Origin of the sequence: Neorhizobium petrolearium, from assembly GCF_017873175.1 — a bacterium.
Classification (GTDB): Bacteria; Pseudomonadota; Alphaproteobacteria; order Rhizobiales; family Rhizobiaceae; genus Neorhizobium; species Neorhizobium petrolearium.
On the sequence record NZ_JAGGJW010000006.1, the window covers coordinates 339,215 to 383,542 of the forward strand.

43 protein-coding genes and 4 pseudogenes (1 of these 47 running past the window's edge) are annotated in these 44,328 nt (G+C 60.0%); 15 read left to right on the top strand and 32 right to left on the bottom strand.

Features of this window, described 5'->3' with window-relative positions; translation table 11 throughout:
• The 9 genes from J2046_RS14135 to J2046_RS14175 form a co-directional block, all read right to left on the bottom strand.
• Positions 1–1,698: the 5' portion of a nitrilase-related carbon-nitrogen hydrolase gene (locus J2046_RS14135; RefSeq protein WP_210052721.1), read on the bottom strand. 39 nt of this gene lie to the left of the window's left edge; only the first 1,698 of its 1,737 coding nucleotides appear in the window; the start codon lies at positions 1,696–1,698; the stop codon falls past the left edge of the window.
• A gap of 64 nt (positions 1,699–1,762) precedes the next feature.
• Positions 1,763–2,761 carry an acetamidase/formamidase family protein gene (locus J2046_RS14140; protein ID WP_210052724.1) on the bottom strand — a complete coding sequence of 333 codons (999 nt, stop codon included), beginning with the start codon at positions 2,759–2,761 and terminating at the stop codon, positions 1,763–1,765.
• A 39-nt stretch (positions 2,762–2,800) separates the two neighbouring features.
• Complete coding sequence (locus J2046_RS14145) at positions 2,801–3,517, bottom strand: ABC transporter ATP-binding protein (RefSeq protein WP_210052725.1); 717 nt, start codon at positions 3,515–3,517, stop codon at positions 2,801–2,803.
• Entirely contained in the window at positions 3,510–4,226 is a 717-nt protein-coding gene (locus J2046_RS14150; protein WP_210052727.1) for an ABC transporter ATP-binding protein, read from the bottom strand. Before J2046_RS14150 ends, J2046_RS14145 begins: the two co-directional genes overlap by 8 nt.
• A gap of 2 nt (positions 4,227–4,228) precedes the next feature.
• A complete protein-coding gene (locus J2046_RS14155; RefSeq protein WP_210052729.1) occupies positions 4,229–5,302 on the bottom strand; it encodes a branched-chain amino acid ABC transporter permease in 1,074 nt (357 codons plus the stop codon).
• Positions 5,303–5,306: 4 nt separating this feature from the next.
• Entirely contained in the window at positions 5,307–6,179 is an 873-nt protein-coding gene (locus J2046_RS14160; RefSeq protein WP_210052731.1) for an ABC transporter permease subunit, read from the bottom strand.
• A 69-nt stretch (positions 6,180–6,248) separates the two neighbouring features.
• Positions 6,249–7,460: an urea ABC transporter substrate-binding protein gene (locus J2046_RS14165; RefSeq protein WP_233469779.1), complete on the bottom strand. Its 1,212-nt coding sequence runs from the start codon at positions 7,458–7,460 to the stop codon at positions 6,249–6,251.
• 49 nt (positions 7,461–7,509) lie between these two features.
• Positions 7,510–8,163: an ANTAR domain-containing response regulator gene (locus tag J2046_RS14170; RefSeq protein WP_210052735.1), complete on the bottom strand. Its 654-nt coding sequence runs from the start codon at positions 8,161–8,163 to the stop codon at positions 7,510–7,512.
• A complete protein-coding gene (locus J2046_RS14175; RefSeq protein ID WP_210052737.1) occupies positions 8,160–9,317 on the bottom strand; it encodes a transporter substrate-binding domain-containing protein in 1,158 nt (385 codons plus the stop codon). The genes J2046_RS14170 and J2046_RS14175 overlap by 4 nt, the downstream gene beginning before the upstream one ends.
• Positions 9,318–9,581: 264 nt before the next feature.
• On the opposite strand from J2046_RS14175, the gene J2046_RS14180 reads away from it, so the two are divergent.
• Positions 9,582–10,343, top strand: coding sequence for an SDR family NAD(P)-dependent oxidoreductase (locus J2046_RS14180; RefSeq protein ID WP_210052739.1), 762 nt, complete (start codon positions 9,582–9,584; stop codon positions 10,341–10,343).
• A 684-nt stretch (positions 10,344–11,027) separates the two neighbouring features.
• On the opposite strand, the gene J2046_RS14185 is transcribed toward J2046_RS14180, so the two are convergent.
• The 3 genes from J2046_RS14185 to J2046_RS14195 form a co-directional block, all read right to left on the bottom strand.
• A complete protein-coding gene (locus J2046_RS14185) occupies positions 11,028–11,858 on the bottom strand; it encodes an aldo/keto reductase (RefSeq protein WP_210052741.1) in 831 nt (276 codons plus the stop codon).
• Positions 11,859–11,932: 74 nt separating this feature from the next.
• On the bottom strand, positions 11,933–12,814 hold the full coding sequence (locus J2046_RS14190) for an NmrA family NAD(P)-binding protein (RefSeq protein WP_210052743.1): 882 nt from the start codon (positions 12,812–12,814) through the stop codon (positions 11,933–11,935).
• 33 nt (positions 12,815–12,847) lie between these two features.
• Positions 12,848–14,131: a serine hydrolase domain-containing protein gene (locus tag J2046_RS14195; protein ID WP_210052745.1), complete on the bottom strand. Its 1,284-nt coding sequence runs from the start codon at positions 14,129–14,131 to the stop codon at positions 12,848–12,850.
• 191 nt (positions 14,132–14,322) lie between these two features.
• Between J2046_RS14195 and J2046_RS14200 the strand changes: the two genes are divergently transcribed.
• Positions 14,323–15,222 carry a LysR family transcriptional regulator gene (locus tag J2046_RS14200; protein WP_210052747.1) on the top strand — a complete coding sequence of 300 codons (900 nt, stop codon included), beginning with the start codon at positions 14,323–14,325 and terminating at the stop codon, positions 15,220–15,222.
• Between the two features lie 347 nt (positions 15,223–15,569).
• On the opposite strand, the gene J2046_RS14205 is transcribed toward J2046_RS14200, so the two are convergent.
• Positions 15,570–16,340 carry an alpha/beta fold hydrolase gene (locus J2046_RS14205; protein WP_210052749.1) on the bottom strand — a complete coding sequence of 257 codons (771 nt, stop codon included), beginning with the start codon at positions 16,338–16,340 and terminating at the stop codon, positions 15,570–15,572.
• Positions 16,341–16,511: 171 nt separating this feature from the next.
• Between J2046_RS14205 and J2046_RS14210 the strand changes: the two genes are divergently transcribed.
• Positions 16,512–17,507 (top strand): AraC family transcriptional regulator, encoded by a 996-nt coding sequence (locus J2046_RS14210; RefSeq protein ID WP_210052825.1) that lies wholly within the window; start codon positions 16,512–16,514, stop codon positions 17,505–17,507.
• A 568-nt stretch (positions 17,508–18,075) separates the two neighbouring features.
• Here J2046_RS14210 and J2046_RS14215 read toward each other — a convergent pair.
• From J2046_RS14215 to J2046_RS14225, 3 genes are all read right to left on the bottom strand, one after another.
• Positions 18,076–18,597 carry a GNAT family N-acetyltransferase gene (locus tag J2046_RS14215; protein ID WP_210052750.1) on the bottom strand — a complete coding sequence of 174 codons (522 nt, stop codon included), beginning with the start codon at positions 18,595–18,597 and terminating at the stop codon, positions 18,076–18,078.
• Between the two features lie 233 nt (positions 18,598–18,830).
• On the bottom strand, positions 18,831–19,892 hold the full coding sequence (locus J2046_RS14220; protein ID WP_210052752.1) for an ATP-binding protein: 1,062 nt from the start codon (positions 19,890–19,892) through the stop codon (positions 18,831–18,833).
• On the bottom strand, positions 19,889–20,578 hold the full coding sequence (locus J2046_RS14225) for a response regulator (RefSeq protein WP_210052753.1): 690 nt from the start codon (positions 20,576–20,578) through the stop codon (positions 19,889–19,891). Before J2046_RS14225 ends, J2046_RS14220 begins: the two co-directional genes overlap by 4 nt.
• 165 nt (positions 20,579–20,743) lie before the next feature.
• On the opposite strand from J2046_RS14225, the gene J2046_RS14230 reads away from it, so the two are divergent.
• Positions 20,744–21,910 carry an efflux RND transporter periplasmic adaptor subunit gene (locus J2046_RS14230; RefSeq protein ID WP_210052755.1) on the top strand — a complete coding sequence of 389 codons (1,167 nt, stop codon included), beginning with the start codon at positions 20,744–20,746 and terminating at the stop codon, positions 21,908–21,910.
• Positions 21,911–21,920: 10 nt separating this feature from the next.
• Complete coding sequence (locus tag J2046_RS14235) at positions 21,921–25,034, top strand: multidrug efflux RND transporter permease subunit (protein ID WP_210052756.1); 3,114 nt, start codon at positions 21,921–21,923, stop codon at positions 25,032–25,034.
• A gap of 239 nt (positions 25,035–25,273) precedes the next feature.
• Here J2046_RS14235 and J2046_RS14240 read toward each other — a convergent pair whose 3' ends face one another.
• Together J2046_RS14240 and J2046_RS14245 are read right to left on the bottom strand one after the other, a co-directional pair.
• On the bottom strand, positions 25,274–25,684 hold the full coding sequence (locus tag J2046_RS14240; protein WP_210052758.1) for an OsmC family protein: 411 nt from the start codon (positions 25,682–25,684) through the stop codon (positions 25,274–25,276).
• A 7-nt stretch (positions 25,685–25,691) separates the two neighbouring features.
• Complete coding sequence (locus J2046_RS14245) at positions 25,692–25,856, bottom strand: thioredoxin family protein (protein ID WP_233469753.1); 165 nt, start codon at positions 25,854–25,856, stop codon at positions 25,692–25,694.
• A gap of 246 nt (positions 25,857–26,102) precedes the next feature.
• Here J2046_RS14245 and J2046_RS14250 point away from each other — a divergent pair, with 246 nt between their 5' ends.
• From J2046_RS14250 to J2046_RS14260, 3 genes are read left to right on the top strand one after another with little or no spacing between them, the layout of a single operon-like run.
• Positions 26,103–27,350 (top strand): efflux RND transporter periplasmic adaptor subunit, encoded by a 1,248-nt coding sequence (locus J2046_RS14250; RefSeq protein WP_210052761.1) that lies wholly within the window; start codon positions 26,103–26,105, stop codon positions 27,348–27,350.
• Positions 27,347–28,492 carry an ABC transporter permease gene (locus J2046_RS14255; RefSeq protein WP_210052763.1) on the top strand — a complete coding sequence of 382 codons (1,146 nt, stop codon included), beginning with the start codon at positions 27,347–27,349 and terminating at the stop codon, positions 28,490–28,492. Before J2046_RS14250 ends, J2046_RS14255 begins: the two co-directional genes overlap by 4 nt.
• Before the next feature lie 4 nt (positions 28,493–28,496).
• Positions 28,497–29,228 (top strand): ABC transporter ATP-binding protein, encoded by a 732-nt coding sequence (locus J2046_RS14260; RefSeq protein ID WP_210052765.1) that lies wholly within the window; start codon positions 28,497–28,499, stop codon positions 29,226–29,228.
• Between the two features lie 148 nt (positions 29,229–29,376).
• On the opposite strand, the gene J2046_RS14265 is transcribed toward J2046_RS14260, so the two are convergent.
• Positions 29,377–29,691: a hypothetical protein gene (locus J2046_RS14265; protein WP_210052767.1), complete on the bottom strand. Its 315-nt coding sequence runs from the start codon at positions 29,689–29,691 to the stop codon at positions 29,377–29,379.
• 120 nt (positions 29,692–29,811) lie between these two features.
• On the opposite strand from J2046_RS14265, the gene J2046_RS14270 reads away from it, so the two are divergent.
• Together J2046_RS14270 and J2046_RS14275 are read left to right on the top strand one after the other, a co-directional pair.
• Positions 29,812–30,735, top strand: coding sequence for a DnaJ C-terminal domain-containing protein (locus J2046_RS14270; protein ID WP_210052769.1), 924 nt, complete (start codon positions 29,812–29,814; stop codon positions 30,733–30,735).
• Complete coding sequence (locus tag J2046_RS14275) at positions 30,732–31,073, top strand: chaperone modulator CbpM (protein WP_210052771.1); 342 nt, start codon at positions 30,732–30,734, stop codon at positions 31,071–31,073. The genes J2046_RS14270 and J2046_RS14275 overlap by 4 nt, the downstream gene beginning before the upstream one ends.
• Before the next feature lie 159 nt (positions 31,074–31,232).
• Here J2046_RS14275 and J2046_RS33850 read toward each other — a convergent pair.
• The 5 genes and pseudogenes from J2046_RS33850 to J2046_RS14300 form a co-directional block, all read right to left on the bottom strand.
• Positions 31,233–31,602 (bottom strand): annotated as a pseudogene (locus tag J2046_RS33850) (TSUP family transporter); the annotation flags it as partial.
• 40 nt (positions 31,603–31,642) lie between these two features.
• Positions 31,643–31,941, bottom strand: a pseudogene (locus J2046_RS14285) (phosphotransferase enzyme family protein); the annotation flags it as partial.
• 139 nt (positions 31,942–32,080) lie between these two features.
• Positions 32,081–33,316 (bottom strand): MFS transporter, encoded by a 1,236-nt coding sequence (locus J2046_RS14290; RefSeq protein ID WP_210052773.1) that lies wholly within the window; start codon positions 33,314–33,316, stop codon positions 32,081–32,083.
• 339 nt (positions 33,317–33,655) lie between these two features.
• A pseudogene (locus J2046_RS14295) lies at positions 33,656–34,023 on the bottom strand (transposase); the annotation flags it as partial.
• A gap of 217 nt (positions 34,024–34,240) precedes the next feature.
• On the bottom strand, positions 34,241–35,125 hold the full coding sequence (locus J2046_RS14300; RefSeq protein WP_210052775.1) for a LysR substrate-binding domain-containing protein: 885 nt from the start codon (positions 35,123–35,125) through the stop codon (positions 34,241–34,243).
• Positions 35,126–35,197: 72 nt separating this feature from the next.
• Here J2046_RS14300 and J2046_RS14305 point away from each other — a divergent pair, with 72 nt between their 5' ends.
• Positions 35,198–36,217 carry a permease gene (locus J2046_RS14305; protein ID WP_210052777.1) on the top strand — a complete coding sequence of 340 codons (1,020 nt, stop codon included), beginning with the start codon at positions 35,198–35,200 and terminating at the stop codon, positions 36,215–36,217.
• A complete protein-coding gene (locus J2046_RS34330; protein ID WP_210052779.1) occupies positions 36,214–36,411 on the top strand; it encodes a DUF1127 domain-containing protein in 198 nt (65 codons plus the stop codon). The genes J2046_RS14305 and J2046_RS34330 overlap by 4 nt, the downstream gene beginning before the upstream one ends.
• A 43-nt stretch (positions 36,412–36,454) precedes the next feature.
• Here J2046_RS34330 and J2046_RS14315 read toward each other — a convergent pair whose 3' ends face one another.
• The 3 genes from J2046_RS14315 to J2046_RS14325 all read right to left on the bottom strand — a co-directional run bounded on the left by J2046_RS14315 (position 36,455) and on the right by J2046_RS14325 (position 39,945).
• Positions 36,455–37,777 (bottom strand): multidrug effflux MFS transporter, encoded by a 1,323-nt coding sequence (locus tag J2046_RS14315; RefSeq protein WP_233469754.1) that lies wholly within the window; start codon positions 37,775–37,777, stop codon positions 36,455–36,457.
• 436 nt (positions 37,778–38,213) lie between these two features.
• The gene (locus tag J2046_RS14320) at positions 38,214–39,056 is read right to left on the bottom strand and encodes a universal stress protein (RefSeq protein WP_210052781.1); all 843 of its coding nucleotides are present in this window, start codon (positions 39,054–39,056) and stop codon (positions 38,214–38,216) included.
• Positions 39,057–39,159: 103 nt separating this feature from the next.
• Positions 39,160–39,945, bottom strand: coding sequence for a competence/damage-inducible protein A (locus J2046_RS14325; protein WP_210052783.1), 786 nt, complete (start codon positions 39,943–39,945; stop codon positions 39,160–39,162).
• Positions 39,946–40,194: 249 nt separating this feature from the next.
• Here J2046_RS14325 and wrbA point away from each other — a divergent pair, with 249 nt between their 5' ends.
• Entirely contained in the window at positions 40,195–40,794 is a 600-nt protein-coding gene (gene wrbA / locus J2046_RS14330) for an NAD(P)H:quinone oxidoreductase type IV (protein WP_210052785.1), read from the top strand.
• Positions 40,795–40,891: 97 nt separating this feature from the next.
• On the opposite strand, the gene J2046_RS34335 is transcribed toward wrbA, so the two are convergent.
• Together J2046_RS34335 and J2046_RS14340 are read right to left on the bottom strand one after the other, a co-directional pair.
• Positions 40,892–41,188, bottom strand: a complete 297-nt coding sequence (locus J2046_RS34335) for a DUF982 domain-containing protein (protein WP_411828498.1) — start codon at positions 41,186–41,188, stop codon at positions 40,892–40,894.
• A 295-nt stretch (positions 41,189–41,483) separates the two neighbouring features.
• Positions 41,484–42,029: a DUF1643 domain-containing protein gene (locus J2046_RS14340; RefSeq protein WP_210052789.1), complete on the bottom strand. Its 546-nt coding sequence runs from the start codon at positions 42,027–42,029 to the stop codon at positions 41,484–41,486.
• A 92-nt stretch (positions 42,030–42,121) separates the two neighbouring features.
• On the opposite strand from J2046_RS14340, the gene J2046_RS14345 reads away from it, so the two are divergent.
• Entirely contained in the window at positions 42,122–42,268 is a 147-nt protein-coding gene (locus J2046_RS14345; protein ID WP_210052791.1) for a hypothetical protein, read from the top strand.
• Positions 42,269–42,330: 62 nt separating this feature from the next.
• Here the strand turns inward: J2046_RS14345 and J2046_RS14350 are convergent, their stop codons facing one another.
• Positions 42,331–42,606 carry a hypothetical protein gene (locus J2046_RS14350; RefSeq protein WP_210052831.1) on the bottom strand — a complete coding sequence of 92 codons (276 nt, stop codon included), beginning with the start codon at positions 42,604–42,606 and terminating at the stop codon, positions 42,331–42,333.
• Positions 42,592–42,713: pseudogene (locus tag J2046_RS14355) on the bottom strand (IS630 family transposase); the annotation flags it as partial. The pseudogene J2046_RS14355 and the gene J2046_RS14350, both read right to left, overlap by 15 nt.
• A gap of 759 nt (positions 42,714–43,472) precedes the next feature.
• Here J2046_RS14355 and J2046_RS14360 point away from each other — a divergent pair.
• Entirely contained in the window at positions 43,473–43,976 is a 504-nt protein-coding gene (locus J2046_RS14360) for a hypothetical protein (RefSeq protein ID WP_210052793.1), read from the top strand.
• 136 nt (positions 43,977–44,112) lie between these two features.
• Here the strand turns inward: J2046_RS14360 and J2046_RS14365 are convergent.
• Positions 44,113–44,328: transposase (locus J2046_RS14365; RefSeq protein WP_210052794.1), on the bottom strand; the 216-nt coding region annotated here is incomplete at its 5' end.

Below are 44,328 nucleotides of genomic sequence, written 5' to 3' on the forward strand. Positions count from 1 at the left end.
ATGCGGCTGACGCATGAGGACCAGATCTTTCCGGCGCGCGACGTTGGTCGGATAGGTCGAGTTGGTGCTCGACAGATCTATATCAGCGACCGCGAGATCTTCACCCTGCACGAATGCTTCCTTCCTCGGGAACGCGAAGGTATCCGGCCCGAATATGCCACTCATTCCTGCCGGTTTGCTTCCCGCAGTCTTGGTGTTGGAGAAGGCGAAGTAGCAGTTATTTTCGCCTGCGCGGACCCGGTAGTGGTGCCAGTGCACTGGGTCGGCGCCAAAGGGAATCGGATCAGGCTGTATGACCGCGCTCCCTGCGTGACCAAAATGGAAGCCGTCAGCAACGCTCGAAGGGCAGCAGATCAGATCGCATCCCCTGAGCGCCAGGATGCGAGCGGCCTCCGGGAAGGCCGCATCATGGCCGATCAGGACGCCAACCCGTCCCAGTGGAAGATCGAAGATGCAAAATTCATCACCAGGCGTTGCCCAGGCATTCTCATCCTCGGTCAGGTGAATCTGGCGATAGGTGGTGGTGGGCACATTCGGTCTGGTGATGATGGCACTGCAGAACCGCTCTCCATCACGTTCCTCGGCAAAGCCGGCGATGATGCAGATATCCAGTCGCTCTGATATTTTACGGATCGCCTCCACGGCCGGATGTGAAATCGACGTTGCCGTTTCTCTGGGATTTATGAGGCCGGTCAACGCAAAAGCCGGGAAGACGATTAGCTCTGCCCCCTGTGCTTTAGCCTCTTCAGCCAAGCCTGCCATAATTTTCCGGTTGGCATCGATATCGGATGAGGGCGTGAACTCGCCGACGGCGATGCGACCGGCACGCCCGTCTTCCATGGGTTGATGCCCATAGAGACGGAAGAATTCCCTTGGATTCCAGGCGTAGGTATTGGTCATCAAATCCATGTAAAGCTCGGGCCGGCGCTGCTTCATAACCGGTTCGCCCGCGACGTGCCTTTTGCGTGATCGCGTAGGATCGATCAGGCCGTAAGCAATGCCGTCACCGCCATCGACCACGTCGAGAATCTCTGCCTCTGGCCCGATGACGCAACTACCGCCAGAAAATTGGACGCCACGTTCGAGACCCCAGCGGTTGCTCTCTATCAAGTAGCAGCCGTTCTCGTATGCCCGACTGATCCAGTAAGGCGCCGGGGTCCGTTCGGCTAGCCAGTTGGAAACGTGGCAGATCACGTCGGCGCCGCCGATTGCTGCCAGACGTGCCGTCTCGATGAAGTGGATGTCCATGCAGATCAGCATCGCGATCCGCCCGATCTTCGTCTCGAAGACCTGATGACCCAAGTTACCTGCTGCTGACCATTTCGGCTCGGAAATATAGGGGTGGGTCTTGCGATGCACGCCGACGACCCCATCCGGCCCGATCAGCGCTGCCGAATTGTAGTAGAGGTTTGTCTGCTTATCAACTTCGGGAAGCCCAACAACGATGTAGCAGTCGTGTCTGCGGGCTAGCTCCACAAAAAGATCGGTGCTTGGACCCGGAATGGTCTCAACGAAAGCGGCGACCTCTGCTCGGTTATACCAGCAGTAGCCCGTGGTTCCCATTTCGGGTGTCGTGATCAGTTTGGCACCGGCGTTAGCGGCTTCCTCAACGAGTGCCAAAAGCGCGTCCACATTTCGTTTCTTCTCACCGAAATGGGGTTCGAATTGCACGGCTGCTGCCTTGAACGGGGCGGTCATAAAAATCTCCGTCGGGGACAGAATTGACCGCCCGGATATCGGGCGGTTAAAAAGAAAACGTCGATCAGGCAGCGATGCCCACGATCGATTTCAGCACCGAGGCCCCGACGGTGTATTTCGGGTCAACCATATTGCCGAGGCGCACGCGGCCGCATTGAGTCAGCAGCATGTATGCGTCGATTTCGTCGAAGCCGAAGTCGGCAGCCATCCAGCGGATGAGTTCGCGATATGCGCTGCGTGCCGCATCCTCCATCGGCCGTGCTGAGCCGATCGTCATATAGAAGCGCTCGTTCTCAAGGCGGGGCGTCTTGATGGTCCAGCCCTTGATCAGGTCGATCTGAATGGTGGTCACTGTAGGATGCTCAACTGCCACGCCACAGAGTTCGCCATCACCCTGTGCGGCATGGCAATCACCGAGGTAGAGATAGGCACCCTTGGTATTTACCGGCAGGTAGATCACGGTATCAGGGCAGACGTCAGGCAGGTCCATGTTGCCGCCATAATAATCCGGAACGAGCGATGAAATAGCTTCGATTTCCGGTGCAGTCCCAATGGTACCGATAAAGGGTTCATAGGGGAGCGTGATCTTGTCGCTCCATTTCACGCCCGCCTCAACATCGACATGCAGCTTGCGCACCCGCTCGGGCAGCGGAGCGGTCAGCATGGCCGTGTCTGCCGTTGGCACCAAGCCGCCAAATTCCGGCATGATCACCGTCGTGCCGCGCGGCTGAGGTCCGCGTGGAACGATGCTCCTAATGTGGACCGCAAGGCAGTCGCCCTTCTCGGCACCGTTGACGTAGATTGGGCCGTTCTGCGGGTTAAGGAAGGGGAAGTTGAGGATCTTGGAGGGGCTGTCCGTCTCGTTCTTGATCGCCCCCTCGAACGCGTCATGGGTCTCGGCCGATACCACAGATCCTGGATCCACTTTCAGTACGGGATCGACATAGGCACCGTACACATAATGGTATTGGCCCTGGCTTTCCTCTGTGATGCTGTAGGTCTCGCCAGCTTTGCCCTTGGCGACGCCATTCCGGGCCATGATTGTTTCGTCGAGCCAGCTCATAGGGTGCTCCTCTTTTGCTCAATTTGCTGTTTTGACATTTCAGACGGCCAGGTAACGGCGGACGGCATCGCGGTCCTCTAGCGTTTCCGGCATGATTTCATTGGTGATTCGGCCTTTGTCGATCACGTAGCAGCGCTGCGCCATTGCCCGGATCATATCGATATTTTGCTCCACAAAGACGATCGTGACGCCGGTCGATTTGTTCAGTTCCACCATGATCCTGGCAATGTCCTGGACGATGTTCGGCTGAATGCCTTCCGAGGGTTCGTCAAGGAGGATTAGCGCCGGCTTGCCCATCAGCACGCGGGCGATTGCCAGTTGCTGCTGCTGACCGCCCGACATCGTGCCGGCTGGCTGGTTGCGCCGTTCTTTGAGGATGGGAAAGTAGCTGAAGATCGACTCGATCTGATCGCGAGACGCCCGCTGCCCATTGATGGATTCACCCACCAGTAGGTTTTCCATCACGCTCAGGCGCGGGAAGACGTCGCGTCCCTGCGGGACATACCCGATCCCAAGCCTTGCCCTTTTGTAGGCCGGCACGGTATCGATCTCCTCGCCGCGAAAGATCACCGAGCCCTTGTCGCGCGCAAGCAGGCCGATCAGGCTCTTCATCAGCGTCGATTTGCCAACACCATTGCGGCCGATGACGGCAACGATTTCGCCCTCCCGTACATTGATGTCGACTCCCTGGAGAACCGGTTTGCCGCCATAGCCCGACCAAAGGCCGACCGTATTGAGAAGGACCTCGCTACGCATGGGCGTCTCCTAGATAAATGGCCGCCACACGCTCATCCGAAACGATCTCGTCGATCGTGCCTTGTGCGAAGATCTTGCCGAAGTGAAGAACGGTCACCCTGTGAGCGATCTGGCGGACGAAGGCCATATCGTGCTCGACGGCCAGAACCGTCACACCGTCGCGGTTGAGTTCTTGGACCATCTCGCCTGTCGCAGCCGTCTCGTCCGGCGTCATCCCGGCGGTCGGCTCGTCCAGCAGCAGCAGGCGGGGCCTCAGCGCAACAGCCATGCCGATTTCCAGCCATTGCTTCTGCCCATGGCTCAGATTGCCGGCGAGCTGGTAGCGCGCGTCCGTCAGCTTGAGAAACTCAAGCAGCCTGTCAATTTCCTCGTCCAGCTCCTCCGGCAACCGATGGTGTTGCAGCGCGATTTGCAGGTTCTGGCGCACGCTAAGCGCCTTGAATATGCCCGGCACCTGAAACTTGACGCTGATGCCACGGCGGATGCGTTCGAACGGCTTGGCTTTAGTGATATCCTCGCCCTGATAGAAGATCTGTCCGCTTGTGGGAAGATGTTCACCAAGGAAGAGGCGGAAGAGCGTGCTCTTGCCGGCGCCGTTGGGGCCGATGAGGCAATGGATCTCTCCGTCCTCCAGGGCAAAGTCAACGCCACCCGTCACATGCAGTCCACCGAACCACTTGTTGAGATCGCGTGTCTGAAGAATGGCCATGATCACTCCCTCCCTGCGGTTTTGCGACGGAACATGCCGCCGGCAAGTGCGCCGAGACTGAAAACCAGACCGCGCGGTGCGATGAGGACAGTGAGCACCAGCAGTACCCCCATGACCACTAAAGCGTACTGGCTTCCATGGATCGTCAGGGCCTGAAACCCGCCCAGCACGATCAGCGTGCCGATGAGCGTCGTTGTCAGGTCGCTGCGGCCGCCAACGGCAACCCAGACAATGGGCAATGCCGCGGCCGTCATCCCCATCGATGCCGGCGTGATGTAGTTTCCCCAGGAGGTGTAAAGCACGCCCGACAGGCCAGCCAGGGCTGAACCGATGACGAAAGCGACCAGCTGATACACCCGGATGTCATAGCCAAGCATTTCGGCGCGCTGCGGGTTTTCCCGGATCGCAACAAGGACATTGCCGAAACGGGAATTCACTAGCAGGCGAAGACCGAGATAGCATGCGACCAGCAGAGCAAGCGTGCAGTAGTAGAGCTGAACATCCGGAAATAGCACGATGTCGCCCCCGAACCACGGAATGGTGAGGGAGGGCATGCCGCCCATGCCGTTATAGCCGTTCAGTCTGGCCGTTCCCACCTGCCATTCAGGACCTGCGGTTTGGGCCATGAAGCGCTCCAGCACCAAGGTGACCGACAGCGTGACAATGCCCAGGAAGACCCCACTGATTCGGCCGAAGAACAGGAAGTAGCCGAGGACTGCGGAGAATAACGCTGCTGCGGCCACAGATGCGATCAGCGCGACCAGCGTCAGACCATAGGCGTCACCGAAATTGGTGGAGATCACGCCATAGCTATATCCCGCCACACCGAAGAAGGCTGTCTGTCCGAAACTCAGTGTCCCGCCATAGCCCCAGATGAGGCTGAGGCCGAGCGCCATGAACACCCAGTTGAAGAAATAGACATTGTTGCCGACGTCGTAACCGTCCGCAAACATCGGATAGGCACATGCCAGTACTAGCACCAGTGCGAAGCTGGTCCAGAATGGCCTTCCGCGCCCCAATGTCTGTGGTCCGTCCAGCAACCTAATCGTACTTGACAGTAGATTTGCTCTCGCCATGTGCTTAGGCCCTCTCACGAAGAATCCAACCGGATATGCCGCGCGGTAGGATGCGAATGACGATAATGACCGCGACCAGAAGACCGATCTGGCCGGCGAGTTGTCCCTGCCAAGAGGTCAGGGCGGCCTTGATGATGCCCAAAACCAGAGCGGCAGGCGCCGTTCCGAGAAAGATGTCGGCTCCACCAACCACGACGGTGACGAAGGCCTCGACGACGAAGGCGCTGCCCATTGTCGGAACAAGGGTCATGGTCGGCGCATAAAGACCGCCGGCAAGCCCAGCCAAGGCTGCTCCCAGACCAAAGGTCAGGCTATAGACAAGGCCGGTGTTGACGCCGAGAGCTTGTGCAATATGCGGTACCTGGATCGTTGCGCGCGCCAGAACGCCGAAGCGGGTCCTTGTGAAGCCGAGCCACAGAAGCCCGAGAGTTGCCAGCGCCGCCCCCATCAGCACAACGCGGTAGATCGAATAGGAATAGGGGCCGACAGCAAAGCTCCCAAAAGGGGTACCGGTTCCGGGCATGGTGGAACCGAGCAGGATCAGCGTGCTTTGCGTCACGATCATGGACACGCCCCATGTCGCGACGATCGTGTCGAGGGGCCGATCATACAGCGGGCGTATGACGATCCGTTCGATCAACATGCCGGCCGCGCCGGCCGCAAGCGCGCCAGCAAGAACAGCCAGCGGCAAGGGCAGGCCGGCGCGAGCGCTTGCCGCGCAAACATAGGCGCCGCACATGATGAATTCGCCATGGGCGAGATTGATGACGCCCATCATCCCGAAGATGATGGCGAGGCCACAAGCGGAGAGAACGAGAAAGGCGAAGGCGTCACCTGTCTGATAGAGGAAGGTGAAGAGTGTGTAGTAGACAGTCATCGCGAAGGATTTCCTTGCGGCTCGCCTTGGGGGAAGGGCGGCCGGGGATATGCCCCGGCCGGTTCGGAATCAGTTGGCAGCAGGCGGCGGGTTGGACGGCGTATACTGTGCGCTCGGATCGTTCTTGGTCAGGTCACAGCCCGCGTCACCCAGCCAGTAGGGCTTGATGTCGTTCCACACCTTCGGGAAGCTGATCGAGTGATCGTCGCTGACCTTTGCCAGGTAGATCGTGTGCGACATGTGCTGGCTCTTGGGGTCAAGGCAGACCTTGCCTTCGGGAGCGTCGTAGCAAACGTCGCCCTCTGCAATCACCTTGCGCAGATCGTCCTTCTTGGTGGAGCCGCTCGCACGCTCGACCATCTGCTTGTAGAGATGGACCGCGAGATAGGAGTTCTCCGCTTCCTGGTTGATATACGGCTCGTCGGGAAATTTCTTGTGCCACTTCTCGACAAAGGCCTTGGACTGAGGGGTGTCGACTTCCTCGATCCAGTTGACGGTGGCGTACATGTTGGCAAGGCTCGGTGGCTTGAAGCGCTTGTGCTCGTAGCCCTGGCCGACGTTGACGGACGATCCCATCGGCAGGTTCACGTTGGCCGCTGCCGCCTGCTCGTAATAGGATGCTTGGGCAGTGCCGACCAGAAGTGTCACGATGAAGTCAGGCTTGGCCGCCTGGATGTTCTGGATCGTCTGGGAGAACTGCGAGACGCCGAGCGGGATGAATTCCTCGCCCACCATTTCGCCGCCGCCTTCCTTGACGATATTGCGCACCCATTCGGCCGAGATCTGACCAAAGTTGTAGTCCGCCGCGATTGTGTAAACCTTCTTTCCGTAGGTCTCCATCATGTAAGGCAGCAGGGTCGAAAACTGCTGTTCTGGCACGGCGCCGGTGACGACCATGTTCGCGTCGCAGACACCGCCCTCGTACTGGTTGTTGTAGAAGGCAAAGCCGTCGAACTGGTTGACGATAGGCCGATATGCCTCACGCGAGGCGGAGGAGAAGCCTGCGAAAACAGCATCAACCTTGTCGCGCTGGAGCACGCGGCGCATGAATTCCTGGTAGCGTGTGTTATCGGACTGGGTATCGTAGATCACCAGTTCCAGCGGCCGGCCGGCAATGCCGCCCGCTGCATTTATCTCTTCGGCAGCCAACTGGATGCCGTGAACCTTGCCGATCGTGGCGGCAGCAAAGTCGCCCGACTGGTCTTCGAGTACGCCGAGTTTTATCGGCTCCTGGGCGTGTGTGACGCTGGAGCAAAGCAAAATCAGGCCGAGCGCCGTCATGGCGCCGTTAAGCGTCTTCATCATTCTGTTCTCCATGGAGGTAGGGTGGTTAGTCGGCGACGGCCTGCTTCTTGTCAGGTTCCTTGTCGTCGATGGTTTGCGCCGTGCTTCGTTGGACGACGCCTTCGCAATAGGCTTCCAGGCTCAGACGTGCGCGCATGCTTTCCTTCCGCAGCAGGGCGAACGCTCCCTCATCGTCGAGGGAATGGGACGTCATCACCATTGTGACCGCCTTGATGACGTGTCGGCGATATCGGCGACGATGTTCAAGTTCACGGATCGAGGACCGCAGATCCGCCTTCTGTTCGAACGTGTTGATCGCCAGATAGAGAGCGGAAAAGATCGAGCCACTGTGGACAGGCTTGGACAGAAACGCGGTGGCGCCGAACAGCATCAACGTTCGAAGGCGACTGGGGGCTTCGATGCCGACCAGCCCGACGACTGGAATGTGCAGCAACTCTCCTGACGTGCCATGGCTCATGTCAGGAAAGAGGTTGAGATCGCCGTCGACGAACATCACGTCGCGCTGCCCATCTGCGTTGTCCAGTAAAGTCCGCAATTCATCGTCCATCGGCGAAAGCTGTTCCAGCGCCATGCCGAGCCGAGTCACCATGGCGGCTATGGTCTCCGTGGCGCGAATGTCGTTGCTGAGGACAAGCGCACGACGCTGGCGAAAATTCTGGACGTAGCGGTTCCACCTCATGAAACGATCCTCAGGGCTGTACGACGGGGCGGTGCCTCGCGAATGGCTGTGGAGTTGATCAGGTAAGGGTCCGGCGCAACGGGCCTGCCAGCATCGAAGACGACATCGAACTGGCCGTCGCGGCGCGACAGCCCGATTCTCGGTGTCAGGCACGTATGGAATGTGGCGGGGTCTATCGTGATTTCGCCCTGCGGCGCACTGAAGCGCTGGTTGGCTGCGCACGTCTTGACGGCGCGTAGCGTATCGGTGCCGGCATCGCGCAAGGACTGTGCGAGCAGGATCATGGCCGAATAGGCCGCCTCTGCTTCCGCGGACGGCGCCTTCTCGTCTGGAAATGCGGCGCGGTAGCTGTCGACGAATGTGCGATTTTCGACGGTGTTGATCGAGGCGAAATAGACGCTGGAGCTCAAATGTCCGTCAATGGCATCCGGACCGATCCGATCAAGTTCCGGTTCAGACAGATTGCAGCTGGCGACCGGATAACGCTTCGCCTGATCGATACCACGCGCCTGGCATGCCGCACGAAACGCGCGGAAGAAGGAATAGGCGGATTCACCGATCAGAGAGTTGAAGACCACGTCCGGATTGGCGTCGAAGATCGATTGCACGATGCAATCGACGTCTGTCTCGCCGACGGGCAGATAGCGTTCGCCAACGACCGAGCCTTGCCGCAACACAAGTTCCTCCCGCAGCACGCGGTTGCTTTCCCACGCCCAGATGTAATTGGACCCGATGCAGAAAACCCGACGACCGATATGCCGCGTGACATAGTCAACCAACGGCAACATGTGGTGGTTGGGTGCGGCACCCGTGTAGATTACGTTGGCCGAGCTTTCAAAGCCCTCGTAGTGGGTGGGGTACCACAAGAGCGCGTCACGCTTTTCGAATGTTGGAATGACTTCCTTGCGGCTCGAAGAGGTGTAGCAGCCGACGACGTGCTTCACTCCGTCCACGATCATTTTCTCGACTGCGGGAGCATAGGCATTAAGGTCACCACCGGGGTCGCGCTCAACCGGGTTGAGCCGAACGCCGAATCCCGTATCTGCGTTGATCTGTTCGCAGGCGAGCTTTGCGCCGTTCAGCATCGATCTGGCGACGGTTCCGTAAGACCCTGTCACGGAGAACAATATTCCAACTGGATATTCTTTGTTCATGTTCCGGCAGCCACGAGTTAAAACCAGACAGCGGAGGCTGCCGGCGGCGACGTTGCCAAAAATGAATGAATACCGCAGTAGTGGCGCTTATTTGAGCATCTTTGCTCGCAGCCTTGAAATTAAGCTCGCCTTTTGTTTCGCAGATGTCAAGCGACTGAATTCAACTTTTTTCGATCCGCCATCTGCCCTTGACGCTCTGCGAGAGCGGGGCGGATCCTATGCGTGTATAGGCGCCGGCACATCGGCCGAAACATGGAGATGAAGATGGATCTGGGTTTGAAGGGCTTGCGAGCCGTGGTGACAGGTGGGACACGTGGCATTGGTTTGAAGATTGCCGAGACGCTGGCGGCGGAGGGCGCGAGTGTCGCGATCTGCAGCCGGAATGCGGAAGAGGCAAAGTCAGTTGCCGCAGCTCTGGCCGGTCCGACGGTCTCCACCCTGGGTCGTGGTCTTGATGTAGCAGATGGCGCCGCGGTATCGGCGTGGGTCGATGAGGCTGCGGCTGAATTCGGTGGCCTCGATATTGTCGTTGCCAATGTCAGTGCGTTGGCGGTCGGAAATGACGAGGCGAGTTGGCAGCAGGGGTTCGACGTGGACATGATGGGAACGGTCCGGCTCGTCAACGCGGCCATGCCCTATCTTGAAGAAAGCAAGTCTGGCTCGATCGTTACGATTGCTTCGGTGTCCGGCAGGGAGATCGATTTTGCGGCCGGTCCGTATGGCGCTTTCAAGGCCGCTCTCACGCACTACACCCAGGGTCTGGCGTTCTCGCTTGCCCCCAAAAGTATCCGCGCTAACACCGTGTCTCCGGGCAATACCTATTTCGCCGGAGGGGTCTGGGAAAACATCGAGAGGAACAATCCCGGGTTGTTTGCGGCGTCGCTCGCCTTGAATCCAACTGGCCGGATGGCGATGCCGCAGGAGATCGCAAATGCGGTCGTCTTTCTTGCGAGCCCCGCCGCAAGTTTCATCTACGGCACGAACCTGGTGGTCGATGGCGCACTGACCCGCGGTGTGCAGCTTTGATGGTCGTAGTTGGCGACGACGCAACTGAGCCGTGACGACTTAACGTGCCGGCTTCGGAACGCGCCGATCTGCATCGCGCAACATGCGACGATAGCTACCGGCTCTTGAAATGAACGGAGTTAGCGCCGAACAAGGAGGTCCCCAGGCAAGGCATTTTTTGGACCTCTTCCCTCTTTCAGTAGTTGCCATTTCTCGCCAGAGAAGATGGCGTCTTTTCAAGTATTTGGTGCGATTTAGGATCACATGGCATGCGACGTTCTCCAGCTCCCAGGGAATGCGTCATTCCCCTCTAAAAAAAGTGACGTCTTTGCAGTCACTTGCGTGATTTCGACCCGAAGATCATGTGGCGTCCGACGATGCTGGAGTCTCTTCAAAGAATTAGCTAGGGAACCTGGATTCTCACATGATTTCAATGGCTTAGAAGAAAAGTCTTGAAATTCCCTCTGTTTTCCCATCGCGAGCGACCGTGGATGCCACCTTTGTGCCCTGGCTTTGGGTATCAGTCAACCGGCGGGGTCAGCGGAAATAATTTCCGTTCTGAGCATCGAAGCCACCGAACAGATGGTCACCGCAGCAGCGCCGCTTGGCGCGCCCATTCCGGTCGTTCGCCAATAGCCTTGGCGCCAACAAGCGGACGTTGCTCGGCTATATCGAGGGGTATCCAGGGCGTAGCATGAGATTATTTCAGATCGTTGCAGCCTCCCAGTCTGGAGCAAAAGGCGGGTCAACGTAGCGTAGGTCCTTCGGCAGAGCCGCGATAGCCGCGCGGTCCTCCTCGTCGAGGTGAATGTTGAGCGCATCGAGATTGGCTCGCTGGCTGAAGGGGCGAGCGGCTTTGGGGATAGCGATGAGGTTTTCCTGATCCAGAAGCCAGGCTATGGCGATCTGGGCTGCGGTGGCGCTGTGCTTCACACCGATCCTGGCGAGAACGGAATCCTTTGCCGCCCGGCCTTGCGCAAGCGGCGCATAGGCGGTCATCGGAATACCCTTGCGGCGAAGGTAATCCAGCATCGGCGTCTGCGACAGGAACGGATGATATTCTACTTGATGAACGGCGATGGGGGCGCCGATTTCCTCGATCGCATGCCGGATCATGGGCAGGTTGAAGTTGCAGACGCCGATGGCGCGCGCCAACCCTTCCTCCTTCAGTTTTGTGATCGCGTCCAGCGTTGCGCTCATGTTCATGTTCGCTGATGGCCAATGCACGAGGAAGAGATCGATATGGTCGAGGTGAAGCTTGCCGAGGCTCGTGTCGAAGGACCGTCGCAGGGCATCGGGGGAGAGCTTGTCGTACCAGACCTTGGTGGTGACGAAGAGGTCAGCGCGGTTTATGCCGGAGGCCGCGAGCGCCGCGCCGACGGCGGCTTCATTGTCGTACATGGCGGCGGTATCGATGTGGCGAAAGCCGAGTTCAAGCCCGCTTTCGACCACCGGTCGGGCGGCATCGCCCGGCATCCGGAAAGTCCCCAGTCCTAACCGGGGGATCGCGACACCGTGAGTCTCAATCGTCTCCATGATCATTCCTTTCGAGTTGCGAGGGACGCGGCGGCAGAGGCAGAAGCCGTCCGCCGCCCGTTCTCCCGGCGGGCTCAGGCGGTCTCGCTCGCCGCTGCTTGCCGGACCAGCGCTTCGATCACCTGCTCAAGTGACGTCGTGCCCCTGACACGGTTTCCGCCGTCGGCTTTGAAGTCGATCCAGCCTTCGTTGAAACCGTCGAGCATACGCATGCGCGGCTGCGGGTGACGCGTACCCTGGGCGCGGAACAAGTCTTCCCAGCTTGCCCGCGGGACGATCTCCACCCGCACCGAATGCCCGAGCACCGACGTGAAGGCATTGGCGAGATCGTTGGGGGAGACCCGTGCCGGGCCTTCCAGTTCCACCACCCGCTTGCCGATCCATTGCTCGCGGATCAGATCTGCGGCAAGCCGGCCGATATCCTGCGTCGCGACCATGGCGAAGGTCTTGTCGGCAGGTTGGAGGAAGCTGTGCAGCACGCCTTCGTCGCGGGCCGAGGCCACGTCCCAGGCGGCATTTTCCATGAACCAGCCGGGCCGCAGGAAGGTGACGGGAAGATCGAGTTCGCCGAGGGCTTCTTCCAGCATCGTCCGCTGGCTCAACAGATTGTCCACGTCCGCGTCGGCGCCGATGGTGGAGAGGCAGACGACCCTTTCCGGGCGGGCAGCAAGGAGAGCGGTCGTCAGCACCTCATTCTGCTTTGCCGCTTCCGGATAGCCGGGCGCCGGATCGAACTCCGACGGCGGCAGGATGAAGACGCCCTTGGCGCCCTTGAACGCGGTGGCAAGCTGCGTCGCGTCGCCCATGTCGGCAAAGGCGATTTCGCAACCGCGCTTGCGCCAGATTTCCGCCTTGGCGGGATCGCGCAGCACCGCACGGACCGGTTCTCCGTGTTCGAGCAGGGCTTTCGCCAGCGCGCCGCCGACCTTGCCGGTAATTCCTGTAATCGCATACATGATATGTCTCCTGGTGTTGAGGCCGGGAATGGATTAGGCGAGGCCGTCGTAGAGGCCGCGCTCGAATGTGCCGTAGAGCTTCACGACCTTTTCGTCGTAGAAGGGCAGAAGCTGGGTGAAGATGGCGCCGGTCACCTGCCGGACCGGGTCGAGCCAGAAATAGCAGTTGAGCAGGCCAGCCCAGGAAATGCTGCCCGCCGACCGACCGTTCGGACCGGGCAGCGTGTTGATGTCGAACGAATATCCCCACTTGTGGGGCTCACCGGGAAACTGGTCGAAGCTCTGCGAATAGGCGGGTTGGGCCGTCGTCATGGCGCGCACGTCGAGGTCGCCGATCTGGTTTCGCATCATCGACGCGACCGTTTCCGGCTTCAGCACGCGCACGCCCTTATGGGAGCCACCGTTCAACAGCATCCGCAGGAAGGCCATGTAGTCGCGTGGCGTGCTGAAGGCGCCGCCGCCGCCCATGAAGAATTCCGGCCGTTGTGGCATTTCGAAGGGCGCGGTTGTCAGTCCGCCGTCCGCGTTCCGGTTGTGGAAGGTAGCGACCCTGGACTTTTGCTTGCTGCCGATCAGGAAGCCTGAATCGGTCATGCCGAGCGGGGCAAAGATGTTCTCGCGGAAATAGACCTCCAGCGACTGGTCGCTGACCGCCTCCACCAGCTTTCCGACCCAGTCCATGCTGATGCCGTATTGCCAGCGATCGCCGGGATCGAATTCGAGCGGTGCCAGGAAAGCACCGTTTTTGCAGGTAGCTATGTCCGGCATTCCTGTGACCTGCTCGTAGCTGGTCAGCGCATCGCTCCAGATCGAATAGGTATAGCCGGAGGTGTGGGTGAGCAGGTGACGCACCTTGATGGCACGCTTGGCCGGGCGCAGGCGTGGCTGGCCGTCGCCGTCGAAACCCTCCAACACCATCGGATTGGCGAGTTCCGGCAGATATTTCGCCCCATCGTCCTCGGGATCGATCCTGCCCTGCTCGATGAGTTGCATGCAGGCCGTGGCGGTGAAGGCCTTCGTCATGGACAACAGCCAGAACACCGTATCGGCGCGCATCGTCGCTCCGGTAACTGTATTGGCCTTTCCGAATGTCCCTTCGTAGATCGTGCCATCCGGTCCTGCGGCTGTGGCGACGACTCCTGCCACGGTCCCGTCGCGAACGGCCTGCTCCATCGCCATGTCGATCGGTTTCAAATTTCCGGACCGCGCTTGCGGTTTGGCTGCCAGCGCATGAGCCGGCTTATTCGCAGCGGCTGTACCGGCTGCCAGCAAGAGGCCGCCGCGTGCCAACAGGCTTCGGCGTGAGATCGCATCCATGGATGAATTCCTTCTCTGCAAGGCCGGAGATTTCCACGGTTCCGGCATGCCGCTGGCGCCGCCCCGGGCGTTGAGAAATTATCTAAGGGACGAAGAAAGATGATTCGCGCGCATTAAAATCAAAGATAAGATGACTTCAAATCATCATGACGAGACGGTCAGCTAGACCGATCTTGCGGCGGAGAGGGTGCATGAGTTTCGACACGCGACTGCTGACCGGGGTCGGCGTTTTCGGGGCGGTGATGGAGGCGGGCAATTTCGTGCGGGCCGCGGATGTTCTCGGCCTCACGCCATCGGGGGTCAGTCGTGCGGTAGCGCGGCTCGAACAACGCGTCGGCGTCAGATTGTTCGACCGCAATCCGCGTGAAGTTACGCTGACCGAAGAGGGCGCCCGCTTCCATGCAAGGATAATGCCGTTGCTGGCCGGGCTGGAGGAGGCGGCCTCCGAAGCCGCCGGTTCGGCGACCTTCGTCGGCGGACGGCTCAGGGTTTCGATTGATCCCTGGTTCGCGCGCATGGTGCTGGCACCGAGGATCGGTGAATTTCTGGCGCGCTATCCCGCTCTGACGCTCGATCTGACCACCAGCAACTATCGCGAAGAGATGATGAGCGGCGCGGATGTCGCCGTGCGTTTTGGCCCGCCGGACGAATCGTCGCTGATCGTGCGCAAACTGCTGGACGTACCGGTGCTGACCTGTGCCGCCCCAGGCTATCTTGACCGTCACGGAGTTCCAGCCACGCCCCACGACCTGATGCACCACGATTGCATTCTTTTTCGCGACCCGCAGACCGGGCGGCCGTTCACCTGGGAATTCCAGGGTGATAGCGGTGCCATCGAGATCAAGGTGGCAGGGCGGTTGGTCATGGACGACCCCTCCGCTGCCGTCGCGGCCTGTCTCGCGGGGCAAGGCATATTCCAGAGCTTTGCCATAGGTCTCGACGAGTGGCTTGAGAGCGGGGCGCTCACGACGATCCTGACGGAATGGTCCGGCGAGCGGTTTCCACTTTATGCCTATCATCCGTCACGCCACATGCCGCCGGCCAAGGTGCGGGCTTTTCTGGATTTTGTTCAACGAATCGCGGTGACGTAGCGCTGGGTGCATTCTTGCCGCGTCGCATGATTGGTGTTGCATACCGGTCGCACGAGCCGACGGGGAGCCGGTCATTCCTCGAGCTCACGCGTTTTCCTAACGGCCAGCAGTGGCCGAAGGAGAACTGAAATGGGTACAGCCCAAGACGATCCTATCGCCTTGGGCCGTCCGGCATGGAACGCCGCACGAAAAGTCGGCGTCAACTGGCGACATCAAGTGGCCCGTGAATAAATGAATGGCGCACGGAGACGCCGTGTACGCCCCCCGCCTTTTAGACAAGGTCAGGGGGCACGATATTCCTATGACGACGTCACCAGAAGAGCCGGCGGCGTCGTCGAAGCACGCGTTTACTTGGCCCCTGCTGCAGCTTCGATGACTGCGGCGACTTCTGCGGCATGGGAGGCCAGCGACGCGTGGCTGCCATCGACCGTCGTCACCTTGGACTTGGCCCGCTCGGCGAAGAATGCCTGGGCGTGGGGATCAAGGACGAGGTCCTGCGAGCTCAGAACGTACCAGCTCTGCTTGTCATGCCAGGCGGCGACTTCGGCCGGAGCATCGAAGGCTGTGTGGTTGATTGGCATCTGGTGTGCCGCCAGGTGCTCGCCTATTTCCTTGGGCAGATCGCCGGCGACTGCGCTCGGGAAGACGGCGGGGTCGATGGTGAGATAGCCCTTTGCGTCGGGCCGGATCGCCTTGACGCCCGGTGTGGCGGGGCCACTCGCTGCAAGCGCCGAAATCGTCTCGCCCTTGTCCGGCGCGAAGGCCGAAACATAGACCAGCGATGCCACTTTCGAATTGTTGCCGGCTTCCCCGATGACAGCACCGCCCCAGGAATGACCGACGAGCACGGCCGGGCCGTCCAGCGCATCGAGGACTGCGTTGGTGGCGGCGACATCGTCGGCTAGCGAGGTCAGCGGGTTCTTGACGGCTGTAACCTTGTAGCCCTTGGCGGTGAGGATAGCTGCGACGCCATTCCAACTGGTCTCATCGACGAAGGCGCCATGCACCAGCACGATGTTCTTGATGGTTTTCGCGGATGGAGTGGTCTGGGCAAAGGCCGGGGCAACACCCAGGATGGTGGTGGACAGCATGAGGGCAGACATAAGAAGGGTTTTCATTGTGAGGCTCCAATTGGCAGCGTGTCGGCGCGGTTGATTTCAGTCCGGATAATCTGCAATGCTCTCGGCGCTCGTCCTGTCGAACCAGAAAAACCTGGTGCCTGTCACGAGGGCTTTGGCTTGGCTGCTTATTTCGTTTCTGAAGACCTATCGAACTTATGGTTTAGTGCTATGGAAGGCTATGACCGGAACCCCGCAAGACATGCTTCATCGTCCGGGTCTGAGGGGATGCTTGCCTCACGCATCGATCTGCTGTCGCAAATGCTCGATTTGGTCAGACTCCGCGGAGAACTGGTCTTCTCCGCGGAGTTGAACCATCCCTGGGCCCTGAGCTTCGAGCCCGGATCGGCTTATTTCTTCGTGGTTCTGGAAGGCAGCCTGATCGTCCGGGTGGCCGGCGAACCCGCGGTAAAGGCGATTGCCGGTGACCTGGTCATGTTGCCGCGTGGCGTCGGTCATGTTCTCAGCGACGGCAGTGATGCGACGGTGGCGAATGCTGGCGATCTGATGCGGGAACAGTTCACCGCCGAGCGACTGGGCCTGCGCCATGGCGGCAATGGCGAGCAGACCAAGGTCATCGCCGGGGCATTTCATTTCGAGAGCGCGGCTGTGCCTTGGGTCGTCTCGGCACTGCCGGCCGTGATTCATATTGAAAAATCGGGCGGCCAGACCGGCGGATGGCTTGAGGGACTGGCCTATTTCATGATGATGGAAGCTCAGGCCGTGCATCCCGGCTCCTCCGTCATGATCTCCCGGCTCATCGATGTGTTGATCATCCGCGTCATTCGAACCTGGGCGCAAAGCAAAAACTCGGGTGATACCGGATGGCTGGGGGCGTTGGCGGATCCGCGCATCAGCCGTGCCCTCAAGGCTATTCACGACGACCCGTTTCGCAAATGGAGCGTCGCCGATCTTGCGCGCGCGGTGGGGATGTCTCGGTCCAGCTTTGCAGAACGGTTTACTTCGCTGGTGAAGGAAGCGCCCTTGTCTTACCAGAACCGGTGGCGGCTCACGCTTGCGCATGGGCTCATGCGGCAGGCCAATGCTCGTGTCAGCGATGTTGCCAGAAGCATTGGTTACGATTCTGAAGCAGCCTTCAGCCGAGCGTTCAAAGCTCAGTTCGGTATTCCTCCGGTGGGCGTGAGGTCAGCAGAATCTAGCCTGTGATGGTAGTTCGTGCGTCAGGGCTCATCGACGCATGATTGGCGCTTTTCTTGGAGAGGGGGCGGTCTTTGATCGACGCCAACTGTAAGGTTGGACAAGGCCCTGAACGTGTTCATTGCGCACAGGGTCCCCAGCCAATTTTCCTAGCCGTCTTCGAACACGAAGGATGGCCTAAAGAACTGCGGCCGAGATTGCCCAAGTTCTTGAGAAGACGTCGCTTTTTCGTGCGAGAGATGGTCGCCGATTTGGATCGGAGAATCGGTCTAAAATGGCTTGCCTGGGAGACCTGGATTCTCACATGATCTCAATGGCTTAGCAAAAATGCCTTGAATTTTCCTCTGTTTTCCCATCGCGAGCGATCGTGGATGCCACCTTTGTGCCCTGGCTTTGGGCATCAGTCAACTGGGCGGTCGAGCGGCAATAATTTCCGCTTTCGAACCTGAAGTTTGCGGTGAGGCGGCCATTAAGCGCCCGACAGCTTTGCGCCTCCACTTCGGTCGTTCTCGTTCGCGGAACCATTGGTGATAAGCGGACCCTCGCGGCACGCGAGGTCCGTCCCACCGAATACGTCCTATCGCATGACCTTTTCGAACAAAAATCCCTCGTCACCCGGCAGATCGCTAGGGCCGGGATGGTTGTGGTCCGGGTGCTTGGCATTGAAGAACGCAATGATCTTGAAGCCGCATTTGTTGACGTAGAAGTGGATGTTTCTCTTCTCAAAATACGGCGTATGGGTTTGCCAGATGACCGTCTGCGGATAGCGCGCCTCAATCGCAAGCCAGGCTTTGTGGCCGAGGCCATGCCCATGCTCGCCGACCTTGAGGAAAAACAGGTCGAGCGTATTGTGATGGGTCTTTTCATTGATGGTCACCACCGCGCCCCCGACCTTCTTGCCATCGCGGAGAATACGAAGGGCTACGGCCCCCGGTGCGTTGATCGATGTGTCGAGATCCTCGTCGGAGGGAATGGGGCCGTCCGGCAGATCGCCGTATTCTTCAACGACCGCGATCGCGAACGCACCCTGGAGTTCCCGTTTGAAGTCCGAGAGATCTTTCGGATCGGCAATGGCCAGGCTCACTCTGGGATTGGTCATGACTATTCTCACACTGTTGCAGGGGCGCCAGGGTTTCCGTGGATGGATCGCGGCCGGCGACGATGCCTCACCACCGCACGGTCCTGACGGCGCATTGACACGATTGACGCCCAGGAAGGTAGTAGGTCGAGTTTGAGAGTGTGTGGAGGATCTGTGGAGACTGTGTGGAGCCACGGGCCGATGTCGGCGCCACCGGGCGACTGGTCGCAGTTCCGGTCCTGCCGATCGGCGGATCAGGCGGCACGACGTGCAAGCGAAATCTCGAACATGGCACCGCCTTTGTTGGAAGGCGTGTAGTGGACCTTCCCGCCATGCGCCTCGACGATGGCGCGCACCACGGACAACCCCAGTCCATTTCCACCCTTTTCCATAGCTCCTGAGCGCGAGCCCCTTCGGAAGGGTTCGAAGGCTGAGGAGGCGATATCGGCGTCAAGGCCCGGTCCTTCGTCGGCCACCCGCAGGATCACCCGGTCGTTTTCTGCCTGCAGGCTGATCTCGATGACGCCGTGCATGGCATAGCGACGGGCATTGGTGATCAGCGCGAGGAGCGCCTGCCGGATGCGCATGGCATCCACTCGGACCACCGCGTCGCTCAGATTGAGCCTCAGTTCGAAGCCATCCTGCTTCAACTCCTGATCGAGCACCGCCGCCAGCCGCAGGATTTCATCCTTGAGCCGGACGGGCTGAAGGCGGAGATCGAGGTGACCGCTGTCGGCAAGTGTGACCGTCCGCAGGTCCTCCACAAGCCGAGCCAGCGAATCCACCTGCAGGACCAGAGCGTGAAGGGACTTTTCGTCGGGTTCGAAGACGCCGTCGATCATGCCTTGCAGGTGCCCCTTCAGGATGGTGAGGGGCGTGCGCAGCTCATGGGCGATCGTAGCGTTCCATAAGGTCATGTCGGCAGCCATATCCTGAAGGCGTTGCGCCATGGCGTTGAAATCTCTGACAAGAAGGGCGGTTTCGCCGAGAGAATGATCGCCGGGGATGGCGCGGGCAGAGAGGTCGCCGTCCTTGATCCGCCGGGCGCTCGTCGCCAGGGATTCCAGCGGCTCGAGAATGCGCCGCGCCAGCTTGACTGATGCGATGGCCGCCACGATCAGCGCGATGAAGATCAGGACGGCCAGGATCATGAAGTCCAAGCCGGTCAGCCAGTTGTCGGTGTCTTCGGACCATGGGGAGAAATAGAACAGGATCGCGAAGGCGAGATAGGTTCCGAAGAAGACCAGAAGGCCCGCAGCCACGGTGACGGAGGCCATGGCGACGAGGATCTGCCGGCTGAGCCCCTTTACGATCATGGATCGACCGCCAGACGATAGCCGACGCCTCTAATGCTGGCCAGCATGCCTTCGCCGCCGGCCTGTTCGAGCTTCTTGCGCAGCTTACTCAAATGGCTGTCGATCGTCCGATCCAGCGCATCGGAACCGGGAAGGCAGGCGTCCACGAGTTCGCTGCGCGAAAACACCTTGGAGGGCGTTCTGGCAAGGTGGGCCAGGAGCCGGAATTCCGTTAGTGTCAGCGAAAGGGGGACCGTAACGCCGTCCTTCTCGATCTTGACCTGATAGCTGTCCAGATCGATCGTGAGGTTTCCGACGCGGATGACCGCGCCTGCCTGGGTGAGGCCAGCGCGACGCAGCACGGCCCTGGCACGTGCGACTACCTCGATCGGATTGAAAGGCTTGACGATGTAATCGTCCGCGCCGATGCGCAGTCCCTGCAGCCGGTCGACATCTTCATCCAGGGCCGTGATCATGATGACGGGCGTTCGGCCTCGCCGCTGGATTTCGGCCAGAAGCTCCCAGCCATCCAGTCGTGGCATCGTGATGTCGGCCAGAACGATATCTGGCTTCAACGAGCGGTGAAGATCCAGCGCCACTTGCCCGTCGCGGGCATGGACCGTCCTGAACCCCTCACGGGAAAAATATGCCTCAAGGATACCGGCGATTTCCGCATCGTCTTCGGCAATCAAAACAAGTTCTGCCATGGTCATCAAGCTCCTTGCGCCTTCAATGGCATCGAACCGCCGTAGCGTCGAGTAGGCGCGCCGCGCCTCCACGCAATCGCAACAAAACCTCCACAAAGCGCCAACGTACCGGTTTTAGAGGACCGCCATCAAGATTGTACTCAAGCGACATGGATGGTCACTGCGATGAAATACCTGGCGCGTTTCTGGATATTTGGCCTGCTTTGCCTGCCATTGCTGCTGCTGCTCGCCTGCAGCGATCAACCGGACGCCAGGGAAGACAATGCGCCTGCAGACGCACAGCCCGCTCGCGTCAGCGTCATGACCGTCCAGCCGCAGACCGTCACGATCTATGACGAACTGCCGGGGCGGGTCAGCGCGTTGCGCACGGCGGAGATCCGGGCGCAGGTCAATGGCATCATCCAGAAGAAGCTGTTCGAGGAAGGCGCCGTCGTCGACGCCGATACGCCGTTGTTCCAGATCGATCCGGCCCCCTTCGCAGCCGACGTCGACGCGGCCTCCGCCGTTCTCGCCCGCACCGAAGCTGAACTCGCGAATGCAAAGGTGAAGTTCGATCGCGCTAAGCTGTTGTCAGCGCAGAAAATCACCAGTGAGGAAGCTTTCAACAACGCCACGGCAGCATTTGCCCAGGCCAAGGCGAGTGCGGCGGAAGCCAGGGCCAATCTTGCACGGAGAAAGCTTGAATTGTCCTATGCGACCATCCGCAGTCCGATCAAAGGCCGGATCGGCCAATCCTTCATGAGCGAGGGCGGGCTTGCATCCTCCGCCGCAACCAATGCGCTTGCCGTGGTCCAGCAGATCGACCAGGTCTATGTCGATGTCCGCCAATCCTCCATGACCATGGAGGCCCTGCGCGAAACGGCCACTGGACTCGGAACGGACAATCCGGAGGAACTGCCGGTCAAAATCAAGACCATTGCCGGCAAGCCTTACAGCAAGACGGGGCGGATCCTGTTCTCTGACATCTCGGTCGATGGCGCCACGGGCAGCCTCGGCATCCGGATCCTCGTCCCCAACCCCGAAGAGCAGCTCCTTCCGGGCATGTTCATCCGCGCCATGGTGCCACGGGAGGTCTATTCCGGAGCGCTTCTGGTGCCGCAGGAGGCCGTGACGCGCGATCCTGCCGGAAGTCCGCAGCTCACCATTGTGACGGCGGAAAAGACCGGCCTGCAGCGGAGCGTCGAGCTGGGACCGCTGGTCGACGGCAAGTATCTCGTCAAGTCTGGCCTTGCGGCCGGTGAAACCATCGTTGTGCTGGGCCAGGGGCGGGTCGAGAGCGGTAAGCCGATCGAGACCTCGCCGATGCAGGCTTCCCCGCAGACCCAAAGCTAAGGAGCGGATGATGCCGCAGTTTTTTATCGACCGGCCGGTCTTTGCCTGGGTCATCGCCATCATGATCGCGATCACCGGACTGATCGCCATTCCCCAGTTGCCGGTGTCGCGTTTTCCCACAATTGCCCCGCCGAGCGTATCGATCTTCGCGAGTTATCCGGGCGCCACGCCCCAGACGATCAATGACAGCGTCACAAGCCTGATCGAGCGCGAGATTTCGGGCGCCAAGAATGTGCTCTATTTCGATTCCTCCGCTGATTCCTCGGGATCGACCACCGTCACGGTGACGTTCAAGCCGGGGACCGACCCGCAACTGGCCCAGGTGGATATCCAGAACAGGTTGAAGGCCGTCGAGCCGCGACTGCCAGAGCAGGTGCGCCGCAGCGGGCTTTCCGTCGAATCCGCCTCCTCCGGCTTCCTGATGATTGTCTCCCTGAAGTCGAAGGATGGAACCCTCAACGAGATAGCGCTGGATGACTATCTCGTGCGCAACATCGCGCCCGAACTCAAGCGCGTGGCCGGCGTCGGTCGCGTCCAGTCCTTCGGCTCGGAAGAGGCCATGCGCGTCTGGGTCGATCCGGCGCGCCTCGTGGCCCATTCCATTTCCATGGAAGAGGTGACGCAGGCGATCCAGTCGCAAAACCTTCAGGTGGCGCCCGGCCGGCTGGGCGATGCCCCGACAATTTCCGGTCAGAAGGTCACCGTGCCGCTCAATATCAGGGGCCAGCTTCAGACCGTGGACGAATTCGCAGAGGTGATTTTGCGATCGAACCCGGATGGTTCGCGCCTGACCCTCGGCGAGGTCGCCCGGATCGAGGTCGGATCCCAATCGTCCGGGTTTGCCATTCTCGATGGTGGCAAGCCCGCGACCGCTGCCGCCATTCAGATGACGCCCGGTGCCAATGCGGTGAGCACGTCGGGCGGCGTGCGGGCGCGGCTTGCGGAACTTGCGCTCACCCTGCCCGTCGGCCTTGAGTATGCGATTTCCTATGACACGGCGCCCTTCGTCAAAGTGTCGATCCAGAAGGTCGCACAGACGCTCGGCGAAGCCATGGTGCTCGTCTTCCTGATCATGCTGCTCTTCCTGCAGAACATTCGCTACACGCTCATTCCGGCGATCGTCGCGCCCATCGCATTGCTCGGCACCTTCGCCGTCATGCTGGCGATCGGCTATTCGATCAATGTCCTGACGATGTTCGGAATGGTTCTGGCCATCGGCATCATCGTCGACGATGCCATTGTCGTGGTCGAAAATGTCGAGCGGCTGATGGCAACGGAGGGACTGTCCCCACGGGATGCAACCCGCAAGGCAATGAGCGAGATCACGGGCGCCGTTATCGGCATTACCCTTGTGCTGACGGCCGTCCTTCTTCCGATGGGGCTGGCGTCGGGTTCGGTCGGCGCGATCTACCGTCAGTTCACGGTCTCGATGGCCGTTTCGATCCTCTTTTCCGCTTTCCTGGCCCTCAGCCTGACGCCGGCTCTCTGCGCCACGCTGCTGAAGCCGGTCAGTCACGACCACCATCCGCGCAGGGGCATTTTCGGCTGGTTCAACCGTGGCTTTGACGGGTTGACGCAGCGTTATGTCGGCTGGGTTTCGAGCCTGTTGCAAAAGACCGGTCGGACAGCCGTCGTCTACCTCGCAATTGTCGCGGCGGTCGCCTACGGCTACGTCGCGCTGTCCACCACATTCGTGCCGGAAGAAGACCAGGGCTCCTTCATGACCTCCTTCACCCTGCCTGCAGAAGCAACGGCAGAGCGCACCCGTGACGTGGTCGACCTCTATGAGAAGCATGTGCAAACGCGACCGGATATCGTCAACAATCTGACGATCATGGGCTTCGGCTTTTCCGGCTCCGGTGCCAACACGGCCATGTCGTTCACGACCATGAAGGACTGGGGCCAGCGCTCGACAACGGTCGATGACGAAGTGAATGCGGCAACGCAAGCCATGGCCGCCGCAAACGAGGGCGAGATCATGAGCATGAAGCCGCCGGCCATCGATGAACTCGGCACCACCTCGGGTTTTTCGCTGAGACTGCAGGATCGCGCCAATCATGGAGAAAAGGCGCTGGCAGCGGTCGCCGCCCAGCTCACAGAACTCGCATCGCAGAGCCGGCTCCTCAGCGACGTCCGCGTCGACGGGCTTCCCAGCGGTCCGAGCGTCACGCTGACCGTCGACCGCCAGAAGGCCAGTGCGCTCGGCGTGGCCTATCCCACCATCAGCGACACGCTGGGCGCGGCCGTCGGCTCGACCTATGTCAATGATTTCCCGCGCAATGGGCGGTTGCAGCAGGTCATCGTCCAGGCCGAGCCGGCAAGTCGCATGCAGGTCGACGATATTCTCGACCTGCATGTGCGAAGCGATACCGGCAAGATGGTTCGCCTGTCCGAGATCGTCACGACGCAATGGTCGACCATCCCGCTGCAGGTGACGCGCTACAACGGCTACCCCTCGATCAGCTTTTCCGGCTCCGCCGCCAGAGGCGTATCGAGTGGCAAGGCCATGGACGAGATCGAACGCCTAGCGCTGAAGCTTCCCAAGGGATTTGCCGTCGAGTGGACGGGGCAATCGCTGCAGGAACGGCAGTCCGGTGCCCAGGCGCCGATGCTGATGGCCTTTTCCTTCCTTGTCGTGTTCCTGGTTCTGGCCGCGCTCTACGAAAGCTGGACTGTGCCGCTCTCGGTCATGCTCGTGGTGCCGCTCGGCGTGATCGGTGCCGTGATCGCGGTGCATCTGCGCGGCCTTGAAAACGATGTCTTCTTCAAGGTCGGCTTGATCACCCTGATCGGTCTTTCGGCCAAGAATGCCGTGCTGATCGTTGAGTTCGCGCGCAAACGCCAGATGGACGGTCTGGGGCTGGTGGACGCCGTCGTCGAAGCCGCACGCTTGCGCCTGCGCCCCATCGTCATGACCTCGCTCGCCTTTACGCTGGGTGTCGTGCCCCTGGTCATTGCATCGGGTGCAAGCTCGGAAACCCAGAACGCGATCGGAACCGGCCTGTTTGGCGGAATGATTTCCGGCACGGTGCTCGCAGTGCTGTTCGTTCCGGTCTTCTACCTCGTTGTCATCCGGCTGACGCGTCACCAGATCGAGCCGCAGGCGCTTTGCCGAAATACTTAGGCTTTCAGAGGGCGACGACGTAAGCATCCCTTGGATCCGGCAGCGTCCGTTTTCACCGCCCAAGCGACGGAAGCGGACGGTCTCCCGCTCGCCCATCCGTTCATGACCCAAGGGTCCCCAGCCGATTTTTTAAGAGTTTCAGGCGTCGTTGAGATCTGGAGTATGTCACATGGCTCGTGACGCTAAAATCGCGCCAAGTAACTGCAAAGACGTCACTTTTATCAGGTGGGAAATGACAGTTATTGAGCGCGGGAAACATGCCAAAAATGGCTTGCCTGGGGACCTTGGATTCTCACGTAAGTTTCAAGAGCTCGCTTACCGAACTTGCGGACATTGGTGTGCAGCAGATCGAGGCGACGATCCTCCTCGTCGGTATCGACGATGATTTCATAGTCGATGGAGATCATCTTTGGCGGGCTGTCCTGTCGGACGCCGTGGAGCTTGACCTCGACGCCACGCAAATCGAACTTCAGCATCGGCGTCACCCGTTCAACGCCCTTGATCATGCAGGCTGCGAGGAAGAGTTCGGCCGGGTTGAAGGCGTCCAAGCGGCCGCTCACGTCGGTGTCGAGCGTAATTTCCGCTTGTTTCGTGGTGGTGAGGCTTCGGTGTGCGTCGATGCGGCGTGCTTCTATAGAATATTCCAGCATCATGCCCTCAGCCACGTCTTGAGGGCGGCTTCCTTCGGCAGTCCGTATAAACAATCTTGCCGTCTGTGGCGATGCCAGGCGCCGAGGCGATGCCGAATTTCGCGATCTCGGCATGGTCAATCGCCTTCTCGACCTTAACGTCGACGCCGAATTTGACTGCGGCGTCCTTCATCATCGCCTCCGCGGCCTCGCAGCACTAGCAACCGGACCCGAGCACCTTCACGTCCTTCATCATACGTATTCCTTGTGTGTCTCAGTGAAACGGCATGTTGAACAGGAGGCCGACGGCATATGCGCCCCTCCGCACACTTGCCAATCAAACAGAAGCCGCAGTTTGATCGAGATCATTGCGAATGCCGCGGCCAAGGCGCAGCAAAGATAGCATGAGTTGTCTCCACCTCCACCGCAGGGAACGTATATGCTTGAAGTTCCAAAGCCGATCATGAAGGAGACCCCTTCAGTCATCGAAAGGGCACAGGACCAAGCCATCGGAAAGACACGGCGACGATCGGCTCGTGTTTACGCGTTCGCTATCGTGCTGGCCGTAGCCATTGGCGCAGGTTTCGGCGCATGGGCGATGCTCCTGCGCCCGATCGAGGTTCAGGTCGCGAGCACCGAGCAAGACGTGCCCGTGCAGGTCTTCGGCCTCGGGACGGTCGAGGCGCGGGTGACTTCGAGGATTGGCTTCAAGGTGTCCGGCGTAGTGGTCGACTTGCGCGCCGATGTCGGAGATCGCGTTGCCAAGGGCGCGGTTCTGGCCCGTCTTGATGATCGTGAGCAGAATGCACAGGTCGCTCGGGCAAACGCGATGGTCCAACAGGCCGAAGCCAATCTTCAAAGAGCTACTGCAAGCGTCGAAAAGGCTCATGTGAACCACGCGAATGCCAAGAGCATCAACGAGCGCCGGCAATCGCTGCTAAAGGGCAATACCACCTCGCTTGAAGCGGCGCAGACAGCACAAGCGGCACAGGACGCAGCCTTGGCCGATGTGAATCTGGCGCAAAGCGATCTCCTGGTGGCCAAGGCCAATATTGGCGACGCCAAAGCGCAACAGCAACTGCAATCAACCATATTGGACTTTTACGCCCTCACGGCGCCCTACGATGCCATGGTGACCACGCGCCTCAAGGAACTCGGCTCCGCGCTCGGCGCGGGTGAGCCGGTGTTCACGCTGATCGACCCAGAGACCGTTTGGGCGCTCGCTTACGTCGACGAGAGCAAGGCCGGCGAGATCACCGTCGGCGAGCCCGCTGAGATCGTGCTGCGATCTCAGCCTGGCAGGCGTATCGCCGGCCACGTCGCGCGTATCCAGCCGGAAAGCGACCGGGTCAACGAGGAGCGGCGGGTCGAGATCACGTTCGATATGCAGCCCGACGAGTTGTATCTCGGCGAACAGGCTGAGGCTCACATCACGACCGTCCGCCTTCCGCAGGCGCTATTGGTCCCGGAGGCGGCCATCGCTGGGCTCGGCGGCAATCAAGGGACCGTATGGACCATCGAGGACGGATACCTGGAGCAGCGCAACGTGACACTCGGACACCGGCTGCTCGACGGGCGTTTTGAGGTCACCGGTGGTGTCCCGGAGCACGCCCTCGTTCTCAAGATGTTGCGCAGCGGGCTGCGCGTCGGCCGTGCAGCAAAGGTCGCCGAAGGGGCAAGTCGATGAACTTGGCCTACCGGGACATTAAACACAATCTCCTGCGTTTCGTCCTGACCAACTTCGGATTGAGCCTGCTGTTGGGTATCGTCATCATGATGACCGGCGTTTATGGCGGCCTGATCGATGACGCATTGCGGCAGGCCCGCGCGGCCAATGCGGATCTCTGGGTGGTCGAGGCCGGGACCAATGGGCCATTCGCTGAATCGTCGCGCATTCCGGGCGACACCAGGGAACTGGTGAGCCGGGTCTACGGTGTGCAGCGCGCCGGGTCTGTCACATATCAATCGGTCCAGACTGAACTGAACGGCGCACCGCACCGCCTGTTTCTCATCGGCTTCGAGCCAGGCAGGCCCGGCGGACCGCGCCAGCTCTCGGCTGGTCGCGACATCTTGCGCGGCCACTATGAAATGATCGTCGACCGTTCCGCCGGTCTTGAGTTGGGCCAGGAAGTCATGCTGGGGACCCGTGATCACAAATTCTCCGTTGTCGGACTGATGCGCAGCGAAGTCACTTCTTCCGGCGATCCCGTCGCCTACATTACCTTGCGTGACGCACAAGCGCTCCAGTTCGAATTGGCACCCCCGGCTTCGCGGCGCGAGCAGGCGCGCGGGGGATCCATGGAGACCAACGACCAGATCAATGCTGTCATAGCCAAGGTGTCACCCTATGTTCCGGTCGCCGAGACAGCGGCGGCGCTCTCGCGGTGGAAGCACCTGACGGCCCTCACGCAGGTCCAGCAGGAGACTTTGCTGAGCAAGTTCGTGATCGAAAAGGCGCGTAAGCAGCAGCTTCTGATCATGGTTCTGCTGATCATCGTGTCGGCCGTCATCATCGCGCTGATCATCTATACGATGACTATGGACAAGGTGCGCTCGATCGCCACACTCAAATTTGTCGGAGCGCCTGATCGCACCATCATCGGCCTTATCGTTCAGCAATCCCTTTCGTTGGGGATCACCGGCTACGTCGCTGGGCTCGCGCTTGTCTTTATTTTCAGGCCCTTTTTCCCGCGGCGGCTGGTATTCGATCCAGAGAGCGTTATGGCCGTGTTCGCGATCACGATCGTGGTCTGCCTTGCCGCGAGCACCCTGGGCATCCGGCTCGCGCTCAAGGTGGACCCGGCGGAAGCACTCTCGGCGGCAGGGTAAGATCATGACCGAACCAGGCAGACAAGCGGTCGTGAGGGTCGAACATCTCTCCAAGCATTTCGGCGCAGGGAGTGCGCGGGTCGACGCGCTGATCGATATCAACATGGAGGTCCCTTCCGGCCAGGTCGTCGGTCTCATGGGGCCGAGCGGTTCGGGCAAGACCACGCTGCTGAACTGCATGGCCTGCATTCTGGAGCCAAGCGGCGGCCGGCTCACGCTCGACGGCGAAGCCGTCTATGATGACCATTGGCTCAAGGCAGACCTGCGCCGGTTGCGGCTCGACAAGATCGGCTTCATTTTCCAGTATCCCAATCTGCTGCCGTTCCTCGACGCCACCGACAATGTCGCCGTGGTGCTCCACCTTGCGGGACTAGGCGCCGCGGCAGCCCATAAGCATGCTGTTGAATTGCTCGATTATCTTGAGGTCGGCCATCGCAAGCACGCAATGCCCGCGCAACTGTCCGGCGGTGAAGCCCAGCGGGTGGCCATTGCTCGCGCGCTCGCCAATCGGCCGCGCATCATCCTCGCCGACGAACCGACCGCGCCGCTTGATTCCGCCCGCGCCCGCATCGTGATGGATTTGTTACGGCGGATCGCGATCGACCAGAGCGCGGCTATTATCGTCGTCACGCACGACGAGATGATCCTCGACCGCTTCGACCATATTTACCGGCTGCGCGACGGTCGCCTGGAAACCGACGAGCTTTCGCGCGCTCCAGCGGGAGTTGACCACTGATACTCGCTTTGTCGCTGCCGTGAGCCGGCGGATTCGCCGCTTGTTGCCACATCCCGTGGAACCCGCAGCGACAAGACGTTTCGGAACTGGGAGCATCCTCGCGCAGACGCAGATCGATACGTCCCTACCGGATGTGTTTCGGATACTCTCAACCCACAATGCTGTGTGTGGAAAACCTTCTTGATACGGAGTTGAGAACCGTCGCGGCAATGATTGCGGCCTGCGCAATGGGCTCAAGCTCACAGGCAGATCGGCCAGAGCGCGCCTTGAGCGTCGGCTCCCGCGCCACCGATGAAATCATTCCTGCCGCCGCAGAAGATGGGATTTTCCCTTCCTCAGGCCAGCCGGCTTTGTGAAGGCGCTCTTCTATTTGTATTTCCAGGGCGGCAAAACGATGATCGAGCGATAGGGCGCGGCCGGGCCTCGCCTGGCGAGGTGAAGCGCAGATAATTGCCGTGTCCATTGCGTCTCGCCGCCGCTCTGAATAGGTTTCGACGGACAGGATTCAGGCGAGCCAATCGGGCAATTCGGCCCCTGATAGGTCCTTTCGCCGATCAAGATGCGCATGAGATGGGATCAAAGCATGACCGACCCTTATGAGATCCTCGGCGTGGCCCGCACCGCGACCGACAAGGAGATAAAGGACGCGTTCAAGAGGCTGGCGCGCAAATATCACCCTGACCTGAATCCGGATGACAGGACGGCCGAGGCGCGGTTCAAGGCCATCTCGGCGGCAAACGACCTGCTGAAAGACAAGGAAAAGCGTCGGCGGTTCGATGCGGGCGAGATCGACGCCAGCGGCGCGGAGAAGCCCCAACAGCGGTACTACCGAGATTTTGCCGATGGACCTGCTTACGCCTCGCACGCTGCACAGGATGGCTTCGCCAGCAACGAGGATCTGGAGGATTTCCTGGCTCGCGCGTTTGGCGCCGGGGCCGGGACGCGACGGTCGCAGGGCCCGTTCCGGGCGCGGGGGCAGGATGTGAGCTATGTGCTGCCTGTCAGCTTCATGGATGCCGCCAATGGGGGCATTCGCACCATTACATTGCCGGAGGGCAAGACGCTGAATGTGTCGATTCCGGAGGGGGCGGAAGACCGGCAGATGTTGCGGTTGAAAGGCCAGGGCATGCCCGGCTTCGGCGGCGGGCCGGCAGGTGACGCTTTTGTCGAGCTGCATGTCGAGCCGCATGCGTTTTTCCACCGCAAGGACGACAATATCCATGTGGAGGTACCAATCACGCTGAAGGAAGCCGTACTGGGCGCGCGCATCAACGTGCCGACGATCAGTGGCCCGGTCGCAATGACGATTCCGAAAGGCGCAAACACCGGCCAGACGCTGCGACTGCGCGACAAGGGAGTCTTCGACAGCAAGACCGGCAAGCGCGGGCACCAGTTGATCACCTTGAAAGTCGTTCTGCCCGCCGACGAAGAGCCAGAATTGGCTGCGTTTCTAGAGACCTGGCAGCCGAAGACCGCGGACGAGCCGCGCAAGGAGATGCTGAAATGATCCGCGTAGACGAAATTGTCGAGCAGATAGATGCGCTTCAGCAAAGCGATCTCGACGCCTGGATCCGCGACGCGCTGATCTCGCCACAGGATGAGGACGGTACTCCGGTCTTTTCGGAGATGGAATGCGCACGTATCCGCCTGATCTGTACCCTGCATTATGAACTGGAGATCGGCGCGGAGGCACTGCCGGTTTTGCTGTCTCTGGTCGATCAGCTCTACCAGACCCGACGGCGCCTGTTGAAATTGACGGCTGCCGTGGCGGCGCAGGACAAGGCCGTGCAGACAGCAATCCTAGCGGCAATCGATGCGGGCAGCGGGACCGACGGGGGGACTTAGAACCTATTATCGGCTAAAATTTATCATTCCACGCGACCGCCCTCTTGATCTTCAACGAAACCAGCCGGTACCCACCAATAGGCTCGGGCTTGATGGCCAGCGGCCACTGGCCCAAATCCGGCACATAAGCTCCACACAGAGAGCGTTGCGTCTCGTTTCTTGACGCCGCCAGACCTTGACCGCCGAGAGCAGCAGGGTGATGGCGAGGAGCGGCAGGGGCACAAAGCTCGGAACAATCCTGAGGAGCTGGCCACCGAGGAACGCGCCGACAGTCGAGCCTTCCGGCATGAACAGTACAAACCTGCCATTGCGGCGGATGGTCGAAAAACTGGTGCTGGCTATATCGCGCGAGCCCTATCAGCATGGTGGGCAGGCTCACCGCCAGTGAAAGACTCGCCCGTTTGATATCAGCGCTGAACAGCAGCATGAGGGTCGGGATGAGCAACTCGCCTCCCGCCACGCCGAGCAGCGAGGCGACAATGCCGATTGCGAAGCCCGCTTCGATGCCCGCGACGACCTTCGCCGCGCCGCCGCCAGTACAGAAAGCTCGCAATCGAGCTCCGGCGCCCCCCCTGCAGGAAGAATGTGCCGTCGCGGGTAGGCAGAGGCGCAGCGACCGGAACCCCGGTCTCCGAAAGATGGTTGAGGAATGCCGTCTCACTTTTGACGTCCGCTGGCCCGCGCGCGCGGTGGTGTGAAGGTCGGAAAACATAACGCTCGCGACCGCTTACGGTAGAGAGATAAACATCGTTCAACCCGTGTTGAAGTAATCTGCAGAAACCGGTCCTCCGAGGGAATAATGCTCATTGATAAACGCGTTGATCGACTCGATCTTCGACGTGGAATACAGCGGATCGAAGTCGAGCATGATCTTGTCCCGTCGTAGTCTCAAGGGCCGTCCTCGGATTGCGGCCAATTTCGTGAGTTCGCAAAACGCAGTGTTCTGTCCCTGCCGCAATGACGGCTCCTGGCGCGATCCTGCCAGGACGGCAGTCGGCCCAAACCAGTCATTTATTCCGTCCGTATAGGAAGGCTGTCACCGCAAGAAACTGGATCGCCGCCGCCAGTATAAACACGGCGGAGTCAGAGACTGTCCTGGCGATGCCGAACAGCGCGGGTGCGAGGGCATACGTCGCTTGGCTCAGAGCCACGATCAGCGGCACCACGCGGGAGACGTCGGCTTTGTCGAATTCCAACTGTGCGATCAGAGGCGGGAGCGACGTCGCGTTGCCAATGCCGAGGCCGAAAAGCAGGACGCCGACAACCATCGTAGCTGCGTTCTCTGCATCCGTCGCCAAAAGCATTAGGGAGCCGATGATCTGAACGCCATAGCTTGCGGACGCGATCAGACGGCGGTCCGCCGAAGGCGGCATCAGCCAACCGATGCCGGTGCGGCCAACGATTGCCGAAACGGTAGCACCTCCCATCAGCAGGCCCGCTGCCTGTGATCCGAAGACCGGGACCATGATCGAAAACAGATGAGCCAGCAGTCCGATCTGCGCAAACAACCCGGCAGCCATACCCGCTGCCAGCGTTATGAAGCGGCGGTCGCGCCACAGCGAACCGCTTGGCACGGGCGTAGCGAGCGACGGAGCCGTCAGTCGTACCACTTGATCTGACTGTGCTCCGTCCGGAGATTGCCCCAGGACATCAGGAGATTTGGAAAATGCCAGAACAGACAAGGCGGCCACGGTGGTGATCATAGAGATACCAACGATGATGGCTGCCTGTGCAAACCCGCTCGAAGCAATGAGCATGACCCACAAGGGTGAGAAAATTATGCCACCCACACTCGCTCCGTTGTATGCCATGGATAGTGCTGCCGGGCGGCTCCGGATAAACCAGGGAGCGATAATGGCATTCACCGCCGCAGCGCCCATCGCAACCCAGCCCGTTCCGCTCAGGAGAGCGGCTGCAAATAGGTGCCACGGCTGATCGGCTACGGACCAACCGACGACACCGATGGCGAGAAGGACAGCTCCGGTGACGGTTAGAACCGGAACGCCCGTAAACCGATAAAGTCGAGGAAGGTTTGCAACGACTGCCGCGCCGACAAGAAAATGCAGCGTTACGGCAGTCGAGACGAGCGCGACGGACCATCCCGTTCGCTGGACCACCATCTGCAGATAAATAGGTGGCCCATAAAAACCGACACCCCAGCCGAATATTGCCAGAACGAAGGTCGCAGCGACCACGTACCAGCCGAAAAATGGTGCGGTGTTGGATGTAGGTAGAGATGTCATGACATGGGCTCCAATGGTGGTGATTGGCCCTTATTGCAGCTTCCAGGGAGCCAAGCTTCGGCCATGATCGAAGTGTTCGCGTTTGTCCGCTAGTGGCGGATACCGTTGAAAAAATCCCAGAATTGGCTGTACGTCCGCTCGTTTCTGTCAATTGGGCGGAGTAGGTATGCCACTCCGCCCCGCGCCTCAGCGCGAGGTATCGATTTGTTCAGCTCTCATGGGGCAATGACCCCATGTGGTGGCCTGAGCTTGGTCGGCCTCCTGAGGTTTTGTGCGGTTGCTTGCAAGGAAGAATTCGTCTCACGCTTCACACGGTCCCCGAAGCCGCAAACGCGCCATCTGCAGGATGTCGCGCTGCCGGAACCGGCCGGGGCGGTTCTTCGAAAAGCTGGAGTGATCGAGGCCCTTGCCGTCCAGTCCAAGGCGGCAGAACCAGCGATAGGCCAGGTTGAGATGCACCTCCTCGCACAGTCGCGGTTCAGAGCGGATACCCATGGATTAACCGATGATCAGCATCCGGATCAGTTCGTGATCAACGAGGGACGGCCAGTGGTGTTGTAGAAAGGCTTCAACTGCGCCCGTACGCGGTCGAGTTGAAGGTGGCGGTCGATCCCGCGCAACAGGTGATCGGCAGGAACATGATCATCAAAGCAGAGGTCGTAGAAGAGCTGGGCCAGAGCTATCTCACACACCCCATCATCGCTCAATCCTCCGCAAATCAATGCGACGATTGAATCACGACATCATGGCGCCGACAACGCGAGTTTTTCAACGGTACGATCGGCTTCAGGAATCGCCCCTCAGCATTTTAAGACTGTCTGCGTAAGACCCGCTACGTCACTTGAGTTTGTCGCAAAAGTTGTCGCGGGTTAGGGGATTTTTGCGAATGTGGCCGGCTGACCAAGGTTGTTCTGTTGCGGCAAATTAGACTGTGGTTTCAAGCGCGCGAACCGCTCTTACAATAATCGCGGCCAGATTGTCTGCAACGCGAACCGGCGCAACGGCCGAACGCGTCAGGACGAGTGCGGTTTCCCCAAGTTGTGGAAGGGCAGTATCTCGTATCTGCCTGACACGATTGGTGAACGCGCTTTGCGGCAGGACACCGACGGCGATGCCGGCCGAGATAGCGGCCCGAACGCCGGCCACACTTTCGCTGGTGCAGACGATCTCATAACCCACTCCCGCTTTTTGCAGCAGATCGACGCAGCGTTCACGCCACCAGCACGCCCGATCGAACAGGGCTACGGGCAGCGGGTGCCGGTGTTCGACCTCATGAAAAGCCGATCCGGCCCAAATGGCGGCTTCACGGTGAACCACAGTGTCATCAGCCGCGACATTTTCGGGCGTGTGAAGCGCAATATCTAGATCGCCTGCCGCGAGAGCGGCGGGAAACTCCACGCTCGCGCCGCACCGCAAGAGGATGCGAGCACCAGGTTGTTCTTGCGAGAATCCGGACAAAATCGAGGGGAGTAGGGTGTCGCTGTATTCTTCGGGAATGCCGAGGCGGATTTCGCCCTTCTCGTCCGGCCCCCGCATGGCCACGACCGCCTGGTCGAGAGTTTCGACAACCTGACGCGCGATCGGCAGCAATTGTTCGCCACGTGCCGTGAGGGAAACGCCGCGTCCATGCCGATCGAACAATTGCTGCGCAACAATCTCCTCGAGCTTTTGCAGCTGAAGGCTGACGGCCGATTGCGTGCGGAATAGACGCGCCGCGCCGCCGCTGACGCTACCGGCCCTGGCGACCGCCAGGAAACTCCGCAGCAGATCGCTGTCGAGTTGGGGAGATAAGGTATCGCTCTGTCTCATATCCGATATTTAAACTATTCGTTTCATCAATGGAAGCGCACGTCCTAGACTGCCTTCAACAGGATGGTGGTCATGAACATTGCGCTTGCGAATCTGCAAAAGCCAGTCATTCGCGCGACGGCCGCCATCGGCACGATCGCCGTGGCCATCTCTTGGCCGGTGAAAGCCCAGGAGACATTGCAGTTCGTGCTGGAGAGCTTCATTGACGTCGCGCCGACGATTGCGATCGGGCTTGTTGTGTCGGCGTGGGTCGCAGCAAGCGGAGCAGGGGCCGTCACGGCAAAATGGTTCCAGGGGCGGCCTGCCTCAACGATCGTAATCGCGTCCACGATCGGCTCCATAACGCCAGTCTGCGGCGTGACCGTGCTTCCGCTGATGACGGGGCTTCTAGCAGCGGGTGTGCCGCTTGCGCCTATAATGGCGTTGTGGCTTTCGTCGCCCGTCACCGACCCTGCAATGTTTGCTGTTACATGGGTTATCCTCGGCCCTGCTTTCGCCATCGGAAAGATGGTCGCAGCCTTCGTGCTCGGGATAATCGCGGGAGCGGGAACGGCAGCGCTGACGGGCACAAGCATGGTGCAGCGTCCGCTTCGTGCATCACGGATCGCGGCTGGCAGCGAGTGCGGCATCTGCGCCCCGGCTGATTTCTCGTTCCGTATCTGGCAGGAGCCGGCTCGGATGCGCGTCTTTCGCGCGGAACTTCTGTCTATGGCGAGGCTGATCGCCCTATGCCTCACCTTCGCCTTTGCGGCGGAATTTTTGCTGCGCGATCTCCTGCCGCCGCACATGCTGGCCACCTATGTAGGCGAAGATTCCATCTACGCGATCCCGCTCGCGGTGCTGGTTGGTGCGCCGATGTATCTCGACGGCTATGCGGCGCTGCCCCTAGTTCGCGGGTTGCTTAACCTTGGCATGTCGCCGGGTGCCGCGATGGCGTTCCTTGTCGCCGGTGGCGCGGTCAGCATTTGGGGTGTCATGGCCGTAGTGGCGGTTCTCAGGCCCGCGACCATAGCTCTGTTCGTGACGCTTGCTGTGATCGGCTCGCTGGCGATCGGATATGCCTTCGACGGAATTTGGGCGCTGCTGCCGTGAACGGCGGCCTGTCCAAAACCGCTTTGGCGGCGCTCGGGCGCAAGCTTTGCGGGCGGCGCAGCGCGCAAGGAAATCGGCCGCTATCCAGACTCGACGACCATCTGCTTGACGACCTCGGGATAACCCGCGAACAGGCGAGCGAACTGGACAGACGCTGCGAGCATCAAACGAGATCGAGCGACAACCCCGACTAGATCGTCATTCGGCGTGGTGCGCTCCGGCGTGTTTTGCTTCTGATTATCGGACCGCTTCGACTGGCGAGGCGTCACTCCGTATCGCCAGTTCCGCTAGAATGAGCGAACCGACGCCCGAGATAAAGAAGCCTGCTGCCAAATTTACGGTCGTGCCGTCGTAGAAGTTTCCTGTGACGACGGCGTACACGGTGGCGATTAAGCTCGATCCCGACGCGATCAGCGATGCGCCCAAGCCCGCAACCTGGCCGAGGGAGCGCATTGCCATGGCATTGAGATTGCCGAACAGGATCCCGATGGCAAAGAAGGCCGAGAACGCGAACCCCATCAAGGCGACAAGAGGCAGGCGACCGTCCCAAAGCATAGATGTCAGCAGCATCAGAAAACCGACCGATGCCAGTCCCATGAAGGCGGCACGCGCCATGGCATCCATCCCGAACCGCTGCACGAGCCTTGCATTGAGAAATGAAGCAAGTCCTATTCCCGTGGCCAATACTGCAAAATAGAAGGGGAAGGTTTCCTTGATTCCATAGGCGTCAAAAAACAAATCGGCCGCCGTGCTGAGATAGAGGAGTTGCGCCCCGAACACGATGCCGGTCGCAATGATCAGCAAGGCTACACGGCGCTTCGATAGGATGCGTCGGCCATTCCGGAGCAGCAATTTCGGACGGAAAGCTATCCGTTTGTCGGCGGGCAATGTTTCCGGTTGTCTCATCACCAGCCATAGGCCGAGCAGCACCGCCATCACGAGATAGATGCCGAAGACGCTGCGCCACCCAGCGAGAGAGATTACACCCTGTGCCAAGGCGGGGGCCAGCATCGGCACGAGAATGAAGAGCGTGAACATCAAGGACATGACGCGAGCCATCGCATCGCCCTCGAACTGATCGCGGATCATGGCGCGCGTTGCGATCTTCGGGCCGGACACGCCCACACCTTGAAGGAACCGGCCCAAGACCACCATTTCGAGCGATCCCGCCAGCATGGCAGTCATAGTTCCTACCGCATAAACTCCGAGGCCGAGCACGAGCGCTTTCTTGCGCCCCATCGCATCGGACAATGGCCCCAACAGCAGTTCACCGAACGCCATACCGAATATGAAGAGCGATATGACGTGCTGCGTGGATAGCGGCGGTGTGACACCAAGCTCTTCGCCGATCTGGCGTAACCCGGGCAAGAGCGCGTCGATGCTGACGGAGGTCAGGGCGGTCAGAAGGGCATAGAGGGCGATGCGTTCGCGAAAACTGATAGAGGATGTCATAGGCCGTGTACACTGAAAGGAATAGTCTCGACCTGTACCAGTTTTCCCAAAAGGACCTTGCAATTTTGTTTCGTGCAACTGCTGAATTTTGCACGCCCTCTTTCCCATTGGCGGAACTAGCTTATTCTGAAGTCCCGAGAGCAATCATGACTTTCGGGGCCATTAGCGGCCCCCATGTGAAAGTGCGCCGTGCGTCCAACGGCTGCTGTTTGGCGCATTTCGGATGTGGCCTCTGGGATAGCAGACTGATGACTTTTAGGAAGTCAAGCGGATGGTCCGGTCGAGCGACATCAATCGAGGAGGGGACCATGCAAGTTCCTCTCGTTGAAGGGAACTCCATGGCCGGATTGCAGCCTCGGCTTGCTCAAAGGCTATGAATACGACGCCACCTCAGCGCCAGGCGACACTCCCGTAAAGCGGGTTCGTGCATGGCCGCAAACCTGCCATCGCGGGCTAGGCGTGCTGACATTTGCTGTGCGTTTTCGCAATCTATGTATGCAGACGCCGGCCCCGTGGTCCAGAGGCCGGCGGGCTGCGCGACGGATCAGCGCGAAAGCAGCGTCAGCGCCGTCATCGAATCGAGCAGGCTGCGGGTGACGCCGCCGAACAGCATTTCCCACCAGCGTGAATGGCCGTAGCCGCCCATAACGAGGAGATCGATGCTGTTGTCGGCAAGCCGGTTTTCGATCGCTGCCGCCGCGGGAAGCCCGCCGCTGGTCTCCTGCGTCGTCAGTGTCACCTTGACGCCATGCCGGGCAAGCGTCGCGGCAATTTCCGTTCCGGCCAGTTCCGGCGTCTGGTCATTGCGTTCCGGCGGGTCGATCAGAAGGATTTCGACCGCTTCCGCAGCCTTCAGGAAGGGCAGCGAATCGAAGGTGGCGCGCGTCGCCTCGCGCGATCCGTTCCAGGCGACCAGCACCCGCCTGATCGGCTGCGGCGTCTTCATCGTATAGGGGACGAGCAGCATCGGCCGTCCGCTTTCGAAGAGAAAGGTCTCAAGGTCGGCGCGGTGGTCGGCGTGCGCGGGGTCGCTCTGGCTGGCGACGATCAGGTCGGAACTGCGCACGGTTTCCATGACCGAGACGGAGCCGTAGCCGGCCGAGGAGATGAAGCTGCGGCATTCCGTCGACAGCCCTTCTTTGGCGGTCCGCTCCCTGAAAATGCGTTCGACCTCGGCGGTTTCCTTCTGCGCCACTTCCTGCAGCACCTGCACGGCGGCGGGATCTGGAATTTCCATCGGCGCGATCAGCGGCACCGCGGCCAGCGTTTCGGCATGGACCCCGATCAGATGGGCGGAGAACTGTTCGGCAAGCGCGATGCCAAAATCGGTGATCTGCGTGGCATTCTGCGGGGTATCGAGAACGGCAAGAATGGTTTTGTAGGCCATGGCGATGTCTCCTGACGGCGCTGAAACTGACTGCCAGTCTCAGACAATAACGTGGGTCGCACTTTGACACTGGTCAAGAAGAACCGCAGCGCGACAAACGGGCTCACGCGTCCGCGGTGGGGTTGGTCGGGGTCTTCGCCCGGTCGATGCCGGCGATCATTTCCGCAACGGCCTCAGCTGCTGCATCCAGGATCTCCGGATCGCGGGCGCGCACGACGATCTCGGTCGAAAACCGCTGCCCGTCATATTTCGGATAGGAGCCGATGCTGGTCTGCGGATGCGCCTTTTGGACCTCGGCGAGCAGCGTGCCGATATCGCCCTCGCCATAGGGGCAGGGGAGTGCCCGCGACAGCATTTTCGCGCCCAAGCGGAGGGTCGGCAGGACATTGTCGACCATGGCCTGGAAAACCTGCGGCACGCCGGCCATCACATGGACATTGCCGATGATGAAACCGGGCGCTGTCGAGACCGGGTTCGGAATGTGCCTGGCACCCTCCGGCATGCGGGCCATGCGCTGCCGGGCATCCGTGAATTCCATCTCGCGGCGCTTGTACATGTCGGCAAGCAGTTTCATCGCATCGGGATCATAGATGCAGGGCACGCCGAAAGCTCTCGAGACGGCATCTGCGGTGATGTCGTCATGGGTCGGGCCGATGCCGCCGGAGGTGAAGACGTAGTCGTAGCGCAAGCGCAGTGCATTCAACGCCTCGACGATGGCATCCTCCTCGTCGGCAACGATGCGCACTTCCTTGAGGTCGATGCCGGAGAGCGTCAGCAGATCGGCGAGATGGCCGATATTTTTGTCCTTGGTGCGGCCGGACAGGAGTTCGTCGCCGATGGCAAGCATGGCGGCGGTGATGATCGAAGGGGATTGCGACGCTTCAGGCATGAATATTCCTCCATGAGGCGACCACTCCTAAGCCCAATCTTTTCGAGGCAGAAGCGATTTTCGTCGTGACGGATGCAGAAACGATGTTCGTTACGGATTTGTGATCGGCAAGCGAAAAGTCGTCTCCGGATGCTGAACGGTGCGTTGACCGGGCAGGGGCTGTCCCGGCCGAGGGAACGCGTTACATGTCGGTCCGGTTACGGCCGGGATACGGCCTTGTTCAGACCGAAAGACAAATTGGAGAAGATCATGGCGAAGGTTCTCGTCCTTTATTATTCCGCCTACGGCCATATCGAGAAGATGGCCTATGCAGTCGCCGAAGGCGCGAAGTCGGCAGGCGTCGACGTGACGGTCAAGCGCGTTCCCGAACTGGTTCCGGAAGAGGTCGCGAAGGCCTCATACTACAAGCTTGATCAGGAAGCCCCGATCGCCACCGTCGATGAGCTTGCAGACTATGACGCGATCATCGTCGGCGCCGGCACGCGTTTCGGCACAGTCGCCTCGCAGATGCGCAATTTCTGGGACCAGACCGGCGGCCTGTGGGCGCAGGGCAAGCTGGTCGGCAAGCTCGGCTCGGTCTTCACCTCGTCCGCCACCCAGCATGGCGGCCAGGAATCGACCATTCTCGGCTTCATCCCGACTTTCCTCCATCAGGGCATGGCGGTCGTCGGCCTGCCTTACGCCTTTGCCGGCCAGATGGGCACAGAAGAGGTGAAGGGCGGCTCTCCCTACGGCGCCTCGACCATCACCAACGGGGACGGCTCCCGCCAGCCTTCGGAAATCGAGCTGGAAGGCGCGAAATATCAGGGCGCGCATGTCGCCAGGCTGGCCGCCAAGCTCGCGGCCTGAACGGTCATAGGACCTTGAAGAAAAGCGCGGCGAGCGATCGTCGCGCTTTTCCATGCGACCGGTCCATGAAGTCCAGGCGGCTAAAGGAGGACATCTCCTAATGACCTTTTTGAGCCCTGGCCAGCTGGTCCTCATAGGCTGCGAGGAAGAAGACCCTTGCTATATCGGGGTCCGTTTCCCGCCGAAGGGCGGCCAGACATATATCAACCGCTCGCGAGTAAGACGGCCCGGATTTGTCCATGAAGCAGTCCCGCATATGCCGGATGGCGTCCGCGGGGCCTGATATCCGCTTCACTTGCTGCTTTTGAACGAAGCACACAGGCATGCTCCAGCGAGCCGAGAAGGCTACCGGAATAATCTCAGTCAAAATTAACCCCCACATAACCCCACTCATCGAGTAGGCATTTTAGAGGTCTCTGATGTTGCGCGGCAATTGACCCTGCTTAACCAAAAAGACGTAGGCAGGGCTACTCCAAAGTCGACAGAACCAATCTTCTGCCGGCGAACCGGTTGCACGAACTTTTCCCGTTACGCATCCCTTCCATTTGCCGCCATCCGAAGATATTGAAATTCCCCGCTGCGGACGTGGCGAAACTGGTAGACGCAAGGGACTTAAAAGCCCGATCGCCCGCAACCCAATGAGCGAGACCGCCAGACCATTTGCTTTCCGGCCCGGTCCATCTAGCCATTCACGTCCCCTCCTGCTCTGCCAGGCGACGGATGGGAAATGGCGCATCCCAAGGTACGAGAGGAGTGGCATAGGCAAGCATTAGCGGATGACGCGGCTGCCCATAGAGCGCGGTTCCCCAGCACATCGGCTTGGCGCCAGCCTCGTTCAAAACGTCCACCACCGCATGCCACCTTGTGCGCAATGGCTTCGGAAGCTTTGATAAAGGCCCCCACGCTACAATGTGGATGTCGGCGCCCTTGATTGCCTTCGCGATGTATGCGTCGTTCTCCGGCCCGATTGGGTCAGCAGCGATAGCTAGCGCCTTCACATCCTTGTTGATGAGAGCGCATAGGTTCCAAACCAGAACCTTGCTGGCGCCCATGCGCATCGCGAAGCCGTCGATCTTGGTCATGGTCGGATCGTTTTTCTCGCCGTCAGCTTTGGACGGATTGACCATCCCAAGTGAGATCACCGGACCGGTGCCGCCGAAATCGTGCTCAAGCAGGTATCGGTAAAGGCCGCATTCCGAGAAGACGACGCGGCGTTTCATGAGGAGGTCGCTCATTCTACCGATCTCTCCGTGGTAGCAAGCATAAGGAACGAACTATAGACTGGCGGGTTGAGTGATCGTCGCGATCCGCGACAAGGAGCGCGCAAATGCCGAACACTCCAAAAGATGACGAAAAGACGAAGCCTGAGCAACAGCCGTATCAAAATCCCGGCAAGGACAAAAACCACCCAGGTGACGACGCGGCCGTTGATGCATCGACTGAGCCCCAAGAGGGGAAACCAGCGAAACGCTGATTGAAGTCTCGGCTGGGTAAGGCCCCGCCCGGAGGAAATGCCCAGACTATGGAAAAAGGGAATCATTGCTGGCCCTCGCGATAGAGCGGCCTGTATGGCAGGGACAGTTTCGGCTGCCGATAGGCTGCTTTTTCTGATTTAGGGAAGCCGGCGCCGCGGATTGGATTGGCGTGAGAAGTCTTGATGTTACGCGCCTTGGCCTGCTGGCGAACCGTCTTCGCGGCGGTCGGGATGTCGTGCTTGGCAGTCTTGATCTTGTGGCACTTGATGCAAACTGCGGCGCAGTTCTCGAGGCTGTTGTCCTTGGAGTTTGTATCGAGGGTGTCGGCGAAGGGCATAGCCAGTGCCGCTCCCGTTCCCCGCGCGGACAGATGGCGCCGAACAGATACGCACTTTCATAGCGCTGGTCGGCGGGTTGAATAGGACGCGTGCCGCGGCGCGCCCATGCGACCACTACTATAGCGAATATCAACCAGTTAGGCGGGAGATGCACCCTGTTGGCTTCCGAGGGGAGTAATTGGAGGGGGAGTGCTACGGGATTTCCGCGATCACTGGCTCACAAATCGCGTAAGGGAGATTTCCGCGAACCAATCCAGTTCGCGAGCATTGTATTGGATCGTACGATTGGAAAAAGAGAGAGGATTTAGCCCGTAGCAGGTCGAGAAGCTTTCGCCAGGCGCAACGATCTTATCGCTCCGATGATAAGCCCTGTAGATTGTCGAGCTATGTCCGCTCTGCCTGGCAATGAGGCTGAAGGATATCTCCTGCAAAGTTCTATCTGTAGTGTTTGTGAACGTGACGGCGACAGGAGTGCTTGGGTCCGGGCATCGCTGTGGGTCGGGGCCGGCCACGATTGAGACGGGTCGGTTCGATTGTACCTGATGGTCTCCCCGCTCAGCGGTGAAAAACAGCCCGACATAAATGGCTGCGAGTATGCCGAGTACGACGGCCCCGGCCTTGCGGGAAAACCAGAACGTCGTGATGACGGCCACAGCGCCAATTATCCAAGCCATAGCAATTCCGCTGTTTTTCCATAGGGTGCCGCCATGACCTCTAGGTATGGTTTTCGCGGGTCAATCGCAATGCTAGAAAAGAAAAGCTCGCCGAAGCGACCGGAGCGGCGGGTAATTGGAAGGGTGGGATGTCAGTCGGAACAAAGCACCGAAGACATCGGTTCTGCTTCAACAACAAAAGGATGAGATCGATGCGCGTTTTGCCTTTTGCTGCTTTGATAGCGGCATCATTGCTTTCCTCCGGAGCGTTCGCGTCCGAAGAGGATTTTCTCAAGTCGATCGAGGGACAGTGGACCGGTGGCGGAAAGGTCCTGACGAAGCTCGGCGGGGACAACGTCAACGTCTCCTGCCGCATGCAGTCCGCAGCGGAAGCGGAGAGCTTTTCCATGGACGGCAGTTGCCGAGCCATGGTCGTTGTGACACGCGCGTTCAGGGCGAAGGTGAAGGCGGGCGGTGGATCGTATTCAGGAACGTATGTCGGCGTCTCGGGTAAGCCGTCTTCCCTGGCGGGGAGCCGGGCCGGCGATACGATCGATCTTGATGTGACCTGGGCGAACGAGATCTACGGTGACCGGGCCGCAAGGATGACGATCGAGAAAGTTGGCGCCGACAGGCTTCGCATCCGGACGATCGATAAGGACCCGTCATCGGGGAGGTCGATTGTCACTACCGAGCTTGATCTGCGGCGGAGCTAAGGAAGAAAAGCCTCGCCGAGTGGAGCTCAAGCGGGGCTTCCGGATCGCTGCGGTTCATCAACGGGGATCTGCGGAGAGATCACTTCGCCACGCGCGTGGGGACTGTCGGATTTTTTGTGCCTGAGGCCCGTTTCCGTCAGTTGCTGACGAACCTTTCGCCGAATGCGACGGCGAATTGCGTCTTGGCCTCGAACCACTCTCGCGGCGGCCGTTTCCATTGCTCGGCCGCGTGATTGAGCACCAGATATAGCAGCTTGATTGCCGCTTCGTCACTGGGGAAGTGTCCGCGGGTGCGTACGGCCCGCCTCAGCTTGGAGTTCAGCGCTTCAATCGCATTCGTGGTGTAGATGAT

Bases quoted from the DNA above. Each gene is read 5' to 3' on its own strand.
- J2046_RS14140 (WP_210052724.1), bottom strand. From the start codon at position 2,761: ATGAGCTGGCTCGACGAAACAATCATGGCCCGGAATGGCGTCGCCAAG.
- J2046_RS14145 (WP_210052725.1), bottom strand. From the start codon at position 3,517: ATGCGTAGCGAGGTCCTTCTCAATACGGTCGGCCTTTGGTCGGGCTAT.
- J2046_RS14150 (WP_210052727.1), bottom strand. From the start codon at position 4,226: ATGGCCATTCTTCAGACACGCGATCTCAACAAGTGGTTCGGTGGACTG.
- J2046_RS14155 (WP_210052729.1), bottom strand. From the start codon at position 5,302: ATGGCGAGAGCAAATCTACTGTCAAGTACGATTAGGTTGCTGGACGGA.
- J2046_RS14160 (WP_210052731.1), bottom strand. From the start codon at position 6,179: ATGACTGTCTACTACACACTCTTCACCTTCCTCTATCAGACAGGTGAC.
- J2046_RS14165 (WP_233469779.1), bottom strand. From the start codon at position 7,460: ATGACGGCGCTCGGCCTGATTTTGCTTTGCTCCAGCGTCACACACGCC.
- J2046_RS14170 (WP_210052735.1), bottom strand. From the start codon at position 8,163: ATGAGGTGGAACCGCTACGTCCAGAATTTTCGCCAGCGTCGTGCGCTT.
- J2046_RS14175 (WP_210052737.1), bottom strand. From the start codon at position 9,317: ATGAACAAAGAATATCCAGTTGGAATATTGTTCTCCGTGACAGGGTCT.
- J2046_RS14180 (WP_210052739.1), top strand. From the start codon at position 9,582: ATGGATCTGGGTTTGAAGGGCTTGCGAGCCGTGGTGACAGGTGGGACA.
- J2046_RS14185 (WP_210052741.1), bottom strand. From the start codon at position 11,858: ATGGAGACGATTGAGACTCACGGTGTCGCGATCCCCCGGTTAGGACTG.
- J2046_RS14190 (WP_210052743.1), bottom strand. From the start codon at position 12,814: ATGTATGCGATTACAGGAATTACCGGCAAGGTCGGCGGCGCGCTGGCG.
- J2046_RS14195 (WP_210052745.1), bottom strand. From the start codon at position 14,131: ATGGATGCGATCTCACGCCGAAGCCTGTTGGCACGCGGCGGCCTCTTG.
- J2046_RS14200 (WP_210052747.1), top strand. From the start codon at position 14,323: ATGAGTTTCGACACGCGACTGCTGACCGGGGTCGGCGTTTTCGGGGCG.
- J2046_RS14205 (WP_210052749.1), bottom strand. From the start codon at position 16,340: ATGAAAACCCTTCTTATGTCTGCCCTCATGCTGTCCACCACCATCCTG.
- J2046_RS14210 (WP_210052825.1), top strand. From the start codon at position 16,512: ATGGAAGGCTATGACCGGAACCCCGCAAGACATGCTTCATCGTCCGGG.
- J2046_RS14215 (WP_210052750.1), bottom strand. From the start codon at position 18,597: ATGACCAATCCCAGAGTGAGCCTGGCCATTGCCGATCCGAAAGATCTC.
- J2046_RS14220 (WP_210052752.1), bottom strand. From the start codon at position 19,892: ATGATCGTAAAGGGGCTCAGCCGGCAGATCCTCGTCGCCATGGCCTCC.
- J2046_RS14225 (WP_210052753.1), bottom strand. From the start codon at position 20,578: ATGGCAGAACTTGTTTTGATTGCCGAAGACGATGCGGAAATCGCCGGT.
- J2046_RS14230 (WP_210052755.1), top strand. From the start codon at position 20,744: ATGAAATACCTGGCGCGTTTCTGGATATTTGGCCTGCTTTGCCTGCCA.
- J2046_RS14235 (WP_210052756.1), top strand. From the start codon at position 21,921: ATGCCGCAGTTTTTTATCGACCGGCCGGTCTTTGCCTGGGTCATCGCC.
- J2046_RS14240 (WP_210052758.1), bottom strand. From the start codon at position 25,684: ATGCTGGAATATTCTATAGAAGCACGCCGCATCGACGCACACCGAAGC.
- J2046_RS14245 (WP_233469753.1), bottom strand. From the start codon at position 25,856: ATGAAGGACGCCGCAGTCAAATTCGGCGTCGACGTTAAGGTCGAGAAG.
- J2046_RS14250 (WP_210052761.1), top strand. From the start codon at position 26,103: ATGCTTGAAGTTCCAAAGCCGATCATGAAGGAGACCCCTTCAGTCATC.
- J2046_RS14255 (WP_210052763.1), top strand. From the start codon at position 27,347: ATGAACTTGGCCTACCGGGACATTAAACACAATCTCCTGCGTTTCGTC.
- J2046_RS14260 (WP_210052765.1), top strand. From the start codon at position 28,497: ATGACCGAACCAGGCAGACAAGCGGTCGTGAGGGTCGAACATCTCTCC.
- J2046_RS14265 (WP_210052767.1), bottom strand. From the start codon at position 29,691: ATGGACACGGCAATTATCTGCGCTTCACCTCGCCAGGCGAGGCCCGGC.
- J2046_RS14270 (WP_210052769.1), top strand. From the start codon at position 29,812: ATGACCGACCCTTATGAGATCCTCGGCGTGGCCCGCACCGCGACCGAC.
- J2046_RS14275 (WP_210052771.1), top strand. From the start codon at position 30,732: ATGATCCGCGTAGACGAAATTGTCGAGCAGATAGATGCGCTTCAGCAA.
- J2046_RS14290 (WP_210052773.1), bottom strand. From the start codon at position 33,316: ATGACATCTCTACCTACATCCAACACCGCACCATTTTTCGGCTGGTAC.
- J2046_RS14300 (WP_210052775.1), bottom strand. From the start codon at position 35,125: ATGAGACAGAGCGATACCTTATCTCCCCAACTCGACAGCGATCTGCTG.
- J2046_RS14305 (WP_210052777.1), top strand. From the start codon at position 35,198: ATGAACATTGCGCTTGCGAATCTGCAAAAGCCAGTCATTCGCGCGACG.
- J2046_RS14315 (WP_233469754.1), bottom strand. From the start codon at position 37,777: ATGGGAAAGAGGGCGTGCAAAATTCAGCAGTTGCACGAAACAAAATTG.
- J2046_RS14320 (WP_210052781.1), bottom strand. From the start codon at position 39,056: ATGGCCTACAAAACCATTCTTGCCGTTCTCGATACCCCGCAGAATGCC.
- J2046_RS14325 (WP_210052783.1), bottom strand. From the start codon at position 39,945: ATGCCTGAAGCGTCGCAATCCCCTTCGATCATCACCGCCGCCATGCTT.
- wrbA (WP_210052785.1), top strand. From the start codon at position 40,195: ATGGCGAAGGTTCTCGTCCTTTATTATTCCGCCTACGGCCATATCGAG.
- J2046_RS34335 (WP_411828498.1), bottom strand. From the start codon at position 41,188: ATGAGTGGGGTTATGTGGGGGTTAATTTTGACTGAGATTATTCCGGTA.
- J2046_RS14340 (WP_210052789.1), bottom strand. From the start codon at position 42,029: ATGAGCGACCTCCTCATGAAACGCCGCGTCGTCTTCTCGGAATGCGGC.
- J2046_RS14345 (WP_210052791.1), top strand. From the start codon at position 42,122: ATGCCGAACACTCCAAAAGATGACGAAAAGACGAAGCCTGAGCAACAG.
- J2046_RS14350 (WP_210052831.1), bottom strand. From the start codon at position 42,606: ATGCCCTTCGCCGACACCCTCGATACAAACTCCAAGGACAACAGCCTC.
- J2046_RS14360 (WP_210052793.1), top strand. From the start codon at position 43,473: ATGCGCGTTTTGCCTTTTGCTGCTTTGATAGCGGCATCATTGCTTTCC.